We start from the raw sequence: 54,247 nt of genomic DNA, 5'->3' as shown, positions 1-54,247 counted from the left end.
GCGGCTTGGCGACGACGTCACGGTCAAGCGCCTGATGCGCCGGCCAGGCGGCCTCGAGCTGATCGCGGAGAACCCGGATTACGAAAACATCTTCGTCAAGGCCGGCAGCGCGGAATTCGCGCTGGAAGGCATCGCCGTCGGGCTGATCCGCTCGGGCGAACTCTGACAATCGGTCTCGCTGAGGAGAACATCATGGAACGCCTTTCCCGTTTGCTGCCTTTCCGTCAATTCGGTCGCCTGCGTCACCTGCGCGGCCGCACGCCCTGCGCGCCGCTGTCCGCCGCGGCGCCCGTGGTGAGCCAAGAAGTCGCAGTTGAACGGCAGGCGTCGCTGCTGCCCTCAGCGCTTCCCGCCTTCGCACGGGTCTCGCTGAACGCCGGCCTGCACCACGCGGAACCGGCGCGCCGTGCGCCCGTGCGCGTTTATCACGGCCGGTCGCGCCTGATCATGGTCGGGACGATCGATGCCGTGTGCCGGATGATCGATCGCTGCATCGACGAGGAACGATCGGCCACGCACGGCGGTCTCTGATTGCGGAACCTGTCCGCACCGGAGGCATCGTGACTGGATCTTCGGGCCGCGCGTGGCGGCTCAAGCCCCTGCTGATCGTCGTGCTGGCCATCGCCGTTTTGGTGGCGATCGGCTATGCGTACGCATCGCCGTATGTCGCGCTCGGTCGCCTGAAATCGGCGATCGATGCGCGCGATGCGCAATCGGTCAGCGAATATGTCGACTTTCCGTCGCTGCGCATCAGCCTGAAGCAGCAGGTCACGGAAGAGTTGATGCACCGGATCGACGCGGTGAAGAAGGACAACCCGTTCGCGGTGATCGGCGCGCTGATCGGCTCTGCATTGATCGGCCCGCTCGTCGATGCGTATGCGACACCGGAAGGCGTCGCGGCGCTGATGAGCGGCATTCCCCCGCGCGGTAATCCGGGCGAGCGGCCACCCGAATGGTCGGGCCCGCCGTCAGGCGGTGCGCCTGGCAGCGCATCGGCCGCACCGCCGGCCAATCCGGCGAGCACACCCGTACCGGGCAGCAATGCCTCGGTCGCGTCCGCGCCGGCCCCCGCATCCGCGCCAGCCGGCCCGGGCGACACGCGCCATCCGCAGCAAACGAGCGCCGGCTACCGGAATATCGATGAATTTGTCGTGACCTACCAGCGCAGTGCCGACGGCACGCGCTATGCGGCGATCTTCCACCGCTTCGGCCTGTTTTCATGGAAGCTGTCCGCGATCGACCTGCACGCGTGAGCGGTCGCGATCGGGATCGATGCCGCTGCGGCGGCACGGCGAGCGACCGGCGCGGATCGCAGGACAACCCGGCCGGTCACACGATCACAGTGTCACTTGCCGCTCGCGGTGGCCGCTTCGCGTTCGCGCGCGATCTCGGCCTTTTGCTCTTCCGCTGACGAACACGCGACCAGAATGCTGCAGTTCACGCGATCGAGCAGTTGCGTATTGCCCGACCCCATCCACCATCTCGACAATCCGCTGCGGCACCGATGGCCGACAACGACGAGGTCGGCCTTCAACTCGGTTGCGAGATTCGCGATTTCGTCGATCGGATAACCGAACGCAAAATGGCCTTCGGCCTGGACGCCACGCTCGCGCAGCCAGTTCACGCCTTCCTGCAGGATCTCGCGCGCGGTTTCCTCGAAGCGGCCGCAGGCGACGTCGGTCAGCAGCCCCGCGCTTTGCGCGATGCTCGAGCGCATGTCGACGACCGACAGCAAATGCGTTTCCGCCTTCAGGTCCAGCGCGAGATTCGCACCGCACCGCAAGGCCTTGCGCCCTTCGAGCGTGCCGTCGTAGCACAGCAGAATCTTGTTGTAGCTAGCCATGAGACCTCCCTATCGCGACAACGTGCCCTATGCACTCATCATGGTGCGCCGCAATTCCGGACGCAAGGGATGGAAAACGCTGATTCGCCACGCGGGGCGCGTCGGCGATGATGCGGTGCACGATCCGTGCGCGCATGCACCGTCGCGCGCGTGCGCGCCCTGAAGAGACGCAGCCGATGCACTAGAATGGCCCGTTCGTGTCCTCGACGTGCGTTCGCCCCGGTCATGCCCATGTGACACGCATTCGCCCGATCCGTTCGCCGAGCGGCATGCCCATCCGGCCGGCCGCGAAACGCGTCCGCGCCTGCCTACAACGACAACCTGCCCATGTCCGTTGCACCGATCGATTTCCGGAACGTCGAAAAACGCTATGGCGACAAGCTCGTCGTCAACGGCCTGTCCTTCCACGTGCAGGCCGGCGAATGCTACGGCCTGCTCGGGCCGAACGGCGCCGGCAAGACCACGACGCTGAAGATGCTGCTCGGCCTCGTGTATCCCGACGCCGGCACCATTTCACTGTGCGGCGAGCCGGTTCCGTCGCGCGCACGGCATGCGCGCCAGCGCGTCGGCGTCGTCCCGCAGTTCGACAACCTCGACCCCGACTTCACGGTCCGCGAAAACCTGCTCGTGTTCAGCCGCTATTTCGGGATGTCGGCGCAGGCTTCACGCGCGCTGGTGCAGCCGCTGCTCGAATTCGCGAAGCTGGAAAACAAGGCCGATGCGAAGGTCGGCGAGCTGTCGGGCGGGATGAAGCGCCGCCTGACGCTTGCGCGCGCGCTCGTCAACGATCCGGACGTGCTGGTACTCGACGAGCCGACGACGGGGCTCGATCCGCAGGCGCGGCACCTGATGTGGGAGCGCTTGCGTTCGCTGCTCGCGCGCGGCAAGACGATCCTGATCACCACGCATTTCATGGAGGAAGCCGAGCGCCTGTGCGACCGGCTGTGCGTGATCGAGGAAGGCCGCAAGATCGCCGAAGGCGCGCCGCACGCGCTGATCGAATCGGAGATCGGCTGCGACGTGATCGAGATCTACGGGCCGGACCCGGTCGCGCTGCGCGACGAGTTGACGCCGTTCGCGAAACGCACCGAGATCAGCGGCGAGACGCTGTTCTGCTACGTGAGCGATCCCGAGCCGCTCAGCGCCCGGCTCAAGGGTCGCACGGGATTGCGCTATCTGCATCGTCCGGCCAATCTGGAAGACGTGTTCCTGCGGCTCACGGGCCGCGAAATGCAGGACTGATCGATCATGGACGCACGCAACTATTCCGCCGCCGCGCCGTCCGCACCGCCACGCGAATCCCGCTTCGCAGTCGCGCTGCCCGCGAATGCCACCAACTGGATCGCCGTGTGGCGGCGCAACTACCTCGTGTGGCGCAAGCTCGCGCTCGCGTCGCTGTTCGGCAATCTCGCCGATCCGATGATCTACCTGTTCGGGCTGGGATTCGGGCTCGGCCTGATGCTCGGCCACGTCGACGGCGTGTCGTATATCGCGTTCCTCGCGGCCGGCACGGTCGGTTCGAGCGTGATGATGTCCGCGAGCTTCGAGTCGATGTATTCGGGCTTCTCGCGGATGCACGTGCAGCGCACCTGGGAAGCGATCATGCACACGCCGCTCGCGCTGGGCGACATCGTGCTCGGGGAGATCGTCTGGGCGGCGAGCAAGGCGCTGTTGTCGGGCGTCGCGATCATGCTCGTCGCGGGCCTGCTCGGCTATGCGCGCTTTCCGTCGATGCTCGCGGCGCTACCCGTGATCGTGCTCGCCGGCCTCGCGTTCGCGAGCACGGCGATGATCGTCACCGCGCTCGCGCCGTCCTACGACTTCTTCATGTTCTATCAGACGCTCGTGCTGACGCCGATGCTGCTGCTGTCGGGCGTGTTCTTCCCGATCACGCAGTTGCCGCCGATCGCGCAGCATGCCGCGCACGTGCTGCCGCTCGCCAACGCGGTCGAACTGATCCGGCCCGCGATGCTCGGCCGGCCGGCGACGGACGCCGGCCTGCATCTCGCGGTGCTCGCCGGTTATGCGGTCGGCGGATTCATCGTCTCCGCATGGCTGTTCCGGCGGCGCATGATGCGCTGACGTCCGGCGCGCACGGCGCGCCGGCTCGCTGCGACGAAGTGGCGACGAAGCGGCGACGAAGCGGCGGCGGCGTTACTCGTCGTCGTCGCTCCACGGAATCTCGACGTCGGTCAGGAACGCGACGGTCGCCAGTGGGCCGCCTTCGTGGCGGCCGAGCTTGCCGTCCGCGCGATGCCATTCGACGCGGAACTGCGTACCCGGATCGTCGGCAACCAGATAGACCGCGCGCAATTCTTCGGCGTCGGCTTCGTCGACCGGACCGTCGAACGACACCAGCATCTTTTGCGGCCACAGGCCGTTTACCGGATCGTAGATGCGGTCGCCCTGCGGAATCTCGATGCTGGCCTCGACGCCGATCGTGGCGGAGGCTTCGATGATCATCGTGCCGAGCGCGTTCAGCACGGCAGTCGCCCGCGCGGAATTGGCCTGGCGGATCGCGAGATCGCCACGCGTCAGCGCCTTTTCGAGTCGAGGATGAATCTTCGGTTGGGTCATGCGTTTTCCTGTTTGCTTCTTGTAAAGGGCACCGCGCGCGTGAGGCGGCGGCGCCGGATGAATACGACGGTCATGCGACGGGACCGGTCGGTGTGCGCCGCAGCGGCCCGCAGCGGCCATCACGCAGGTCCGGTCGCCGGCAGCCGGGCATGTCGTGCCCTGCTGCGTCGATCGGCCACGCGAGCCGGACTTGTCCGGCCATCGCGCCCGCTCGCCGTCCCGTCCGCGAGTCCGTCAGAACCCGAATGCGATCGCGAGCAGCCCGCTCACGATCCCGAACACGACGACGAGGCCCGTAACGATCGCCAGCATGTAAGGCTTGAACGACCGCGCGAGCATCGCGAGCGACGGCACGCTGATCGGCGGCAGCGTCATCAGCAGCGCGGCGGCCGGGCCGACGCCCATGCCGAGCGACAGCATCGCCTGGATGATCGGCACTTCACCGGCCGTCGGGATCACGAACAACGTCCCCGCGACCGCGAACGCGATGATCCAGCCGAGATGGTTGCCGATGTCCGGGCCGATATGCGGGAACAGCCACGCGCGCGCCGCGCCGAGCAGCAGCACGAGCACGATGTATTCGGGCACGAGCCGCACGGCCATGCGTGCGAGCAGCTTCATCCAGCGGACGAACGGATTGCCTGCGGCAGCCTGTTCGGCCACCAGCGCGGCGAGTTGCGCGTCGTCGATACTGCGGTCCTCCGGACGCGCGATGCGGTTCAGCAGATAGCCGATCCCGAACACCATCGCGATGCCGAGCACGAGCCGCAACGCGCTCCAGTGCCAGCCGAGCACGAAGCCCATGAACACCAGCGCGGCCGGATTCAGCACCGTGTTGCCAAGCCAGAACGCGACCGCGCCGCCCGGCGACGCGTGCCGCGCACGCAGGCCCGCGACGACCGGCGCCGCGCAGCACGTGCACATCATGCCCGGCAGCGACAGCAGGCCGCCCGCGGCGACACTGCCGAAGCCCGTGCGGCCGAGCACGCGCGCGACCCAGTGCGCGGGCAGCAGCGCCTGCACGGCCGAACCGAGCAGCAAGCCGAGCACCATGGCCTGCCAGATCGCCTTGCCGTACGCCCATGCGTAGTCGAGCGCCGCCTTCAGCGACGGCTCGGGCGCGCTCGCCGACGTGCCCATCAGGATCGACTGGCCGATCGAATGATGCTCGGCGGCGACGAACGCCTTGTTGTAGTACGGGAACCATTTCACGTAGAACAGTCCCGCGACCGCGATCAGCAGGAAGGTCAGCCAGCCGAGCGCCGGACTGGGTTGGGTGCGTGTGGTCGTCATCGTGCGGTGGTCGTAGGGTTGTGGTCGGTGGCGGCTCGCGCCGCCCCGCCGGCGGCGGGCGAGGCCGGCAGCCCGGCCTGCGCGAGCGCGTCGAGCAGCGCGCGCGCCTGCTCGCGCCCGTCGGCCGCGTTCGGCCGGAAAGTAAACGCCAGTGCGCGGTTCGGCTTGTTGTACGTGGCGCGGTAGGTGCGCGCATAGGCGGGATCGTAATGCTTGTCGATCAGTTCGGTGAACAGCTCGGCCCGCGCGTCGGCATCGATCAGCGCATGCCAGTGCGCCACCTCGTCACGGCTGTGCAGGCCGATCAGCCGATTGAGCTGCGCCTTGAACGCGGCCGGCTCGTCGAACAGGTGGGCATAGTCGTCAAGGAGAAACGCGATGCGTTCGTCTTGCGCCGCCTCGACCTGCACCCACGGCCCGGCGTGAAACGCGTCGATCAACGCGATCGGCAGGTGCACGAGCCCGATCCTGCGGCTTTCCGATTCGACGAACACCGGCCATTCGGGGTCGAAACGCCCGAGTGTCTCGACGAGCCCCGAATCGAAGCCCTTCTGCGACGGCTGCGGCTTGCCCGGCAGCGCGCCGAGCAGCGAGCCGCGATGGCGCGCGAGCGCCTCGAGATCGAGCGTCTGCGCCCCTTCGTCGCGCAGCGCGTTCAGCAGCCGCGTCTTGCCGCAGCCGGTATGACCGACGAGCGCGATATAGCGAAACCGCGTCGGCAGCGTGTCGAGCGTCGCGCACACCGAGTGGCGGTACGCCTTGTAGCCGCCGTCGAGCTGGCGCGCCTGCCAGCCGATCAGGTTGAACCAGGTCGTCATCGAACCGGAGCGCTTGCCGCCGCGCCAGCAGTAGATCAGCGGCCGCCAGTTGCGCGGACGGTCGGCAAACGTGGTGTCGAGATGGCGCGCGATGTTGCGTGCGACCATCGCCGCGCCGACGCGCGTCGCTTCATACGGCGACACCTGGCGGTACATCGTGCCGACGATCACGCGCTCCTCGTTGCTGAGCACGGGCGCGTTCAGCGCGCCGGGGATGTGATCCTCGGCGAATTCGAGCGGCGTGCGCACGTCGATGATCTCGTCGAACTCGCCGGCGCGATCGAGGGTGACAATCAGGTTCTTCAATTTGGCGTCGAACAGGGGCGATGCGGCTCGGCGAGCCGCACGGGCACGGAAGGCGGATTCGCGATTATCTCACGCCCGGGCGTCCCGGGCCGCGCGCGGCAACCGGGGGCGGCGACGCGGCGCTCATCACGTCGATCAGATGGTCGCGAAACGCACGCACCGACGCGGGCAGATCGCGCCCCGCCATGGTCTGCACCTGGATGCTGCGCTCGCGCAGCTGGGGGTTCGTGACGGGCACGACGACGAAGCCGTCCACGTCGAAGCGGTCCCGCACCGACAGCAGCCCGGTGAACATGACCGCACCGGTACGCTGCGCGTAGCGGTACATCACCGCGGTGTTGTTGCTGGTCAGTTCCGGCTCGAGCATGAGCCCGTCGAGCACGCACGCGATGTCGATCAGTTGGCGCACCGTCGTGCCGGCCTCGGGCAGCACATGCGGGTGCCGGGCGACATCGGCGAGCGACACCGAATCGCGCGCCGCGAGCGGATGGTCGCGCCGCACGAGCGCGAAGACCGGCGCACGCTCCGTGTGTTCGACGCGTACGCCCTGCTCCGGCGCCAGGCTGAACGTCAGCCCGATGTCGGCATCGCCGTCGCGCACGCGCCGCGTCGCCTCCGCCGGCGACACGACCCACACCGAGAAATCGACGCCCGGGTGGCGCGCCTTGAAGCCCGCGAGCGCACCCGGCAGGAAATCGATCGCGAACCCTTCCGAGCAGGCGACCTTCAGCAGGCTGCCGTGCAGCGCCTCCAGCCCGCCGATTTCCTTCATCACGTGCTCGGCCTCCAGCAGGCTGCGCTGCGCGAAGCCCAGCAACCGTTCGCCGGCCTCCGACAGCGCCATCCCGCGCGGCCGGCGCTCGAACAGCGGCGCGCCGAGCTCGCTTTCGAGCTTCGCGATCTGCCGGCTGATCGCCGAGACGGCCACGTGCAGCCGCGCCGATGCGTCGCTGATCGACCCGGTGCGCGCCACTTCGACGAAATACCGCAGCGCAAGACCATGCAGGAAAGCCGCCATCGTTCTGTCCCCGGGCCCGTCGCCCAGGCCGCTCCGCTTTGCCTTTTCGGCAAAGAAATGTTCGAAATTCGATCATTGTGACAAAAAAAACGGCTTCCTAGAATCGATCGCACTGCCGATCGTGCGCGCCGCGCCCGCCGGAAAACCGATACAGGAGACCGTCTTGAGCCGTACCGCCGCCATCCAGCACGTGCTGAACCAGTTCGAATCGGGCGCGTTCTTCACGACCCTGAGCCGCCGCGTCGGCCTGCGCACCGAGAGCCAGGACAGCGGCTCGGGCGCCGCGCTGCGCGCCTACCTGACCGACGAGATCGCACCGGAGGCCGCGCGCCTCGGCTTCACGTCGCGGATCGTCGAGAATCCGGCCGACGGCGGCGGCCCGTTCCTGCTGGCCTCGCGCCACGAGGACGACGCACTGCCGACCGTGCTGATCTACGGCCACGGCGACGTCGTGCGCGGCTACGACGCGCAATGGCGCGCGCCGCTGTCGCCGTGGACACTGACCGTCGACGGCGATCGCTGGTACGGCCGCGGCAGTGCCGACAACAAGGGGCAGCACACGATCAACCTGGCCGCGCTGGCGAGCGTGCTCGCCGCGCGCGGCGGCCGGCTCGGCTTCAACGCGAAACTGCTGATCGAGATGGGCGAGGAGACGGGGTCGCCGGGCCTCGACGCACTGTGCCGCCAGGAGCGCGACACGCTCGCGGCCGACGTGCTGATCGCGTCCGACGGGCCACGCGTCACCGCCGAACGCCCCACCGTGTTCCTCGGCTCGCGCGGCTCCGTCAACTTCAAGCTCAGCCTGCGCGCCCGCGACGGCGGCCATCACTCGGGCAACTGGGGCGGCCTGCTGCGCAACCCGGCAACCGTGCTCGCGAATGCGCTCGCAAGCCTCGTCGACGCGCGCGGCGCGATCCGCGTCGCGGGGCTGCGCCCGCCGCCGATCCCGGCCGCCGTGCGCGCCGCGCTCGCCGACCTGTCCGTCGGCGGCGGCCCCGGCGACCCAGCGCTCGACGCCGACTGGGGCGAGCCGGGACTCTCCGCCGCCGAGCGCGTGTTCGGCTGGAACACGTTCGAGATTCTCGCGTTCAAGGCCGGCAATCCCGACCATCCGGTCAATGCGATTCCACCCGTCGCGTATGCGCACTGCCAGCTGCGTTTCGTGGTCGGCACCGACTGGGAGGCGCTGCATGCGCACCTGCGCGCGCATCTGGATGCGCACGGCTTCGCCGACATCGAGATCGACGTCGAACGCGGCGCACCGGCGACGCGCCTGCCGCCGGACGATCCGTGGGTCCGCTGGGCCGTCGCGTCGCTCGCGCGCACGACCGGCAAGAAGCCCGCGATCCTGCCGAACCTTGGCGGCACGCTGCCGAACGAAGTGTTCGCCGACACGCTCGGGCTGCCGACGCTGTGGGTGCCGCACTCGTATCCGGCGTGCTCGCAGCACGCGCCGGACGAGCACCTGCTCGCGAGCGTCGTGCGGGAAGGACTGCAGATGATGGCCGGCCTCTTCTGGGATCTCGGCGACGCCGCGCCGCCCGTTCGCCGCGCGGCACCCGCCGCGGCCGGCGCCGCCCTGTAACGCGCTTCGCCCCCTTTCTCGGGACTGCTCACACGATGAATACGACCACCCTGACCTCGCAGGACGCCGCGCGCCCCAGCACCGCGAAGATCCGCCGCATCATCTTCGCCGCGTCGATCGGCAACGCGCTCGAATGGTTCGACCTGATCGTCTACGGCTTTTTCGCGGTGACGATCGCCAAGCTGTTCTTCCCCGCGACGAGCGAGGCGACCTCGCTGCTGCTCACGCTCGGCACGTTCGGGCTGTCCTACCTGATCCGGCCGATCGGCGGCTTCGTGCTCGGCGCCTACGCGGACCGCGCGGGCCGCAAGGCGTCGCTGCTGCTGTCGATCGCGATGATGATGGCCGGCACGCTGCTGATCGCGCTGATGCCGACCTATGCGTCGATTGGCATCCTCGCGCCGCTCGGGATCATGCTGTCGCGGCTGATGCAGGGCTTTTCCGCCGGCGGCGAATTCGCGAGCTCGACCGCGTTCCTCGTCGAACACGCGCCGCAGCGGCGCGGCTTCATGTCGAGCTGGCAGTTCGCGAGCCAGGGTCTCGCGACGCTGCTCGCATCGGGCTTCGGTGCACTGCTGACGTCGACGCTGAGCACCGCGCAACTCGAAAGCTGGGGCTGGCGCGTGCCGTTCCTGTTCGGCCTCGCGATCGGCCCGGTCGGGCTCTACATCCGCCGCTACGTCGACGAAGGCATCGAGTTCAAGACGCAGGCGCGCTCGGAAGCGCCCGTGCGCGAACTGTTCGCGGACCAGAAGATGCGCGTGCTGCTGTCGATCGGCGTGCTCGTGATCTCGACCGCGATCAACTACATGGTGCTGTACATGCCGACGTATGCGATCAAGCAGCTCGGGCTGCCGGCATCGACGGGCTTCGCGGCGACGCTCGCGACCGGCTTCGTGCTGACGCTCGTCACGCCGCTCGTCGGCCACCTGTCCGATCGCACCGGACGGATCCGCGTGATGGCGGCAGCCGCCGTGCTGATGCTCGTCACCGTCTGGCCGACGTTCGCGTGGCTCACGCATCACGCGTCGTTCGCGACGATGCTCGCCGCGCTGATCTGGATCGGCCTGCTGAAGGCGACGTACTGCGGCGCGCTGCCGGCGCTGATGGCCGAGCTGTTTCCGTCGCAGACCCGTGCGACCGGTCTCGCCGTCAGCTACAACACGGGCGTCACGCTGTTCGGCGGCTTCGCGCCGTTCGTGATCACGTGGCTGATCAGCGCGACCGGCAACCGGCTGTCGCCGGCGCTGTACCTGATCGGTTGCGCCGTGTTGAGTCTCATCGCACTGCTGGTCGCGCGCACGCGGCTCGGGATGCGCTGACCGCGCTCGCGAACAAAACGACGGCGCGGCGATGCGCGCCTGACGCGGCCGTCGCGGCATCCGTGCCGCGCGCCATTTACCGTGACGTTTACGGCGCCGGATTCGGCTGCAGCTCGTGCAGCGCGTCGATCTCGGCGAGGATCTCGTCGGACAGCTTCACGCCGATGCTGCCGATGTTCTCCTTCAGTTGCGCGAGCGATGTCGCCCCGACCAGGTTGCTGCGCACGAACGGCCGGCTGTTGACGAACGCGAGCGCGAGCTGCGCGGGCGACAGCCCGTGGCGCTGCGCAAGCGCGACGTAGCGTGACGTCGCTTCGACCGCCTGCGGCTTGCTGTAACGCTGGAAGCGCTCGAACAGCGTGATGCGCGCGCCGGCCGGACGCGCGCCGTTCTCGTACTTGCCGGACAGCCAGCCGAACGCGAGCGGCGAATACGCGAGCAGGCCGATGCCGTCGCGATGCGTGAATTCGGACAGGCCGTTCTCGAACGTGCGGTTCAGCAGGCTGTACGGATTCTGGATGCTCGCGATGCGCGGCAGCTCGAGCTTCTCGGCCGCGCGCAGGAACTGCGCGACGCCCCACGGCGTTTCGTTCGACACGCCGATCGCGCGGATCTTGCCGGCCTTCACGAATTCCGCGAGCACGCCGAGCGTTTCCTCGATCGGCACCGTATACGCATCGTCGACCCACGGATACGCGGGGCGGCCGAACGTCGTCGTGCTGCGATCGGGCCAATGCAGCTGGTACAGGTCGACATAATCGGTCTGCAGGCGCTTGAGGCTGCCGTCGAGCGCCTCGGTCAGGTTCTTGCGGTCGAACTGGTTGCCTTCGCCGCGAATATGGCGCGGATTGTGCGGCTGCCGCGCCGGGCCCGCGATCTTCGTCGCAAGCACGATCCGGTCGCGCTGCGCACGATGCTGCGCGAGCCAGGTGCCGATGTACTGCTCCGTGCGGCCCTGGGTATCGGGCTTCGGGGGGACCGGGTACATTTCCGCGGCATCGATCAGCGTGACGCCCTGCCCGAGCGCGTAATCGATCTGCTCGTGCGCGTCGCGCTCCGAATTCTGCTCGCCCCACGTCATCGTGCCGAGACCGATCAGGCTGACCTCGATGCCCGAATCGCCGAGTGTGCGGTATTCCATGCTGTTCCTGTCGCGTCAGTGGAAAGCAGAAACGCTATCACACTGAAGCGAATGCTTCAGATGGCCGATGCGTTCACTTACAGGCGGCCTTCGATGCGCGTTCAGCCCTCGCCGATACGGATACGGCCGCCTTCGCGCGCATCGTCCGGTGGATGGCGCCGGACGGCCGCGCCGGGCGTAACGACGCCACGCCTCCCGTTACTGCGGCCGCTGAATGAAGCAGGTCGCCGATGCATGCGCGACGATCTTGTCGTCCGGCGTTTTCAGCGTGCCTTCGGCAACGCCCAGCGAACGCGACAGGTGAATCACGCGCCCTTCCGCGATCAGGTCGACGTCGCGCGGCACGGGACGCAGCATCTTCACGTGCAGGTCGACCGTGCCGTAGCCGACGCCCGCGTCGAGCATCGAATGCACCGCGCAGCCCGTGACCGAGTCGAGCACCGTCGCGGCGAATCCGCCGTGCACGCCGCCGAGCGGATTCAGGTGCCGGCCGTCCGCCCGCGCCGAAAACTTCACGTAACCGAGCTCGACGCCCAGCGGCCGCATCGGGATCGTCTCCGAGATCGACGCGAGCGGCACGTCGCCCGCCGCCGCCGCGCGCAGCAGCTCGAGACCGGACAGGGAAAGCGGATTCATCGGGTTGTCTCCTGATTGAACGCGCGTCGCCGCGCTAGTAAGTTCCAAATTGGAACTGATTATTGACAAGCGCGCCAGGCTTGTCAATGCATCCGGCGCCCTGTGCAACCGAAGCTCAGTTCTATAATCGAACCCGCTCCTTCGCTGAACCGTCGCACGAGACTCGATCATGAAATGGGATGACATCGGTACGCTGAACTGCTCGGTCGCGCGCACGCTTGCCGTGCTCGGCGATCGCTGGACCATGCTGATCCTGCGCAACGCCTTTCTCGGCTGCCGCCGCTTCGATGCATTCCAGACGCAGCTGGGCCTCACGCGTCACGTACTGGCCGAGCGGCTCGCGCGCCTCGTCGACGAAGGCGTACTGGTCAAGCGCGCGTATCAGGAACGCCCGCCGCGCTTCGAATACCGGTTGACCGAAAAAGGCCTGGACCTGTACCCGGCCCTGCTCGCGCTGATGACCTGGGGCGATCGCTGGAAGGACGACGGCCAGGGGCCGCCGGTGCAATTGCGCCATCGCACCTGTGGTCAGCTGATGCATGCGGTCGCGGTGTGCTCGGCGTGCGGTGAGCCGCTCGACCCGCGCCACGTGCAGCCGGAACCCGGGCCCGGCTGGGTCGCGCACGAGGTGGCCGGAACGCACGATGCCTGACGCGTCGCGCTGAGCGCCGGTCGTACGCACATGGGTACGCCCATGACAGCGCGGCGCGGCCATCATGCGTGCGCGTGTTGCATGCGTCTTCGCCCGACGCGCATCGTTCGTGTTGCCGCGCCCTGTCTGCCGTTCCCGTCTCGTCGATCGCACGCCGCATCGACCCTGCGCCCGCACGTGCGTGCCGTTCGTCACGCAGGGACCGTGCCGTCTGCGCACGCGCGCGCACCGCATCGACTTCCGTCCCCCGGCACGACCGCCGAGCCGATGCAGGCGCGGCGCGGCATGATGAACATCACCACGTCGACCGCTGCAGGCAGCCATCCAGCGTCTTCCATTCACATCCGGGCGTGACCACGCCGCCGTGTCTGCGTTACACTCACGGCCCGCTGTCTCAAAAAAGATTCGCTGTCCAAGATGTTGTCGCGCAAACGCCTCGCCACCGCCTGCCTCGCTGCTTCCCTCGTCGCCACACCCTTCGCCGCCTTCGGCAAGACGCACAACGAATCGCTGCTGCAGCAGGCGTTCGACTTCATCGCGCAACTGCTGCCGACCCCGACCCATGAAGCGCCCGCCACGCAATCCGTCGAATCGGCGTTCTCACCCGATGGCGGTGCGGAGGCACTCGTGCTGAAGGCAATCGGTGCCGCGCGCACCTCGATTCGCGTGGCCGCCTACTCGTTCACGTCGCCGCCCGTCACGCGCGCGCTGCTCGCCGCGAAGCGACGCGGCGTGAATGTCGCGGTCGTCGTGGACGACAAGGGCAATCGCGCGAAGAGCAGCAAGCAGGCGCTGAACCTGCTCGTCAACGCGGGCATTCCGACGCGCACGATCGACGCCTATGCGATCCACCACGACAAGTATCTCGTGATCGATGCCGAGCACGTCGAGACGGGGTCGTTCAACTACAGCGCTTCGGCAGCCAGCCGCAATTCCGAAAACGTCGTCGTGGTCTGGAACAATCCGCAACTCGCGTCGCGCTACCTCGCGCATTGGCAAAGCCGCTTCGACCAGGGCACGCCGTACCGCTCGTCGTACTGACGCTTCGCCGCACGCGATCACAGGCGCCGTTCGCGTACGGTGCGGCCGACGCGCGCCGTCGTCGCACATCCGCGTCGTGATGTCGTCAATGATCGGTGCGCATTGCATGGCGATCAACCTGGCCGAATGGCCTGCACACCGGGCGTGACGGCGCCGCGATCGCTGGAATCAGTTGAAATCAGTGGATGTCGGGCGAGCGCTCGGCGATCTGCGTGGCCGCGACGCACCGGCCGGCATGCGCACGCGCATCGCTTGCCGAAGGCTTCGGCCGATCGCGCGTACCGCCAGGCAACGCGTCGAGTACGCAGTCGGCACTGAAGGTCAACGTGTTCTGGACCATCGGATAGAGCAGATACAGCGCCAACGCGAGATACCCCGCGTACAGGATTCGAACCATGGTGCGTTAGATGAACGATTGATCTTGCCCTGTTTACGGCATCACGTCGGACAGCTTGAGCACCGGGCGTCGAATTGCATGGCCGGCAGCAACGCACGACGCGTGAAGCGTCCGTATCGCATCGACACGGCTACAACGCGTGGTGGCAGCACGATGGAGAATGCGTGATGCTGCTCGACGGGCGCTCGTCGAGCGTTGCGGTATCGACAGAAGCGAAGCACGCCGCCCGGCTTGCGCGAGCGCCGAGCGACATACGATCCCGCGCGGCATCGCGCGGTCGCCGACCGGCTCGGATCGGCCGATCGGCACGGGTACGAATACGAGGACAAGCAGCGAAACAACGGCGCCGGCACTTGAGCACGGACGAGCCGCGCGCCGATACGCGCGGCCATGAGCCACGTTCAGTCGCGTTCAATCGGATTCGCCCGGCCCGGTCAGGCTCCGCACGGCGGCGCGCTCGCCATCGCTTCCGCGATCTGCTCGGGCGTCAGGTCGCGCTGGTGGGTCGCGATCGACCAGCGATGGCCGAACGGATCCTCCACTTGCCCATAGCGATCGCCCCAGAACATGTCGGCGGCCGGCATCGTGACTGTCGCGCCGGCCGCGACGGCCTGCGCGATCGCCGCATCGGTGTCCGGCACGAACAGGTGCAGGCAGACCGGCGTGCCTTTCAGCGTCTTCGGCCCGAGTGCGCCGTGCTCCGGCATTTCATCCACGAGCATCAGCGTCGAATCGCCGATGGCGAGGCATGCGTGCGCGAGCCGGCCGTCCGGGGTCGGCAGGCGGAACCGTTCGGTCGCGTTGAACGCGCGCTTGTAGAAGTCGATGGCTGCGGCGGCGCCGGCGCAGATCAGATGCGGCGTCAGCGTGCGCATCCCTTCCGGGATCGGATTGACGGATGTGGTCATGGGTGTCGCTCCTTCAGTCGGTGTCGTGTCGGAAATCGGGACGGACGCACGATGCGCACGCCTCCGATGCTACGACGGACGGACTCGACGGAAATCGACACGCCGGACGACATTTTTTTATTCGCGACAGGCGCCGGAACAGGTTCGGCCCGACAACGCGCGAGCATCAGGCAGCGTGCGACCTCCAATGGGGCGATCGCGCATCCGGGCATGGCCTCGTGCGCGATGGCACGGCTCGCGGAACAGGCGCCGATCGCCGCTCAGATCTGCGGAAGGTCGCGCAACGTGCGCGACTCGCTCGTCGCATCGATGTCGAGTTCGATCCCCTCCGACGCGTCGCGATACAGCACGCGCTTCAGCCGCGGCCCCACCGCTGTGCCGTCCGCTTCGTCAAATACGGCGCGAACGTCGTTGCCGGCCGCGAGCGCACGTGCCACTTCCGCCACCGACGCCTCGCTCGGCGTCGCCGCCCAGGACCGGTCCGCCGGATTGACGGCCGCCCAGCGCACGTGCGTCACACGCGCACTGCGCACATCGATTCGGACACCATTCACTGCGAACATCGACATCGGAATCTCCTTCGAAACGGTTGCGGCCGGGCGAACGCCCGACGATGGAAACCGGCGATGGCGCGACAGCACGCGTTCGATCGCCACCGGACCCGCCGGACGCGCGATCACCCAGGCACGCAGCTTCGGCCAACGCGATTTTCGATGATACATTGGGACGCTTTGCAACCGTCAACAGACAATCGTGCACGGGAGAAACACATGACCGACGCCTGGGGAACCTTCCCTGCCCGAATGGGCGACCATCAGGCCTTCATCAGCTTCAATCACGGCTTTGCGGAAATCGCCGAAAGCGACCCGCGCACGTCGCTGCTCAGCGTGCGCGTCACGCTTGCGCATCCGACGCCCGACGGCCTGCCGAGCGGTGACGATTTCGCCGATCTCACGAAGATCGAGGATCTGCTGGACGCCGCGGTGACCGCGAAAAACGGCGTGCAGGTCGGCCGCATCACGGTCGACGGCAACCAGGATTTCCTGTTCTACGTGCCGTTCGACGAAGCAGCCGCGGGCGAGATCGTCGACTCGCTGGCCGAACAGACGACCTACGCACTTCAGTACGCCTATCAGGACGATCCGGACAAGGAAACGTACTGGCGCACGCTCTACCCGACCGACGACGACTGGCAACTGATGCGCGACATGCGCGTGCTCGAGGCGCTGCGGCAGAAAGGCGACGTGAGCGACGTGAGCCGGCGCGTGATGCACTGGGCCTACTTCCCGGACCCCAGCGACGCGCACCAGTTCGCCGACTGGGCCGAGTCGAAAGGCTATCTGGTCGAATCGGTCGCGCCCACCGAGGACGGCAAATCGGCCGTGCGGTTCGCGCACGAAGGCACGACGGCGCTGGCCGACATCACGCACCATACACTCGAGATCAATCGCGAGGTGCACTCGCTCGGCGGCGAATACGACGGCTGGGAAACCAGCGTCGAGCAGGCAGGCTGACTCCGCTGACACGCGCGTGACGCGCGTGTCGGACCGTGACGGGTTCGGGATCAAAAGCATCCCAGCGGCGCGACCGCATACCGCCAGGATCCAGGCATCGCCGGCCGCGACCGGCGATCGGCCCCAAGCGATCGCTCACGCACGAGGAATGCGATTCATGCGGATCAGGCGAACGGATGCCGGGACGCGAAACGTCGTCTGCCGAACGCCTGTCCAGTTCCGCCGACGCGGCTTGCATGCGTCGTGCGGCCAAAAAGCCCCCGCTCCTGCGCGAGCGAGCGGGGTAACGGTTGACCGGGCCGGGGTAGAACGGTCAACCGGCCAGATTGTCATCGTGGCCCGTGCAACCGTCTGTGCGGCAACTCACCCTTTCAACCGGAAAGCCCGCCTGCGCCGGCACCGCATGCGGCACTTCGCGCTCAGCGCGCGACGCCGGCGAGTGGCGCGGCGACCACGACGATCACCGGGAACAACACGACGGCCCCGATCATCATCACGCCGTCGGCCGCCAGCGTGACCGGCGTCGCAAGCACGCGAACGGCCTTGTCGCCCTTCGTCAGGCGATCGTCGACCTCGATCGTGTAGGTATGGGAAAACGACGACCACGCCTTGCCCTGCTCAAACCCGTCGGCCCGATAGCGCGAACCGTTCAGCGCGCCTTCCATGCTCAGCTCGCCTTGACGGGACGTCGTAAAGCCGTCCGCCTGCGCACGCGCCCAATCGTCGTCCGTCATGCCGGCGCGGGAAAGCACGAGCCGGTATTCGCCCGAGATCTTGCTGCCCTGCGCGACGAATCCATAGAGCGCCGCCTGGATCGACTTCCGGTAGGACGAAGCCAGCACGGCGCCGAGATGCGCGGGCATGTCGAAGATGTAGTGATACTGGTTGCCGAGCACGACGAATTTCTTGCCGTCCTCGCTGACGAGGAATCGATCGACCGTCTCTTCGTATCGGCCGTTTTCGAACAGCATCGCGGTACATCCTGCCAGACTGGCGGCAGCGACGATCGCGCCGGAGGTCAGCAGCGTTCTTCTTTTCATGTTTCAAGTCCGGATTTTTTTGATTTATATCGGCGATTTTCAAATCGCGCGCCAGTCTCCGGTATCGCGCATGCATCGTCAAAGCGGCGTGATGCCGCTTTCCGTGAATCCGCGCTTTTCTTTCCGGATTTTCGTGAAACGACGTTTCACGATCCAACCCACTCTTGCTGGATGGAACGGTGCAAATCCGACGCTACGCCGGGCCGTCCGTGAACCATTCCGCAATCATGTCGATCCAGTCGAGATCGCTGGCGATTTCGACGACGACGTCGCTGATGGTTTCTTCGACTGAAGAATCGCTGGCGACCGCACTGGCGGTACCCGCGGCAGCACCTGCTGCGACCACCTTCGCAGCTGGGATTTCGACGAGCGGCGCGCCCCGCGGGCTGACCAGCTGCTCCAGCCAGTCGACGATACTGGCGCGCGCGTCGTCCTCGTCGGCGAAGTCGGTGCGCTTCAGAAAACGGTCGAACACGACCCATGCGAGCGTCTTGCTTCGGGAAACGGAATCCAGTTGCCATTCGGTCACGGCGACCCGCCCCGTTTCCCGGGTTTCGAGCGTCGCTGTGAAGCGGTAATCGAGATATTCGATCTCAAGTTCAGGCGACATGATTTTCTGCGGCTACTCCGCTCTCTCGGTTCTTATCGATGTGCCGCGCCAGTCCGGTTTCACGCGCCGCGTGAATCTTGTGTGAATTCCGGACCGCGCGTCATGCAGACAGGCAGTATCGCGATATTCTCGCAAGCTGTCGACCGCGACTGAAAATGCATGGCCGCACCCGTCCAGTAACCGATACCCGTTATGTGATCGATTCCGCGCCGCGTTCTTTCGCGCATGATGCCGCCGGCTCGATTCCGGGTATCCGCCTGCTCCGCGGCCGCAGCCGCGCTGCTACACTCCGGCCACAAAAAACACTTGCACCACCTCAGGAAACAATGACAGTCGCTCGGGCACAACATGACGGCGTCGATGTCTGGATCATCCAGCTTCCGGGACACCCCGCCTATGCCTATACACATCTCAAGCGGGTATTCGCGTCCGACGACTCGCGGCATCGCGTCGTGACGGTCGACCTGGCGAAGCTGCTCGCGTGCGCCGATCGCGACACGACCGACTATGTGCTGCCGTCGGTTCAATACTGGGCGCCCGGCAAGGCTGCCGGCATCCGCGATTTCCTCGATCCGGCCGAAGCCCGGATTCCCGACATGCCGTTCATCACGTTTCGCGAGACGAGAACGCGGACGCTGCTTGGCCTTCCGGGCCTGTCGAAAGTCGGCATCGCGTCGTTCCGGAACGGTCAGCATCGCGCGCGCTATCTGGCATTTGCAGGGGCAACGAGCCTGCCTGTCGAGGTGCATGAAACGGAGGCAGATTTGCTCGTGCGGTATTGCGGCGAGTAGCGGACGCGCCGCTTCATCTTCAGCGGCATCGGTCGTGCAGCGTGCAGCCTTGGGGTTCGGTGCCGGCATCGATCACGTAGATCCGGTCGGCGACCTCCGTGCGGCCGATGAAGCTGGTTTCGACGCCTGCCAACCGCCAGCCGTTATGCTCGTAGAAGCCGATCGCGCGAACGTTGCCGTCGAGTACCGAAAGATGAACCTTGTCCTCGCCGATATGGCGGGCCCATGCGCGAACGGCTTCGATCATGCGCTTGCCGGTACCGCTTCCGTGATGCGCGGGATGCACATGAAGGCAATCGAGCAGGACGCCGCGCGCCGGATCGACCGGCCTTTCGGCGCTGACGAAACCGACCGGCGCCCCGTCGGACTCGGCGATCAGCACGAGGCCCCACTCCGCTTCGGCGCGGTCGAAATAGTTTCGCCACCGCGTCGCGTGCTCCGTCGGCACCTCATCGGCGAGATAGGCCGCCGGCAGGATATGGCTATAGGCGTTCTGCCAGCTCAGCGTGTGCAAACGAGCGATGTGTTCCGCGTCGTGTGGTGTCGCGTTGCGCAGCGTGATGGTGCGGTTTTCCAGCATGCGAGGGTCGCTCTCGTTGTGCGATGGAGGCAGGGAAAGTGTAGCAATCGCGACGTTTCAGCGGCGGGTTGCATAGGGAATCGTGTGCGGCAGTGCGCGTCATGCCGTGGTAATCGCGTAGTTCACCGTGACGCCTGCCGCTTTCTCCAGTTCCTCGACAGCAGCGCCGCCAAAAAAAATGTCCCGACGCCTTCCGGGGCGTCGGGACCGAACGGCCCTGCAAAGCTAAGGGCACGAGGAATCGATACATTACACGAATGTAAGACTATTAAGCATTGGCGGCTCGTGCCAATTCATTGGTTTAATCCGCCAATCTGCGAGACGATGAGCGAAGCCGGTCGCCGCTTCGCTTCGCGGGCTCATGAGCAGCGGCCGCTTGATGGATCGGCCACGCGCGAGTGACGTGGCTCGGCGCGCAGTCTCAATATCGAAACGGCTTTCGTCGGCTGACGCGAAATGGATGAATGGCGAGCAGAACGCTCTGGAAATGGCGCGACTCGAATCGATGCAATCGCATCGAATTTTCCGCACAAAACAAAACAGGCGCCGAAGCGCCTGTTTTGTTTGAGAATTTTGGGGTGGCTGATGGGACTCGAACCCACGACAACAGGAATCACAATCCTCTAAATACAGAATTCCTTGATGTTGACCTAGATTTACGAGACTCACTGAATCCCAGTGCTGTCGGGCTCTCCAGCGAAAATTGCCTACACATTCCTGTTGAACTACGTTGATTGATTGACCTATACTTTGCCTACATGGTGCCTACATGGATTTGGCCCCAACAGGAACAGGTAATGGCAAAGGTCAATTTCACTGCGGAGCGCGTAGCCTCGTTCGAAGCAGTGCCAGGCAAGACGCAGACGATTTACTGGGACGCGAAGGCTCCTGGGCTCGGCCTGCGCGTGACGCCCGCAGGCGCGCGTTCATACATCTACGAATCCCGCCTGTTCGGCAAGACAGTTCGCATCACCATTGGCGACTCACGTGCATGGACGCTTGGCAAGGCCCGCACTGAGGCAGCACGCCTGAAAACGGTAATCGATGACGGGAAAGACCCGCGCGAGCAGGTAGCCGAGCAGCGCGCCGCCCATGAGGCCCGAAAGGTGGAGGCTCGCCGCAAGGACGTAACGTTGGCGGAAGCCTGGAAGGTGTATATCGAGGCTCGCCGCCCGAAGTGGAGCGAGTTGCATTACCGCGACCATGTAACGCTCGCCAGCGCTGGCGGTCAGCCGAAGAAGCGTGGTAAGGGACTGACCGAACCGGGCCCGCTCGCAGCGCTGATGCCACTGAAGCTATCGGACCTGAGCGCCGAGCGCATGGGCGAATGGCTGGCGGATGAGGCCGCCCAGCGTCCGGCTCGCGCCCGCCTGGCCTTTAACCTGTTGCGCATCTTCGCAACGTGGTGCGAATCGAAGGCCGAATATCAGGCGCTCATCGACCCGCAGGCCGTTGCCACGCGCCTTTCGAAAGACGCTCTCCCGAAGCAGGCCGCAAAGACGGATTCCATTCAGCGCGAGCAACTGGCCGCGTGGTTCGGTGCGGTCCGCCAGCTAAGCAACCCAGTCATGGAGGCGTATCTTATTGGCCTGCTACTGACCGGCGCGCGTCGCGAGGAACTGGCTGAGCTTCGTTGGGACGATGTGGACTTCCGGTGGCGCAGCCTGCACCTGAAAGACAAGGTGGAAATTGAGACCGGCCGGATTATTCCCCTGACACCGTATTTCGCCACCGTGCTGCTCGAGCTGAAGCGTATCAACGACACACCGCCGAACGTGCGCCAGATGCGCAGCCTAGAGGCCAAGGGTGAAACGTGGCAGCCGTCGGAATGGGTATTCGCCAGCAAGACTTCGGGTGATGGCCGGCTCGCCGCGCCGAACAGCGCCTTGCATCGCGTCTGCGGGATTGCCGGTATCGCACCGGTGACGCTGCACGGTCTGCGTCGGTCATTTTCGAGCCTTGCGGAATGGACGGAACTCCCGTCCGGCATCAAGGCGCAAATTATGGGTCACAAGCCGTCTGCCATTGCGGAACGTCATTACAACGTGCGTCCGCTGGACCTGTTGCGCATGTGGCACGACAAGCTAGAGGCGTGGATCCTCGATGAAGCCGGCGTTGAATTCACGCCGGAACCGGAGAGGCCGGGACTAAAGGCAATTACCGCCGCCTGACGGTATCAGGCAAAGCGGCGGCGCGGGTGCTGGAACACTTCGCGCCGCCTGACCATAACACGACCTATTAGGGAGGTCCGTATCATGGCTAAGCTCAATTCTACGTCTCGCCCCGCCGCCGTCGCTCAGTTTCCAACCGTCCAACGGGCGAAGGGCCGTCGGCGTACGCGTCCGATTGCCGGTCACCCCCTCGCTCCGGTTTTGCGTCTTGTGGCGAACGAGAATCACCGGGAGCCTCAATACGGATACGAAGCGGAAGCTCAAAAGCTTTACGACGACATTTCATCCGTGGCGCAGCACATCATCAAAATCGCCGACATCCTGGCCGAAATAAAACTGCCACGGCAGGTGTGATATGCGGCCGACCATGCTTCTCGCGTGCATTGCGCGCGCCCTGTAACTTGCCAAGGGGCCGACCATGAGGCTCGAACAATACGAAACGCGCGACCGTGCTTACGGCGTATGGCATCGCGCACCTTCGATTCGCCGATATTTGCAGGCGACCCAAGCCGAATCGCTGACGATGGTTGACCTCGATTCGGTGCTGTTCACGGAGTACGACAACGGCGCCAAGGTTCCATTGGCATTGGTTGAGGTGGCTCGCGACATCGGGCAGGAGAAGCCGGCCGGCGTGATACAGCATCTCGCGCAGCTTGCCAATGTGCCCGCCTACGTCGCTTTATACACGCCATCCGATTCGGCTAATCCGACCAACCCAAACTGGTCGGACATCATGGCATTCCGCGTAAAGCGCCTATGGCCCCGCCCCGAACCTGGCTGGCGCGTGCTCTCTCCCGCGCAATGGGCGCGAGCGCTGGTGCAGATCCGCGGATGGCAGATGCAGCGTTTTGAAGCCCGCGAGGCTGCAAACGACGACCGATACTGAATGGTGTCATTCTCTAGGAGAGGTACCATGAGCAACGCAGTGATTCATCAAGAAGCTCGTCCCGCCAATGCACTTTCGGACCTGAGGGCCAAGGCCAGATTGGCTTGGTCTTACAAGGTCGCGAGCAACTACGCGGACGGCTGCCGGAGTGGCGCCGCGGCGGCAATCGCCTACATGCAGTACTCAAAGGCGCGCGAGGATTCTGGTGGCGGCACCCTCCAGCAAGCCGCAATCCACTTTGCCGAAGCATTACGCGAAGCAAGAACCAAAGACGAAATGGATGCGATTCGCGGCAAGATGGTCGGCTTCTTCTCAGAAATCGACCAGTGGGTTGATTTCGCCGCAAAGCATGCAGTCAGCACATCTATGGACGAACCGTTTCACGCCATCAAGGCAATATTGGACGACTCCGCGTCAGGCGCTGCGAGGCACCAGTTGGAAGAATATCTGGCGAACATTCGCGGCAACCGCGCTCGCGCCGCCGCAACCGCGCGGCGGAGCAAGAACAAACGTAGCGTTTGACAAGCTTGCCTCTGCCTAGCTCGACGGGGCGAAGAGCCGGACACCTTCACCGGCCTGGCAGGGGCTCCAGATTGAAGGTTCGCACGTGAAGGTGTGCGGATGACAAAACCGAATTGGCCCCACTGGGCAGACCCGGACATGGAATTCTGGACGCCCGAACAGGCAATCTGCCTGTCGCTGGACATCGACCCGGACCAGCCCGTTCCCGAACATAAGCGCACGCGCTACGCGCAATGGTTGCGCGAATTGCTGGGCGCCATCAAGGCAAAGTCCGAACACCTGAGGGTGCGGAATGGGGAAATCAGGCGATTTGAATTTGTGTTTTGGGCGAGCCAGTGCAAAGAGTGGCCGGACTTGCCGCCTGAACTGCTGAGTATTGCAGAGCTACCCATTCCAGAGATAGGCGAGCCGCGCCAAGCGCCGCATGCTGCGGACCGGGTTGATACCCGTGACAACCAGTGGCGGAATTTTTCTCTGGAGGATGGTGATGCGCCGGCCATCGACTGTGAGAAATACATTGAAGCGCTCGTCCGCGCGAAATACCAGGACGGTCCCGACCTGGCTCCCGAAGAGAACGACGCCATCCGCGAGGCAGGGGCCGAAGTATTGCGCCAGTCCGTCGAAGGGGCGGCGCGTCAGGGCGTACTGCAACCGCGCGGGCGTGACATGCTGCCTATGCCATCCGGCATCCCAGTGCGCGAGCGGTTCGAGCCATTCAGCAACTTGTACTTTGAGCGTAAGTCGTTCGTTGCGTTCGCGAATGACGCATGGCTCGTTCGTAAAGCCGAGGACGCCCATGCGGCGGAGGGCGTAGGCCTGCCCGCAGAGCGAATCACTGTTGAAGACCTGGCGTGGATGATTGCAGTGCAGCGTGCCGACCGGGGCATCAATCACGCGCACGGCCTTGACGAGCGGGACGGTCTGCGCCGCACAATCGAAATCGCCCTGCATGTACGGGGATGGCCTCCGGAAGGCATTCCCGGCGTTATCCCGCAGATAGCCGAAATGGCCCTAGCCAAACAAATCACTTTACACGGTCCTATCGAGGATGAAGTGCCGGAAGCCCATGAGATTTCAGCTTCTCCGGCTGCCTGGTCGCTTACTGCCGACGACGCACAAAGAGTGCTGGCGTCCTTGTGCCACTCCGTTCGCCGCTACACGGTCGCGGACGCTGCGGACATCCTTGCCAAGCTAGCTCACCCGAACGATTACATCGCCGAGTACGCGCTGAAGACCTCGTTGATTGCGCGCATGGAAGACGCCATGCAGAAAGACGAGTTGGTTCCGAACGAGCGGCGAAAAGATGGTGAGGTGCTGCTAAACGAATACAGCATCGATGAGTGGCTGGGGCGCGAACAGATACCAATGCGCCTGAACCCGGCCACGCAGACGAATATTGAGCAGGCCGAGATGGAAGCTGCCGGCCGGCGCCGGATTGATGACGTGGTCGGGATCCTCGCCAAGGAGACAGGCACCGAGGCGGCGCGCTGGGAGTCTACGCTTGTGGCCGAAATCAGGGGCGGCGCGCTGCCATTGAAGAATCCGCGCGACCCTGGGGACTTCCTGCCTTATGCCGTGCCGAAGAATCTCCGCACGTTCTATGACCGTGTGGACATTGCCGACGTGAACAAGCTACTCGACTCGCGTTCTGATTGGCGCGTGACATATCGCTTTTCAGTTGAGCCGCCGCCAGCATTGCCGAAAGAGCCAGACAGCCGGGTTAACGACACGGGTACAGATGTCGCGGACGACGCTCCTGGCACCAAGTCCGTTATCGGTTGGCGGGTTGCCGCAGAGAAGCAATTGGACAAACTGATGGTGGCGCACGGAGGAATATATCCGGGCCACAAGGTCGCGCTCAGGTGGTTCAAAGCCAACGATGTAGAAGCGGCCTTCGTTCCCGACGACAAAGACGACGAGTTCACGTGGGTCAAAGCTGATGGCAAGCGAGTTACCTCAGCCTTGAAGACGTTTCAGAACGGCATGGCGGACATCCTTAAGTCCAGGCAGATTCCCGACTAGCGCTCGACATTCCCGGTCGGGTTCCCGACCGGCTTCCCATTCCCAGTGGGAATCATAAGGCGCATAGGTAATCGGCAAATTGCACTCCAAGCGATTCGCGTTGAGTCGCGCAAACTTGGAGTGCATCACATGACTGCGCAACAACTTACGGGGACTCAGACGCGCCGCCCCATCACGACCGATGAGCTGGCTGCGCTGCTTAGCATTCGCCCGCAGTCCATCCGCAAACGCTATTGCCAGACCGGCGCGTACTTCTCGCTGCGCCCGGTCAAGCTGCCGAATGGTCGCCTGATGTGGCCAGCCGATGCCCTCGACAAACTGGCGGAGGGTTGAGGCGATGAAAAAAGAAAACGCCCGCCAACCGAAGCAGACGAGCGCGAACGAACATCGCAATTCTAACGGAGCCCTGCCTACACGCGTCAATACCGTCACGGCGTCGTTTCTGGCTGAATTGCTGGAAGGCAATGCACTGACCGGTATGGAAGCCGTGTTTCGCCAATCGACAACGAGAGCTGCCGCATGGGTGCACTACCTGGAAGGCAAATACGGGTGGACCATCGAGCGCCGCGAAATTGCAGACGGCACGAACGACGGCCGCATCTCGTGGGTAACGCGCTACTGGCTCAGTGACGAATCCCGTGAGGCTGCGTTTGCCGCTGGCGCACGTGGATGGATTGACCGGGTGCAAGCCGCCGTCAGCAAGCGACGTGCGAATGCCGGCGAGGTAAAAGCGTTGGCCGCTCGCATCAATGCACGGCGTGACATGCGAGGTGCTGCATGATGAATGGTCACGACGCCGCGCGCGCACGTGACGCCCTGTTCTCGCTCGATGCCGGGTGCCCGCGCAGTGAGTGGGTGAGCGCCGGCATGGCAGCGAAGGCAGCCGGCCTGTCCGAGGCTGATTTCCTCGAGTGGTCGGCGACCGGCGCCAATTTCGCTGGAGAACGTGACGCAAAGTCCGCCTGGAAGAGCTTTAAGCAGGATGGCGGTATTGGTCCGGCCACGCTGTTCAGAATGGCGATGGATGCCGGCTGGCGTGATATGCACCCGCGCAACGTCACGCCGGCGGCGCGCGTACCGGTCGCGAAGCCGTCGAACGTCGACACGCCCCGGAAGCCGCGCACCGACCTGGCCGCGACGTTCGACAGCTATCCGGCCGCAAGCGCCGACCATCCCTACATCGTTGCGAAACGCGGCAAGCCGGACGGCCTACACGTGGTACCGAAAGACGACACGCTCACCATAGGCGGCCAGCGCGTCGCCGGCTGGCTGGCGGTGCCGGTTCGCTCGTTCGACGGCATGCTCTGCACGGTCCAATTCGTTCCGCCGCCGGGTGCCGGGAAGAAGCTCAACGCACCGGGCGCGTCGTTCAACGATGGCTTGTTCATGGTCGGCGACATCACACCGGATGGAACGCTATACGTATGTGAGGGCATCGGGCAGGCATGGGCATGCGCCAAGGCGGACTATCATGCCGCCGCCGCGGTCACGTTCGGCTCTGGCCGCACTCGCTCCATCGCGAAGGTGCTGCGCAAGCGGTTTCCGGCGGCGCGCATCGTCATCGTGCCGGACCGCGGCAAAGAGGCGGACGCCGAAACCATCGCCCGCGAGCTTACCGGCGCGTGGGTCGAATTGCCCTCGGACAAGCCGGCGAACTATGACGCGAACGACTACGAGGCCCAGCACGGCATCGACGCACTGGCGGATCTTCTCCGCGCCGCCAAGACACCGCCGATGCGGTATCGGCTCCAATCGGCCGACGACCTGCTCACCGCGCCGCCGCTTCGCTGGATGGTTCAGGGCGTATTGCCCGCATCCGGGTTCGCTGCCGTGTACGGGCCTTCTGGCTCCGGCAAATCTTTCCTAGTGCTCGACCTCTGCTCCGCCGTCGCAGCAGGTGCCGAATGGTTCGGGCGACGCGCACATGCTGGTCCCGTGACCTACGTATGTCTCGAGGGCGAGGCGGGCTTAAGCAAGCGGGCACGCGCATGGAACGCGCATCGCGGAATGCCACTGCCGGACCGCTTGAACTTCGTCACCCAGCCGGTCGACTTGCGTCAGCCTGAAGACGTTGCCGACCTGTGCGCGGCGGTACTGTCGGCGGGTGGCCGCGACGGGCTGCTCGTCATCGACACGCTGAACCGTGCAGCGCCAGGCACTGACGAGAACTCCAGCGTCGACATGGGCCATCTCATTGAGGCGTGCAAGGAGGCGCAGCGCCGGCTCGGCGGCGTGGTGCTGCTCGTCCATCACACCGGCAAGGATGGCACGAAGGGGCTCCGCGGTCATAGCAGCCTGTATGCCGCGCTCGACGCCGCCATCGAGGTTTCACGCAATGACGGGCGCCGTGAGTGGAGCGTCGCCAAGAGCAAGGACGACGCCGACGGTGGGCGCAATGCGTTCGCTCTGCGCGTGGTGGAACTGGGCGACGACGAGCACGGCGAACCGGTTACCTCGTGCGTTGTCGAGCCCGACGAGAGCACCAAGGAGGTAGCGCGCGTGAAGCTTCCGCAAGGTGGCAACCAGCGCATCGCATTAGACGCCCTCGCCGAACCTCTGCGCCAGTCCCAGGACTTCGGTAAAGGCGACGCGCCACCGACGCACCCTTGCATCGAAATCGAGGCGGCTGTCCGGTTGGTGGCGTCAAGCCTGACCTGCGAGCCACGAAAGCGAAACGAGCGTGCCAGGGCGGCCGTGACCGGCCTTGTAGCGAACGGAATCTATGGCTCCAAGGACGGCTGGCTATGGCGCAAGTAACCCACCTCCCTGCCCATCCCGGAGTCCGTCCCGTTCCCGCCCGTATCTATATATACGGAGCGGGAGAAAACGGGACCCAGAAACTCCCGAAACGGGACAAAACGGGACATTTCGGGAATCAAAACCGCGAAGGATCCGCACTAGCGCGGACGTGTATCGATAACTTGGGCGGCGATAGCTGCCTACTGGAGGTGAACGATGATTGACGGCCTGGTGAGCGGGAAGCTGTACGGGACGGCGGCAAGCCGGACGGGTCAGAGCGGCACTCAGTTTGTGACCGCCAAGGTGCGCGCTGCCGTGAACGATAGCGAAGCGCTGTTCGTGAACGTGATTGCGTTCGCAGATGATGCCCAATCAGCCCTACTGGCGCTCAATGACGGCGATTCCGTGGCACTGGCCGGTTCCCTGACACCGAAGGTATGGACGGACAAGCACGGTAACGCAAAGCCGGCGCTCGACATGGTGGCGCACGCGGTGCTGACCGCATATCACGTGAAACGCAAGCGCGCCGCCGTGCAGGGCGACGGTAACGGAACCGAGCGTACCGGCCGCCGACCGGCGAACGGCGCCGAACAGGCGAAGCAGATGTATGGCAACGGGCCTGACGACATGCAGGATGACCTGTAACGCCGCCTCTAAAGTAGAGAGAAATAGTGAAACCCCAAGCGCTTTACGCGCTTACATGATAGTAAGGATAACTTTATGACGCTCCCCGCATCCTTCCCGCTTTCAATGTCGCAAATCGCGACCGAACTTGGCCGCACCTTGCCGCTCTCGCTGCTCGATTCATGGGTGCTCGCGCTGGCCGGTAAGAGCGGCGCACCGGTCAGCTTCAGCGATTTGTTCGGCAAGACCGGACGCTTCGATGGAGCCTTGACGGGTCAAGGCAGCGGATCCCTCGTCTTCGTGAATTTCCCGGCATCGACGCCGTTATTTGACATTGCTCTGGTTTCGCTGGTGCAGGACGCAACGCCGCACACGATTCTGACGACTTCGGCTGCATCGGCATATTGGTCCGGGAACATAAAGGCCATCAACAACACGACTGGCGTCAGCGTTGTCATGCCGAAATTCAGCGCAACGCAATGGGTAGCGTCATCGACTCCCGCGAACCTGATACGAAGCGGCCATACCGACAGCTTCACGATATTGCCCTCCGCCTAATGGGGCGGGAAGATGGCCCGATTGCCTTGACTGAGAACAGACCAAAAACAGGCGGCGCGCTGTCTGCTTCAACAGGCGAAAACAGGCGGCGCGTTTGGCTAGTAACAGCCAAAAAACAGCCAAAAAACAGCCAAACAGCGAATGCTTTGAAATCAATCAAAGGAAATCAAACGCCAGACAGAGTCAGCCTGCAAAATGCTTGCAGAATCATCTGGTTGGCACGACGGGACGGAATCATTCTCGGACCAGTACGCGCGCACGCGCGCGCGAGGGGCGAATTTTCCGAGTCCATAAAAAGGCCATGAGTTTTCGGACCAATACGCGCGTGCGCGCGCGAAGCGCATGGAAAGCCGCGGTAAGTTATCGGTAAAAAACCGGTCGATACCGTGGGAGCACCAAAAGGTAATGGTCGAAATTGGCACCGACGTTACGGCCTGAAACGGGAAGCTACCCGCCGCTACCCGAATTCGCGAAGCGATACGCGCGCGTGCGCGTGAGACTCAGGCTCGTGTTTTCTTGCAGAACCCGCAGATTCCGCATCTGATTTTCTAGTTTTTTCCTAGTATGAATTACTGCCGCTCGGGCAGTTAATTAAAAATGGGGACGCTATGAAAATCAGAACCGCGATTGGGGTGGCCGTGACTACCTTTTTGGCAGCGTGCGGCGGTGGCGATGGCGGAGGAAGTGGCAGCACGTCCGCGCCGGTCCAGAATCAGGACTCGCAGGGCTTCTGGCAGGGGACTACAAGCAACGGGCGGAACGTCTCCGCTCTCGTGCTCGAAACGGGGCAATATTTCGCAGTGTATTCGACCAACGACGTTGTGGACGGGATGTTCGAAGGCACGTTCTCGACAAGCGGCAACACAATCACCGACAAGTCATCCTTGGACTTTGCGATTGGCGTTGGTGTAATTCCCGCCTCCATTACCGGCTCCGTCACCACGAAGCAGTCCATCAACGGCACGGTCAGCGAATCGAACAACTCGGTGACGTTCAGCGGCAACTACAACGCGGCGTATGACACGCCCGCCACGCTCTCACAGGCCGTCGGCACCTGGTCAGGACACTCCAGCGGCACAACCGTCGCCACGAGCTTAACTGTCACGTCGACCGGCTCTTTCACGGGGACCAGTGGAACCTGCACGTTCAGCGGCTCGGTCGCGCCGCGCGCCACCGGAAAGGCCGTGTTCGATGGCACCGTCACGTTCAATGACGCTTCGTGTCAGCTAGGCGCAGGCGCGTCGCTCGGATTTGAGGCCGTGGTCTCCGGTACGCAGCTAATCGCTGCGGGTATCAATTCGTCGAGAACGAACGGCTTCATTTTCATCGGCGCCAAGAGTTGACCGATGGAGCGGTGGGCTTTCGGGTCCACCTCTCTCTCAAGAGCGCGCCGCGCGTGTACACGAATCCGCGTCTTGCTGACGATGAAAAAAGTGAACGCCGCGCGCGCTTGATGAATACCTGGCGCCATCTCGCCTCGGGTATGGCCTAAGGCCAATCATTGGACCGTGTGTAGGAGGTCGCGCAGGCTGTAGTTGGCGCACCTCTCCGACGTTAGAGAAGAGTCATGCAGGGTGCCCGAGCTATCCGACTTCCGGTGTATTCTGGCGCCGGCTGGATTAGCGGGAACACAACATGAAGAAAATCGGAAGCTTTGTATTCTGGGTCATTGTCGCGCTGGTGCTCGTGCGCGCTTATTACTCGGCCGATTTCGTCGCGTGGCGCGAAAGGCTCGTGTGCACATACAAAGACCCGTCCGGCGATTGCCTGTCAGAGGATGAGCATATTAGGCGAATTGCGCACGATGCGGCAGTGGACGCTATTGCCGATTGGCGGGCCGAATGCTCCGGGCTCTACAGTTCAACCAACCCGGATTGCTCGTTGTTCCACCGCAATTAGAGTGAACGGACGCTAGGCTCCAACCTTCCATACTGGCGGCGCGTTGACGGCAAATGCCTACATGGTGCCTACACGAACTCCAGAAAGCAAAAAGCCCAGTCGCAATGACTGGGCTAAGTGCTTGAATTTGTTGGGGTGGCTGATGGGACTCGAACCCACGACGACAGGAATCACAATCCTGGACTCTACCAACTGAGCTACAGCCACCACTGATACTGCTTTGTTTCTTCGCTGTTTCGTTTCGTTTCGTGTTCAGCAGCGAAGAACAAGATTATACGAAGACTTTTCCGTCTTGCAAAGCATTTTTTTCAAAAATTTCTTCGGCGTCGTTCAGATGCGTGCGCGCCTCGTCGAACACGGCCAGATCGCCGCGCGCGAGCTTCTTGTTGTCGGACAGCACACGACGCCAGCCGCGCGCACCCGCGACGCCACGATAGAGCCCGAGAGCATGCCGCACGATCGCGCCGAGATACGTGCCGCGCTTCAGTTCCGCCGCGCAGTATTCGATCAGTTTCGCCTCGGCCTCTTCGCGCGTCGGCACCGCCGCAGTCGAGCCGTAGAAGCGCGCATCGACACCCGCGAGCACATACGGGTTGTGATAAGCCTCGCGGCCGAGCATCACGCCGTCCACGTGCTCGAGATGCTGCGCGACTTCGTCGAGCGTCTTGATCCCGCCGTTGATCACGATCTCCAGCGACGGGAAATCGCGCTTCAGTTGATACGCATAGTCGTACTTGAGCGGCGGGATCTCGCGGTTCTCCTTCGGCGACAGCCCCTTCAGGATCGCATTGCGCGCGTGCACCACGAACGTTTCGCAGCCCGCCTCCGCCACCGTGCCGACGAAGTCCCGCACGAACGCATAATCCTCGACCGCGTCGACACCGATCCGGTGCTTGACCGTGACCGGCACCGACACCGCATCGCGCATCGCCTTCACGCAGTCGGCAACGAGTTGCGGCTCGTTCATCAGGCACGCGCCGAACGCGCCGCGCTGCACGCGCTCGGACGGACAGCCGCAATTCAGGTTGATCTCGTCGTAGCCCCACTGCTCGCCGAGTTTCGCGGCGCGCGCGAGATCGTCCCGTTCGCTGCCGCCCAGTTGCAGCGCGACCGGCGATTCGTTCGGCGTGAACGCGAGATGCCGCTGGGCGTCGCCGAACAGCAGCGCGCCCGTCGTGATCATTTCCGTATACAGCCACGTGTCGCGCGTCAGCGTGCGATGGAACGACCGGCAATGACGGTCGGTCCAGTCGAGCATGGGCGCCACGGAAACGCGGCGGGGAGGAAGCGAGGACGGTACGGACATGGAATTCGGGGCAGCAAGCGGCGCGGGAAACAACCCGGCATTTTACCGCAACGCGACCAGGCCGGCCCGGCAGCCTGGCTAGACCGGCCCGCCGTCGCCCAGTTCGACGTCGACGGCCCGCCGCGCCTCGTCAAGTACGCGCTCGATCACGCGCCGTTCGGTCAGCAGCATCCCGTCGACTTTCACGAGCCGCCAGTCGATCCGCACGGCCGAGCCCTGCAGCACGCGGTAGTGCGCATGCTCGCCGTCCCACACCTGCTCGGTCTTCACCTCGATCTCGTAGCCGCGGTACGGCTCGCTGAAATCGCCGAGATCGCTGCCTCTCGGTTCCATCGCTCGCTCCGTGGCGACACGGCGCCAGGCCGCCGCGGCGGCCGGCGCCGTGCGCTCAATCGTATTCGTTGGACAAAACGGATTTGCCATCGGCGGTCAGGTCGACACGGTCGGCCGCCGCCTGGTAGATCAGCCCTTCGTTCAGCAACGCATAGACGACGTCGTCGAACGCGGCAGGGACCGGCCGGCTGTCGCCGAACTGGTCGATCCACTTCAGCGCCACGATGGCTTCGGGAGAAAGGATGGGGGTCATGCGTGGGCCTCCGGCGTCGGTGTCGTTCCATCCTAGCACTTCGTCCTGACGCCGAATACCGAGGCAAACGCTCGACCGTGAAACAGAGGCGCCGCGGACGGCCAGACGACCCGTCCGCGGCGCCCTGCACCGGAAACGCGCTCAAAGGCGCGCGATCGACACCTCGGTGGATTTCACGAGCGCGACGACTTCCGCGCCGACCTTCAGTTCGAGTTCGTCGACCGAGCGCGTCGTGATTACCGACGTGACGATGCCGAACGGCGTCTCGACGTCGACCTCGGACACCACGGGCCCGCGAATGATCTCCTTCACCTTGCCTTTGAACTGGTTACGCACGTTGATTGCAGTGATGCTCATCGGGTTGATCGCTCCGAAGAAAAAAGTCTGAGAACGGGCGGCCGGTGCCGCCCGGATTTATACGGCCCAGCGAATCTGCCCGACCGGTCGTACGTGCTCCACCTCAGGCACCGCACCCTGCTCGCCCCCGCCCGGCCCACCGGCGAGTACGCGTTGCAGCACACGGTCTTCCAGCGCCGCGAATGCGGCCGACGCGCGCGCACGCGGCCGGTCGAGCGGAACGGACTGATCGAGGGCGACGCGCCCTTGCTCGATCAGCAGGATCCGGTCGCCGAGCGCGACGGCTTCCTGCACGTCGTGCGTGACGAGCAGCGCGGTGAACCGGTGCTCGCGCCACAAGCGCTCGATCAGCGCATGCATCTCGATGCGGGTCAGCGCGTCGAGCGCGCCGAGCGGCTCGTCGAGCAGCAGCAATTGCGGCCGGTGCACGAGCGCGCGGGCGAGCGCGACCCGCTGCCGCTGGCCGCCCGACAGCTGGGCGGGCCAGTCATTCGCGCGCTCGAGCAGCCCGACTTCGTCGAGCACCGCGCGCGCCTGGTCGCGTGCCCCGCGGCCCAGGCCCAGCATCACGTTCTGCAGCACGGTCTTCCACGGCAGCAGTCGCGCATCCTGGTACATGATCCGGGTGTCGAGCGTGCCGCCACCCTCGCCGCGCGTCACGAGCGCACCGCTGCTCGGCGCCTCGAGCCCCGCGACGAGACGCAGCAGCGTGGATTTTCCGCAGCCGCTGCGGCCGACGATCGCGACGAAGCTGCCGCGCGCGATGCCGAGTTCGACGTTGTCGAGCACGGTGCGCGTGCCGAAGCGCTTGCTGACGCCCGACAGCGTCACCGCGTCGTCGGCTGCCGGGCTGCCCGCGCGCCGCCGCGCGAGCGGAACGACGGATGCACCGCCGTCCCGATCGACGATCGCCGCATCGCGTGCGTCGTCGTCCGTCACGCGTGCCTGTACCAGTTCGGCCTCGAGGTCTGCGCCGGCGAGCGGGCCGTAGGCGGCCGCCGAAGTCGTCGCATTCATGCCTTTGCTCCTGATTGATAAGCGGGGTGCCAGCGCAGCGTCACGCGCTCGATCCATTTCGCCAGCACGTCGGCCAGCTTGCCGAGCACCGCATACAGCAGGATGCCGACCACCACCACATCGGTTTGCAGGAATTCGCGCGCGTTCATCGTCATGTAGCCGATGCCCGATTGCGCGGAGATCGTTTCCGCGACGATCAGCATCACCCACATCAGCCCGAGCGCGAAGCGCACGCCGACGAGAATCGACGGCAATGCGCCGGGCAGGATCACGTCGCGATACAGCGCGAAGCCGCGCACGCCATAGCTCTTCGCCATCTCGATCAGGTTCGCGTCGACCGAGCGGATCCCGTGATACGTATTGATGTAAACCGGGAAGAACACGCCGAGCGAAACGAGGAACAGCTTCGCCTTCTCGTCGATGCCGAACCACAGGATCACGAGCGGAATCATCGCGAGCGCGGGGATGTTGCGGATCATCTGGATCGTCGAATCGAGCGCGACCTCCGCCGCTTTCGACAGGCCGGTCGCGAGCCCGAGCGCGAGACCCACGCCGCCGCCGATCGCGAAGCCGAACAGCGCGCGCCAGGTACTGACCTTCACGTTCGCCCACATCTCGCCCGACGTCACGAGCGACCACGCGGCACGCACGACCGCCAGCGGCTCGGGCAGCACGCGGGTCGACAGCCAGCCGACGCGCGCGCCGACCTCCCATGCGGCCAGCAGCGCGAGCGGCACGAGCCACGGCGCGATGCCGCGCCAGGCGCGGGCGGCCACGGCGGCACCCGTCGTCGACGTTTTCGTTGTCATCGCAGGCCTCCTTCGTTCAGCTCTGGCTCGCCTTCGGCAGGTAGTTGTTGCCGACGATCTCGCCGAACGGCCCCGACAGCGGGCCGGACGGACGCGCCGCGCCCTTGCCCTTGATCAGCGGGAACACGAGCTCGGCGAAGCGGTACGACTCCTCGAGGTGCGGATAGCCGGACAGGATGAACGTCTCGATGCCGAGATCCGCGTATTCGCGCATGCGTTCCGCGACCTGCTCGGGGTTGCCGACGAGCGCGGTACCCGCGCCGCCGCGCACGAGACCGACACCGGCCCACAGGTTCGGATACACCTCGAGCGCCTCGCGGCCGCCGCGCTTGCCGCCGTGCAGCGCGGCCATCCGGCGCTGGCCTTCCGAATCCATGTTCGCGAATGCCTGCTGCGCGCGGGCGATCGTCTCGTCATCGAGACGGCTGATCAGGCGGTCGGCATCGCGCCACGCCTCGTCCTCGGTCTCGCGCACGATCACGTGCAGGCGGATGCCGAACTTGATCTTGCGGCCGCGCGCCTCGGCGCGGGCGCGGATGTCGGCGATCTTCTTCGCGACGGCCTCGGGCGGCTCGCCCCAGGTCAGGTAGGTGTCGATGTGATCCGCGGCGATCGCGTGCGCGGCCGGCGACGATCCGCCGAACCACAGCGGCGGATGCGGGCGCTGCACGGGCGGATACAGCGCCTTGCCGCCCTTCGACTGAAGGTGCTTGCCGATGTAGTCGAAGCCGCCGTTATCGTGCGAGGCGGACAGCAGTCCGCGCCAGATGTTCAGGAAGTCGTCGGTGATTTCGTAGCGCGTATCGTGATCCGCGAACAGCCCGTCGCCTTCGAGTTCGGCGGCATCGCCGCCCGTCACGACGTTGATCAGCAGGCGGCCGCCCGACAGGCGGTCGAACGTCGCGGCCATCCGCGCCGCGAGACCGGGCGATGCGATGCCGGGACGCACGGCGACCAGGAACTTCAGACGCTGCGTCGCCGGAATCAGGCTCGACGCAACGACCCACGCATCCTCGCAGGAACGGCCGGTCGGCAGCAGCACGCCTTCGTAGCCGAGCGTGTCGGCCGCGACGGCGATCTGCTTGAAATAATCGTAATCCGCGGCGCGCGCGCCTTCGGCGGTGCCGAGATAACGGCTGTCGCCGTGCGTGGGAATAAACCAGAAAACATTCATCTGCTGCTCCTGCTTGACTGTCCTTGCCGGAATCTGGATAAAACGAAGCCCTGCTCGCGTCGCGAATCAGCGACGCATGCATGGTGTGCATTCGAATCGGGATGGCTCGCCGGTCAGGCCGTGCCGCGGACGAGTACGCGATTGCACGGCTGTTTCTGGGAAATCAGTCTATGGATCGGTGCAGGGCTTTGGAACGATTTTTTTGAGCTTAGGTTTTCCGCTTTCGTGATTAGCACGACGCTCCAGCGAATATCGCATCGGCCGGGCCCTATAATGACGCACCTATCCGAACAACTTCGCGCGGCCGGCCCCGGCCGGCCGCGCCTGCAATACGCTCATCGATGCAGAAAGTCATCCTGCCGTTCCTGTCCGGCTTCCTGGCCGCCCTCTTCTTTCGCGAAGCGACGCTCGCGCTGCTGCATACGGCCGACCTGATCGCCGCAGCCGGGTTCTCCACACAACCGTTCGCGCCGCTCGGCATTCCTGAATTTGTCGCGAACGCGCTGATCAGCGCGTGCTGCGCGATCCCGATGGCGTGGCTGCTGCGCGTGTCGCCGGAGCGCGAAGCGCCGTGGATCGGCTCACTGGTGTTCGGCGGCATCGTGCTGACGGCCGCCCGCGTGTTCGCGATCGATCCGCTGCGCGGGATCTGGCCGTCGGGCAACATGATGCCGGTGCTCGCCGCCGGTTTCGCCGCGAACGCGGTGTGGGGTTTCGGTGCGCTGGTGTTCATGCGCGCGTTCATGTCGGACGACGCCGGCGACGAATGACGCACGGCTTGCGGCGAGGCCCCGGCCCTGCCGCCGAGCCGGATCGGCATCCGCAAACGCAAAGGCCGCCTGCACATGCAAGCGGCCTTTTTGCTTTTCGCTTCGATACCGCGCGCGTCAGTCCTTCAGGTTGCGCAGCGGATGCGTGTCGGACGTCCACGGGCTGTCGAACATCGCGAGCACGTCGGCCCGGTCGATATCGGCCGTCGACTTGAAACGCCAGACCGGCTGTTGATCCTTGTCGACGATCAGCGCGCGCACGCCTTCGATCACGTCGCCGTGCGCGAACGTCGAACGCGTGAGGTCGAGATCGCGCCGCAGGCAATCGGCCATCGTCGCGCCGCGCGCGCGCTCGACGACTTCGAGCGACACGGCCATCGACAGCGGCGACAACTGGCTGCGCATCGCGTGGGTCGCCTTCTCGACCCATCCGTCGATGGCCGCGCAATCCTGCTCGGCGTCGAGCGACGCCAGGATCGCGCCGATATCGGGCTGCGCGAAATGCCGGTCGATCCCGGCGCGCGCGTCGGCCAGCGCCGACGTGTCGGGCGTCGGCACGACCTTGTGCGCGGCAGCCGCGTCGGCCACGCACGCGACGGCCTGCGCGCCGCTGTCGATCCGCGCGCTCTGTAGCGTATCGAGCAGCGCCGGCAGCGCGGCGTCAGGCAGGTATACGTCGGCGAGCTGCGCATACAGTGCGCCGGCCGCGTCGAGCGTCGCGCCGGTCACCGCGAGATAGCGGCCGAGCGCGCCCGGCGTGCGCGCGAGGAACCAGCTCATCCCGACGTCCGGGAACAGGCCGATGCGCGTTTCGGGCATCGCCATCTTCGTCGAATCGGTGACCACACGCAGGCCGCCCGTATGCCGCGCCGCCTGCGAAATGCCCATGCCGCCGCCCATCACGACGCCGTGCATCAACGCGATGTACGGTTTCGGATAGGTGAAGATCGTATGGTTGAGCGTGTATTCCTCGATGAAGAACGTGTCGACCGCATCGCGATCGCCGCGCTGCCACGCAGCGTGGAAGAAGCGCACGTCGCCGCCCGCGCAGAACGCGCGCGGATGCGGGCTGTGCACGACGACAGCCGCCACCTCCGCGTCGTCGCGCCATGCATCGAGCGCCTGCTGCATCAGTCGGATCATCCCCACCGACAGCGCATTCAGCGCCTTCGGCCGGTTCAGTTCGAGATAGCCGATGCGGTTCGCGACATACGCGCGCACGTCGGGCTGGGCGGCTTCGGCGGAAGCGGCAGTGGAATCGGTCATGTGAGCCATCCGGCGTATCGCGAGCGCACGCTCAGTGCGCCTGCATCTTCGAGAACAGGTTCAGCACCACGACGCCCGAGACGATCAGCCCGAGGCCGATCACGGCCGGCAGGTCCGGCACCTGGCGATAGAGCAGCATCGCGACGAGCGTGATCAGCACGATGCCGGCCCCCGACCACACCGCATAGATGATGCCGACGGGCATCGTGCGCAGCGTGAGCGACAGACAGTAGAACGCGATGCCGTAACCGGCCACGACGAGCGCCGACGGCCAGAAGCGCGTGAAGCCGTCCGCCGCGCGCAGCGCGGACGTGCCGACCACTTCCGCGACGATCGCGATCGCGAGCCATGCGTAACCCGGAATCTGCATCGCTCAGCTCCTTGCAAGTGCCAGCACGGCATAGTCCTGCCCGAGCTCGGCGCACAGGGCTTCGACGACGAACTCGTGATCCGCGCGCTGCGGCAGCCCCGATGTGGTGATCGAGCCGATCACGCCGGCCCCCGCGACGGTCAGCGGAAACGCGCCGCCGTGCGGCGAATAGTCGGAGATCGCAAGCCCGTGCTTGTCGGCGAGCGTGGCGCCGGCCTGCTGCATGCGCAGGCCGATCGCATACGAACTGCGGCGGAAGTGCGCGACGACGTTGCGCTTGCGGCGTACCCAGTCGGCGTTGTCCGGCGTCGCGCCGGCGAGCGCCGCATAGAACAGCGGCTGGCCGAACGTGACGATGTCGATCGCGATCGCATGGCCGCGCGACGTCGCGAGCGCATGCATCCGGTTGCCGAGCGCCCAGGCGCGAGCCGGGTCGAAATGGGGAAACACGAGCGCCTGTTCCTGCGCGCCGATCGATTGCAGATCGTGAGCGATGTCCATGAATCCGTCGATGCAGTAGTGAGTGTTGCAACGGCACCGACGCGATCGCGCGCGACGCCGCTGCAGGCGTGAACGACACAAGCAAACCGCTCGATTCTAGCGCACGCGCCTGCGTACCGGCCCTGCCGGCGTCCCGCCGGCGCTTGAAACGCGATTGTCAGAAAGTGCTTGCAAGCATTCGGGTTAGTCCATATAATTCATTTCTTCGACGGACGCGGGGTGGAGCAGTCTGGCAGCTCGTCGGGCTCATAACCCGAAGGTCGTAGGTTCAAATCCTACCCCCGCAACCAACGTCCCGATTCATGCAAAAAGCCCGGCTCCGCGCCGGGCTTTTTGTTTTCCGGCGCGCGATTGCGCGCCTCGCACGTTGCGCTTCGCGCCGCACGCCGCGCACATGCGCTCGCGTTCGAGAATGCCCCGCCCCGGTGATACACTCGCATCACCTCGTCCCTTCCACTCGACATGAAATTCTGCTCCGTCTGCGGTCACGAAGTCATCGCGCGCATTCCTCCGGGCGACAACCGCGAGCGCTTCATTTGCGATCACTGCGGCACGATCCATTACCAGAATCCGCGCAACGTGGTCGGCACGGTGCCGGTCTGGGGCGATCAGGTGCTGCTGTGCCGCCGCGCGATCGAACCGCGCTACGGTTTCTGGACGCTGCCGGCAGGCTTCATGGAAATGGGCGAGACGACGGCCGAGGCCGCCGCGCGCGAAACGCTCGAGGAAGCCGGCGCACGCGTCGAGGTTCAGAACCTGTTCACGCTGCTCAACGTGCCGCACGTGCACCAGGTCCATCTGTTCTATCTGGCGCGGCTCGTCGATCCGGCTTACGAGGCCGGCGAGGAAAGCCTCGAGGTCAAGCTGTTCGACGAAGCCGACATCCCGTGGGACGAGATCGCGTTCCCGACCGTCAGCCAGACGCTGCGCTTCTTCTTCGCCGATCGCGCCGCCGGCGACTACGGCGTCCATACCGGCGATATCTTCCGCTCGCTGCGCAACGGCTGAGCCCGCGCCCAATGGTCCCCTGGCTCGGCCCGGACGATCCGTTCCCGCCCGTCGAACGCGCGCTCGGCCCCGCGACCGGCGCGCCGGGGCTGCTCGCCGCGAGCGCCGACCTGCTGCCGTCCCGCCTGATCGAGGCCTACCTGCGCGGCATCTTCCCGTGGTATTCGGACGGCCAGCCCGTGCTGTGGTGGAGCCCCGACCCGCGGATGATCCTCGCGCCGGCCGAATTCAAGGTGTCCCCGTCGCTGCGCAAGACGCTCAAGCGCGTGCTGCGCGACCCCGCGTGGGAAGTGCGCGTCGACCATGACTTTCCGGGCGTGATGCGCGCATGTGCGCAAGCGCCGCGCCGCGGGCAGCGCGGTACCTGGATCACGGCCGAGATCATCGACGCGTATTCGTCGCTCTACCGTTCCGGCAACGCGCACAGCATCGAGGCGTGGCACGACGGGCGACGCGTGGGCGGGCTCTACGGCGTCGCGTTCGGGCGGATGTTTTTCGGCGAATCGATGTATGCGGATGTCACCGATGCGTCGAAGATCGCGCTCGCGACGCTCGTCGCCCACCTTCGCGAGCAGGGGCTGGAGATGATAGACTGCCAGCAGAATACGTCGCATCTAGCGTCGCTCGGTGGCCGCGAGATCGCACGCAAGGCCTTTGTCGCTCACGTGCGCCGCGCGGTAGCCGAACCGCCGATTCCGTGGCAGTTCGACAAGCGTGTGCTCGCCATGCTGACGAGCCCTGCCGAACCGGCCGCCCCCTCCGGGATCGAGCGCTAGCGCGGCACTCCCTCCCTGCATCGAGAGCTGCCCATGACTCACCCGACTGAGCTGCCGCTTTCACCGCTTTCGGCGCTGCAATTCTATGCAACGGCGCCCTATCCGTGCAGCTATCTGGACGGCCGCGTCGCGCGCTCGCAAGTCGCGACGCCGAGCCACCTGATCAATTCCGACATCTATACCGAACTCGTGAAGGCCGGCTTCCGGCGCTCGGGCGTGTTCACCTATCGCCCGTACTGCGACGGCTGCCGTGCCTGCGTGCCGGTGCGCGTGCCGGTCGGCGCGTTCACGCCGTCGCGCACCCAGCGCCGGATGTGGAAGCGGCACCGCGCGCTCGTCGCGACGGTCTCGCCGCTGCACTACGACGAGGAGCACTACGCGCTCTACATGCGCTACCAGTCGGCGCGCCACGCGGGCGGCGGCATGGATCGCGACAGCCGCGACCAGTACGAGCAGTTCCTGCTGCAGAGCCGGATCAATTCGCGCCTCGTCGAATTCCGCGACCTCGACGCGCCGGGCGGCGAGCCCGGCAAGCTGCGCATGGTCAGCATGATCGACATCCTCGGCGACGGACTGTCGTCGGTCTATACGTTCTTCGAGCCGGACGAGCAGCACACGAGCTACGGCACGTACAACATCCTGTGGCAGATCGAGCAGGCGAAGAGCCTCGGCCTGCCGTACGTGTATCTCGGCTACTGGATCCGCGAGAGCCCGAAGATGGCCTACAAGGCCAACTTCCATCCGCTCGAAGGGTTGCTCGACGGCCGCTGGAAAATACTCGATCCGGATCGCGTCGACCTGCCGCCGGTCGACGCGGCACTCGCCCGCGCGCCGCTGCCGGGCGGACATTCCGGGTCGGGCTGACGGGCCATCCCGCGGCGCGGCGGCGCGCCTCCAACGGGCACCTTGCGGCCCTTGCACGCGTTGCCGCGCGGCACAAGCGGTGCCACCGGCCGCGCATGCGAAGCGAAGCCCGCCCTTGCCGCGCAACTCCCGGTAAAATAACGGGTTGTCATTCATTCCGGCCGTCCGCCCAATTCCCGTGTTCAGTTCCCTCTATCCGCTGGCCCGCGCATCCCTGTTCAAGATGGATGCGGAAGACGCTCACCACCTCACGCTGCGCGCGCTCGGCGCGGCCGGCCGCACGGGCCTCGCCTGCGCGCTGTCGGCCCGCGTGCCCGATGCGCCGCGCACCGTGATGGGGCTCACGTTCCGCAACCCGGTCGGCCTCGCCGCCGGCCTCGACAAGGACGGCGCGGCCATCGACGGCCTCGCGGCGCTCGGCTTCGGCTTCATCGAGGTCGGCACGGTCACGCCGCGCCCGCAGCCGGGCAATCCGCGCCCGCGGATGTTCCGCCTGCCGCAGGCGGAAGCGCTGATCAACCGGATGGGCTTCAACAACCACGGCGTCGATCAGTTCGTGAAGAATGTCCAGGCGGCCCGCTATCGCGGCATCCTCGGCCTGAACATCGGCAAGAACGCCGACACGCCGATCGAACGCGCCGCGGAAGACTATCTCTACTGCCTCGAGCGCGTGTATCCGTTCGCGAGCTACGTGACGATCAACATTTCGTCGCCGAACACGAAGAACCTGCGCCAGCTGCAGGGCGCGGGCGAACTCGACGCGCTGCTCGCCGCGCTGAAGGACAAGCAGCAACGCCTCGCCGACCTGCACGGCAAGCTCGTGCCGCTCGCGCTGAAGATCGCGCCCGATCTCGACGACGAACAGGTCAAGGAAATCGCCGACACGCTGCTGCGCCACAAGATCGAGGCGGTCATCGCCACCAACACGACGCTGTCGCGTGCGGCCGTGCAGGGCCTGCCGCACGCCGACGAAGCCGGCGGCCTGTCGGGCCGTCCGGTGTTCGATGCGTCCAACGAAGTGATTCGCAAGCTGCATGCGGAAGTCGGCAGCGCGGTGCCGATCATCGGCGTCGGCGGCATCTTCTCGGGCGAGGACGCGCGCGCGAAGCTCGCGGCCGGCGCGTCGCTCGTCCAGCTGTACACGGGCTTCATCTATCGCGGCCCCGCGCTCGTCGCCGAGTGCGTGAAGGCGATCGCGCGCGAACGCGCCGCGTAATATAGCCATAAACAAACGATATTTAATGGTCGATTGTATTTTTGCTATGATCAACCCCACAGTCAGAATCAAGCGCCCCGTTGGGGCAAGGAAGCTCACACGATGAAAATTTCGCTGCTGAAGAAGCTGCTGGTCGCCGGCCTGATCGGTACGTCGTTCGCCGCCGCCACCGCGCAGGCGGCCGACCTCCTCGACCAGGTGAAACAACGCGGCACGCTGCGCGTCGGCCTCGAAGGCACGTTCCCGCCGTTCAACTCGAAGAATCCGCAAGGCGAACTCGTCGGCTTCGACGTCGACATCGCGAATGCCATCGCCGCGAAGCTCGGCGTGAAGGCCGAGTTCGTCACGACCGAATGGAGCGGCATCATCGCGGGCCTGCAGGCCGGCAAGTTCGACGTGATCGCCAACCAGGTCGGCATCACCGACAAGCGCAAGGAAACGCTCGACTTCTCGCCCGCGTACACCTATTCGTCCGCCCAGCTGATCCAGCGCAAGGACGACACGCGCCAGTTCAAGTCGCTCGACGACCTGAAGGGCAAGAAGCTCGGCGTCGCGCTCGGCACGAACTACATGGACATGGCGAAGTCGGTGCCCGGCATCGACGTGAAGACGTACCCGGGCGCGCCCGAGTACCTGCGCGACCTCGCGGCCGGCCGTCTCGACGCGGCGCTCAACGACCGCCTGATGCTCGCGTACCTGACGAAGAACTCGCAACTGCCGCTGCGCCCGGGCGCGAACGTCGGCTCGGCGAATCCGTCGGGCATCCCGTTCAAGAAGGGCAACCCGAAGTTCCAGAAGGCGATCGACGACGCGATGGCGCAACTCGAGGCCGACGGCACGTTCACGAAGATCTCGGACAAGTGGTTCGGCATCGACGTGACGAAGCCGGTCAAGTAAGCACGCCTCTGCTTCCCGCCTGAAGGCGGGCCGGAAAGGGCGGCATCCGAAACGATGCCGCCCTTTGTTTTATCGGTCCGGTTTATGATTGCGCTTTCGCGCACGCATTCGATTCGTATTCCATGTCGACAACGTCCCTGCTCGTCCAATCGCTGCCGGTGCTCGCCCAGGGTGCCGTACTGACCGTCAAGTTCGCCGTGCTGTCGATGGTGTTCGGCCTGCTCGGCGCCGTCGTGCTCGCGATGATGGGCATCCGGCAAAGCGAACCGCTCGACGGCTTCGAACGCATCTGGGTCAACGCGCTCGCTGGGCTCGCGCGCGCCTACGTGAGCCTGATGCGCGGCACGCCGCTGCTCGTGCAGATCTTCGTCATCTATTACGGACTGCCGAGCCTCGGCATCTCGCTCGACCCGACACCGGCCGGCGTGATCGCGCTCTCCGCGAACGTGGCCGCTTACATGTCCGAAAGCATGCGCGGCGCGATCAACGGGATCGCGCGCGGCCAATGGCTGGCCGCCTACAGCCTCGGGCTGTCGTGGGGGCAGACGCTGCGCTACGTGATCGGCCCGCAGGCGCTGCGCATCGCGGTGCCGAGCCTGTCGAACAGCCTGATCAGCCTGATCAAGGACACGTCGCTCGTGTCCGTCATCACCGTGACCGAACTGCTGCGCAGCGCGCAGGAAGTGATCGCGGCGACCTACCAGCCGTTGCCGCTGTACCTGGCCGCCGCCGCGATCTACTGGGTGCTGTGCCAGATCCTCGAATGGGTCCAGCGCTGGTACGAAAAGCGCCTGTCGCTGCCCGCGCGGCACTGAGCACGTCGCCTCTCCCGCCGGGCCGCGGATGCGCGCCCGGCCCCGCCTTCCCGTCCTTCCCGCCTACTCGCCCGAATAGCGCACGCCGAGCGCCGCGCGTGCCGCATCGGTCATCGCGATCATGCGCCGCGAATGGTCGTGCGTCATGATCGGGCTCTCGAGTTCGCCCGCGCGCAGCAGGTCGCAGAAATGCGCGGTCTCGTAGTTCAGGCCGCCGCCGTCGACCGGCGCGTCGAGTTCGACCGTGCGCCCGTCCGCATAGCGGATCGTCGCCCGCGCGGGGTTCCACCACTTCTCGTGAATCGTCACGTGCCCGCCTGCCGCGGCGATCAGCGCATCGCCGCGCCCCATCACGTCGAGCCCGCAAAAGAGCTGCGCGATGCCGCCGTTCGCGTGGCGGCTGTTCAGGCTCGCGAACACGTCGACGCCCGTTGCGCCGATGCGGCCGAGCGTCTGCACGTCGACTGCCGCGCCAAGCCAGTCGACCGCGAGAAACGCTTCGTAGATCCCGATGTCGAGCAGCGCGCCGCCGGCGCGGTCGAGCCGATAGACGGAATGATCGTCCGGCACCGACGACGACGCGCAGCCCGCGCGCACGAGCCTGATCTCGCCGATCGGATCGTCATGCAGATGCGCGCGCAACCGACGATACAACGGAAAGAACGGCGGCTTCATCGCTTCCATGAAGAGCCGGCCGGCCGTGCGTGCCGCATCCAGCACGGCATCGAGCTGCGTCGCGTTCAGCGTCGCGGGTTTTTCGCACAGCACGGCCTTGCCGGCGGCGAGCGCCGCTTGCGCGTAGTGCGCGTGACTGTCGTGGAGGGTCGCGATATAGATCGCGTCGATGTCGCTCGCGAGGAGCGCGTCGAGGCTGGCGGCAGGCGTGCCGCCGCAGCTGTCGCAGAAAGCGGTTGCCGCATCGGCGCGGCGCGCCCACACGCCGGCGAGCGTGGCACCCGGCACGTGCGCGAGGCTTTGCGCGAAACGGCGTGCGATGCTGCCTGCGCCGACGATGCCGAAACGCACCGGGCGGTTGTCGAATTCGTTCATCCGGATCTTCCGTGTCGGTCGTATGACGGTGGCCGGCACGCTGCCGGCCGGCCGTCATGATAAACGGCTCGCCGGCACAGGGATAAGCGACGCGCGCCGATTCAGGCGCGCACCGGCACGTCGACGGAGAAATCGCGCGAGATCTCGTCGGCGCTGAAATCGATCAGGGCGAGCGACGCCGCCTCGGCTTCGCGCGGATCGCGGCGTTCGATCGCATCGACGACGCGCGCATGCGCCTTCACCGCGATGTCGTGCGCACCGTCCTTCTGCGCGACGCGCGGATTCACGAGCCGCACAGCGCCGCGCACGATCGCCGCCATCTGCTGGAAGAACTGGTTGCCGCTCGCCTGGACGATTCGCGTGTGCAGCAGTTCGTCCGCCGTGTCGTAACCGGGGTCGCCCGGTTGCAACACCTTGAACGCTTCGAACGCCTCGCGGATGCCCGCGATGTCGGCCGCCGTCGCACGGACCGCCGCCTGCGCGGTCGCGCGCGGTTCGATCAGCATCCGGAATTCGATGACGTCGCGCATGAACTGCGGATCCGGCTTCGCACGAAACCGCCAGCTCACCACGTCTTCATCGATCATGCGCCAGTCGCGCATCGGCCGAACGCGCGTACCGACTTTCGGACGCACGTCGAGCATGTCGCGCGCGAGCAACATCGACAATGCTTCGCGCATCACCGTGCGACTCACGTCGAACTCTTTCGACAGCACATCCTGCGGCGGCAGAATGCCGCCGTACTTGTCCTCGACGATACCTGCGACAAGCCCATCCATCACTTTGGCGACCAGTGACCGGTCTTTGCCCTGCTCCATGACACCTCCCCGTGCGTCGATTTGCGAACACCTGCTCCGCAGTTCCGCCGGCCCTGGTTACGACTGTTCTTATGATCTATAAGTTGATGAGTTCGGGGATATTTCGCTATCTGGTAAACACCTGACAGGGTTATCCCTCTTTTTGATGCGGTTGATTTATAAGGCTTCAAAAAAAGCCCGGAAAGCGCGCTGCGCTTGCCGGGCCGGGCTTTCCACGAACTTTGAACATGCAATCCATTACGGCATCCGGATGCCATTACGGACTGCTTCTCATTCAGTTTCGATTAATCGGGATAAACGATCGTTTCAACGCCGCTTGCCGTGCCGAGCAGGCACAGATTCGCGCCGCGCGCGGCGAACAGGCCGACCGTCACGACGCCCGGCCATGCGTTGACCTGCGCCTCGAAACCGCGCGGATCGGTGATTTGCAACCCCTTGACGTCGATGATCTCGTTGCCGTTGTCGGTGATGTACGGCGCGCCGTCCTTCGTCACGCGCAGCACCGGCACGCCGCCCAGCGCGGTCACGCGCCGGCCGATCGCCGTGCGTGCCATCGGCACGACCTCGATCGGCAGCGGGAATGCACCGAGCACCGGCACGCGCTTGCTGCCGTCCGCGATGCAGACGAACGTATCGGCCACCGACGCGACGATCTTTTCGCGCGTCAATGCGCCACCGCCGCCCTTGATCATTGCACCGCTTGCGTCGATCTCGTCGGCACCGTCGACGTACACCTGCAGCGATTCGACCTCGTTCAGGTCGAACACCTTGATACCGTGCGATTTCAGGCGTTCGGTGGTCGCGATGGAGCTCGACACGGCGCCGCGATAGCGCGACTTGACGGCCGCGAGCGCGTCGATGAAGCAGTTGGCGGTCGAGCCGGTGCCGACGCCGATCACGGCGCCTTCCGGCACGTTCTGGATCACATAATCGGCGGCCGCCTGGCCGACCAGGCGTTTGAGTTCGTCTTGAGTCATGGGGGTGGGAATACAGCGGGATTGCGGAAAACCGCCAGTTTACCGGACTCGGGAGACGACCCGGGCATTTTCGGTGGGGTGCCGGCGCTGCGATCAGCGCCGGGCACGCCGGCGATCACGGCGCGCCGGTGGCGGATGCGTCGCCCGCCGGCGGCGTGGCGGAGAAATACTTGTCGAGCAGCGCCTGTGCGATCGCATCGGTTTCGGCGTCCGGATCGCCCGCATAGTCGGCCGGCCGGAAATGCATCTGGAACGCCGCGAACACGCGTCGCGTGCGGGTGTCGAGTACGCCGTCGGCCGGCACGTCGTAGCCGTAGCGCGCGAGCTTCAGCTGCAGTTCGCGCACGTCGACGAGCGCGTGCGGATCGCGGCCGCCGAGCCGGGCGGCCACGGTCGCATCGTCCGGCCACGCGCCGACACCGGCTTGCGCGAGCGCATGCCACGGAAACAGCGGCCCCGGATCGATCTTGCGTTGCGGCGCGATGTCGCTGTGCCCGACCACGCGCGTCGGCGGAATCCGGTAGCGCGCGACGACATCTTTCGACAGACGGATCAGCGCATCGACCTGTTCGGGCGGATACGGCTGCCACGTGCGGTTTTGCGGATCGAGCGGGCCGCGATTCACGTTCTCGATGCCGATCGACGCTGCGTTGAGCTCGGTCGTGCCCTGCCATTCGCTGATGCCCGCCTGCCATGCGCGTTCCGATTCGGGCACGAGTTGGTAGACCACCGGCATCCCGCGTTCGATGCGCGGTTGCGGCGGCACGACGTAGTGCGCGCTGACCGAATCGCCCGTCAGCGTGCGCAGCGATTTCGCTTCGTCGCTTTCGGTGTAATGCATCACGAGAAAGCGGATCCGCGAATCGGCGCCGCGTGCGTGCAGGCTCGTGTCGGCGTAGTACGTGCCGCGCCCGACCAGTGACGGCGACGTGCAGGCGGCCAGCAGGCCGAGGATGGCGCACGATGCGCCGAGGCGAAACAGGGTCATGTTCGCGAGTTCCGGGAGGCGCGTGCCGCGCGCAGTCGCGGCACGCGTCGTGCGGGTCGTGACGGCCCGCGCAGCGCGCGAGATCGCGCGCGTCAGCCCGTGTATCAGCCCTTCACGCGCCGCTGCCGCACCGCTTCATACAGGCACACGCCGCTCGCGACCGACACGTTCAGGCTTTCCACGCTGCCGGCCATCGGGATGCTCATCACTTCGTCGCAGGTATCGCGCGTGAGCCGGCGCATGCCTTCGCCTTCCGCACCCATCACGATGGCGACGGGACCGTCGAGCTTCGTGTCGTACAGCGTGCCCGACGCCTCGTCCGACGTACCGATGACCCACACGCCCGCGTCCTTCAGCTCGCGCAGCGCGCGGGCGAGGTTCGTGACCGTGATGTACGGCACCGTGTCGGCCGCGCCGCTCGCGACCTTCGCCGCGGTCGCGTTCAGGCCGACCGCGCGGTCGCGCGGCGCGATCACCGCATGTGCGCCGGCCGAATCGGCGACACGCAGGCATGCGCCGAGGTTGTGCGGATCGGTGACGCCGTCGAGTACCAGCAGCAGCGCCGGGCCCTGGATGCCGTCGAGCAGCTCGGACAGGTTCTGTGCGAGCGGAACATCCTCGACGCGCGCCACGACGCCCTGGTGGCGCTCGGTATGCGCGAGGCCCCACAGGCGGGTTTCATCGGCCGCAATCAGCCGCACGCCCGCTTCCTTCGCGGTGTGCAGGAAGTCCTGCATGCGGCGGTCGCGGCGCGTCTGGTCGTACAGCACCTCCGCAACCGTCGACGCATCGTGCCGCAAACGTGCGGTCACCGCATGAAAACCGTAAAGAACCTTCAGACGAGACATGACTGGAACAACCTTCGATCAAACGTGCGGCCGCGCGACGTGCGCAGCCGCGATCCATGGAAAAGGAAAGCGCCGCGTTGCCGGCCGGTGACCGGTCAAGCGCGGCGTCTCTCGATACTGCAAGGGCGTGCGCGTGCGCCGCCCCGAACGCTCAATACTTCTTGCGGGCGTGCACCTTCTTCGCGGCCGTCTTCGCCGCCGCACCGCCCTTCTTCTTCGCGGCACGTGCGGCACGCGCTTCCTTCACCGCAACGGTCGGTGCGCTGGCCGCCTTCTTGCGGCGCGGCGCGGCGTCCTCCACCGGCGGCAACGCGCGCACGCGCGGGCCGCCGCGGTCGTTACCGTTGCCGGCGACCGCCGGCGCCGGTGCCGGACGCGGCGCCTTCACCGGCGTGTCGCGCACGAGGCGGAAGTCGATCTTGCGTGCGTCGAGATCGACGCGGCTCACCTGCACGCGCACGCGATCCGACAGGCGATAACGGATGCCCGTGCGCTCGCCGCGCAGCTCGTTCTTGATCTCGTCGTACTGGAAGTAGTCCGAGCCGAGTTCCGTGACGTGCACGAGCCCTTCGATGAACAGCGTATCGAGCTGCACGAAGATGCCGAACGACGTGACGCCGTTCACCATCCCGCCGTACTCCTCGCCGAGCTTGTCGCGCATGAAGTAGCACTTGAGCCAGGCCTCGACGTCGCGCGACGCTTCGTCGGCACGGCGCTCGTTCGCCGAGCAGTGCAGGCCGAGTTCTTCCCAGATCGCCGTGTTCGAGCGCGAACGGCCGCGCGCTTCGTCGTCGGCCTGCTGCATCGCGCGGGCGCGCGGCGACAGCGCGGTGTTCAGCTCGAAGCCGTCCGGCGCCTTCGGCACGTACTTCTTGCCGGACAGGATCGCGTAGATCGCGCGGTGCGTGAGCAGGTCGGGATAGCGGCGGATCGGGCTCGTGAAGTGCGCGTACGCCTCGTACGCGAGACCGAAGTGGCCGATGTTGTCCGGGCTGTAGACGGCCTGCTGCATCGAGCGCAGCAGCATCGGCTGCAGCATCTGCGCGTCGGGCCGGTCGCGGATCTGCGCCATCAGCGCCGCGTAGTCGCTCGCATGCGGCTTGTCGCCGCCGCCGAGCGAGAGGCCCATGCCGCGCAGGAACGCGCGCAGGTTCTCGAGCTTCTCCGGCGTCGGCCCCGCGTGCACGCGGTACAGGCCCGGGTGCTTGTGGCGCTTCAGGAAATCGGCCGCGCACACGTTCGCGGCCAGCATGCATTCCTCGATCAGCTTGTGCGCATCGTTGCGCTGACGCGGGACGATCTGCTCGATCTTGCCTTGCGAGTTGCAGACGATGTAGGTCTCGGTCGTGTCGAAGTCGATCGCGCCGCGCTTCTGGCGTGCGGCGAACAGCGCCTTGTAGACGCCGTACAGATCCTGCAGGTGCGGCAGCAGGTCCGCGCGGCGCGCGGCCTCCGGCCCCTTCGTGTTCGACAGCACGGCCGCGACTTCGGTGTACGTGAGGCGCGCGGCCGAATGGATCACGGCCGGATAGAACTGGTACGCCTTGATCTCACCGCGCGCGGTAATCACCATGTCGCATGCGAGCACGCAGCGATCGACCTGCGGGTTCAGCGAACAGAGGCCGTTCGACAGCTTCTCCGGCAGCATCGGGATCACGCGGCGCGGGAAGTAGACCGACGTACTGCGCTCGAGTGCGTCGGCATCGAGCCCGCTGCCCGGCTGCACGTAGTGCGACACGTCGGCGATCGCGACGATCAGGCGGAAGCCGTCGCCGCGGCCGACCTTGGTCGGCTCGCAGTAGACGGCATCGTCGAAGTCGCGGGCATCCTCGCCGTCGATCGTCACGAGCGGCACGTCGCGCAGGTCGACGCGGAAGCGCAGGTCGGTCGGCCGCACCTTGTCCGGCAGCGCGGCGGCTTCGTCGAGCGCCGGCTGGCTGAATTCGTGCGGCACGCCGTACTTGCGCACGGCGATCTCGATTTCCATGCCCGGATCGTCGATGTCGCCGAGCACTTCGACGACGCGGCCGAGCGGCTGCGAATGGCGGCTCGGGAAGTCGGTCAGTTCGACGACGACGACCTGCCCGACCTTCGCCTTCTTCACGTTCTGCGTGATCAGGATGTCGTGGCCGATGCGCTTGTCTTCGGGGGCGACGATCAGCGCGCCGTTCTCGTTGAGCAGGCGGCCGATCACGCGCTTGTTCGCGCGCTCGGTGACTTCGACGACGTGCCCTTCCGGCCGGCCGCGGCGATCGTAGCCGACGATCCGCGCGAGCACGCGGTCGTTGTGCATGACCTTCTGCATTTCGCCGTTCGGCAGGAACAGGTCGTCCTGGCCGTCGTCGCGGATCACGAACCCGTAGCCGTCGCGATGGCCCTGCACGCGGCCGGCAACGAAGTTCGACGGATGGGTGAGCTGGTAGTGGCCGCGCTTGTCGAGGCGGATCTGGCCGTCGCGTTCCATCGCGGCGACACGCCGGAAGAACCCCTCGCGCTCCTGACGCTTGATCGACAGCGCTTCGGCGATGTCGTTGGCTGCCAGCGGCGCGTCGCTCGTACGCAGCACGCCGAGAATTTCTTCACGGCTCGGAATGGGGTACGGATATTTGCTCAAGGGTTTGTCGATGATTGTTCTCGTTGCGTTGACTGATGGTGCACGGCATCAACATAGAAGTGTCCGTCAGACAGTTCTATAGTGACGGCGGCGGATCATTCTATCACCCGCCTGTGCCGCCAAATGACGCGAATGCCGCGTGCAGGCGCCGCGGCGACCGGTTTGCGGTGCATCGCAAAAAAGTGTTGACACGATTAATTGGGGCGCTATAATTTCGCTTCTTTGCAGCAAGCAGCTACTGCAAAACGTGCCCAGGTGGCGGAATTGGTAGACGCACTAGGTTCAGGTCCTAGCGGTGGCAACATCGTGGAGGTTCGAGTCCTCTCCTGGGCACCACTTATTTAAAAAAGGTCGGCTTCTGCCGCCCTTTTTTCTTTTTCAGGCCCAGGAAGCAAAGCGCCTGCGCGCTTTGCGCGAGGACTCGAAAGGCTGCGCTTGCAAGCGCAGCCGGGGTCGCGCTCGTGTGACCGAGTCCTCTCCTGGGCACCATCTGTTTTTTGAAAAGGTCGGCTTCTAGCCGGCCTTTTTTCATTTCCGGCCGCACATTGCGCGTACTGTGCCGCGCCATATGCCCGCCACTCCGATCGATAGCAGAATTAATCGGTTATCGATTGCCCTCCCCGTTGGTACGTTAGCCGCCTCGCTTTCAACGAACCCGACGAGGAACCACCCCATGACGTCGATGAACCGCCGCGCGTTCGCGCGCGCGATGCTGGCCGCCGGCCTGAGCGTCGCCGGCATCCGGACGCACGCCGAGAACGCGCCCTCCACGTTGCGCATCGGATACCAGAAATCGTCGACGCTCATTACGCTGCTCAAGACGCGCGGCACGCTGGAGCAGTCGCTTGCGACGCTCGGCCTGCGCGTGTCGTGGCATGAATTCGCGAGCGGCTTGCCGCTGACCGAAGCGCTCAACGTCGGCGCGGTCGATTTCAGTGCCGACGTGGCCGACACCGTTCCCGTCTTCGCGCAGGCCGCGCATGCGCGCTTCGTATACGTCGCGCAGGAAGCGCCGTCACCGAAAGCGCAGGCCATCATCGTCAAGCGCGACAGCGCGCTGCGCACGCTCGCCGATCTCAAGGGCAAGCGCATCGCCGTCACGAAGGCAGCCGGCAGCCACTACCTGCTGCTTGCCGCACTCGCGCGCGCAAAGCTCACCCCCGCCGACGCCGCAATCCACTACCTGACGCCGGCCGACGGCCGCGCGGCGTTCGAGCGCGGCAGCGTCGATGCATGGATCACGTGGGACCCGTATGTCGCATCGGTCGACGCGAATCCCGACGTGCGGATTCTGGCCGACGGCGACGGGCTTGCGTCGTACCAACGCTATTACCTTGCGTCGAGCAGCTTTGCCGCCGCGCGCCCCGACGTCATCCAGATCGTGTTCGACCAGTTGTCGCAAGCCGGCACCTGGCTGCGCGAACATCAGCAGGAGGCCGCCAATACCCTCGCCCCGATCTGGGGACTCGACGCGAAGACGATCGAGCGCGCGAACGCGCGACGCAGCTATCTCGTGCGCACCGTGGCCACGCAGAACTTCGGTGAACAGCAGAAGATCGCCGATACGTTCCTCGCGGCCGGTTTGCTGCCCGCCCGCGTCGAGACGGGTGAAGCGCTGCGCTGGAATTTCGCGGCAAAGCGTGCGGAGCCGATCGGCGCCTGATGCCCGGAACCTGCAACGCGCGATAATTTTGATCGCGATCGAAAAATTGTGTTGACAGATGCTC

Annotated in this window: 62 protein-coding genes and 3 tRNA genes (1 of these 65 cut by a window edge); 34 read left to right on the top strand and 31 right to left on the bottom strand. The window is 65.5% G+C overall.

Annotated elements, in window-relative coordinates:
* The 3 genes in view from lexA to U5A56_RS22105 are tightly spaced (at most 29 nt apart) and all read left to right on the top strand, a layout consistent with a single transcriptional unit that may run on beyond the window.
* Positions 1-166: the final stretch of a transcriptional repressor LexA gene (gene lexA / locus U5A56_RS22115; protein ID WP_006754655.1), read on the top strand. It extends 482 nt beyond the left edge of the window; 166 of the gene's 648 nt are visible here — the last part of the coding sequence; the start codon falls outside the window, past its left edge; it ends in the stop codon at positions 164-166.
* A gap of 26 nt (positions 167-192) precedes the next feature.
* On the top strand, positions 193-531 hold the full coding sequence (locus U5A56_RS22110; protein WP_044843610.1) for a hypothetical protein: 339 nt from the start codon (positions 193-195) through the stop codon (positions 529-531).
* 29 nt (positions 532-560) lie between these two features.
* Positions 561-1,253, top strand: a complete 693-nt coding sequence (locus U5A56_RS22105) for a DUF2939 domain-containing protein (protein WP_044843611.1) — start codon at positions 561-563, stop codon at positions 1,251-1,253.
* 92 nt (positions 1,254-1,345) lie between these two features.
* Here U5A56_RS22105 and U5A56_RS22100 read toward each other — a convergent pair whose 3' ends face one another.
* Positions 1,346-1,843 (bottom strand): universal stress protein, encoded by a 498-nt coding sequence (locus U5A56_RS22100; RefSeq protein ID WP_044843612.1) that lies wholly within the window; start codon positions 1,841-1,843, stop codon positions 1,346-1,348.
* Here U5A56_RS22100 and U5A56_RS22095 point away from each other — a divergent pair.
* The 3 genes from U5A56_RS22095 (at position 1,842) to U5A56_RS22085 (ending at position 3,925) form a co-directional block, all read left to right on the top strand.
* On the top strand, positions 1,842-2,006 hold the full coding sequence (locus U5A56_RS22095) for a hypothetical protein (RefSeq protein WP_185500322.1): 165 nt from the start codon (positions 1,842-1,844) through the stop codon (positions 2,004-2,006). The genes U5A56_RS22100 and U5A56_RS22095 overlap by 2 nt on opposite strands.
* A gap of 164 nt (positions 2,007-2,170) precedes the next feature.
* Entirely contained in the window at positions 2,171-3,085 is a 915-nt protein-coding gene (gene nodI, locus U5A56_RS22090; RefSeq protein WP_044843613.1) for a nodulation factor ABC transporter ATP-binding protein NodI, read from the top strand.
* A gap of 6 nt (positions 3,086-3,091) precedes the next feature.
* Positions 3,092-3,925, top strand: a complete 834-nt coding sequence (locus U5A56_RS22085; protein ID WP_044843614.1) for an ABC transporter permease — start codon at positions 3,092-3,094, stop codon at positions 3,923-3,925.
* A 72-nt stretch (positions 3,926-3,997) separates the two neighbouring features.
* Here U5A56_RS22085 and U5A56_RS22080 read toward each other — a convergent pair whose 3' ends face one another.
* From U5A56_RS22080 to U5A56_RS22065, 4 genes are all read right to left on the bottom strand, one after another.
* The gene (locus tag U5A56_RS22080; protein WP_044843615.1) at positions 3,998-4,420 is read right to left on the bottom strand and encodes a hypothetical protein; all 423 of its coding nucleotides are present in this window, start codon (positions 4,418-4,420) and stop codon (positions 3,998-4,000) included.
* A gap of 234 nt (positions 4,421-4,654) precedes the next feature.
* Positions 4,655-5,713, bottom strand: coding sequence for a permease (locus U5A56_RS22075; protein ID WP_044843616.1), 1,059 nt, complete (start codon positions 5,711-5,713; stop codon positions 4,655-4,657).
* On the bottom strand, positions 5,710-6,837 hold the full coding sequence (gene mnmH, locus U5A56_RS22070) for a tRNA 2-selenouridine(34) synthase MnmH (protein ID WP_321924562.1): 1,128 nt from the start codon (positions 6,835-6,837) through the stop codon (positions 5,710-5,712). The genes U5A56_RS22075 and mnmH overlap by 4 nt, the downstream gene beginning before the upstream one ends.
* A gap of 64 nt (positions 6,838-6,901) precedes the next feature.
* Entirely contained in the window at positions 6,902-7,855 is a 954-nt protein-coding gene (locus U5A56_RS22065) for a LysR family transcriptional regulator (protein WP_321924559.1), read from the bottom strand.
* 163 nt (positions 7,856-8,018) lie between these two features.
* Between U5A56_RS22065 and U5A56_RS22060 the strand changes: the two genes are divergently transcribed.
* Positions 8,019-9,440 carry a M20 family metallopeptidase gene (locus U5A56_RS22060; RefSeq protein ID WP_321924557.1) on the top strand — a complete coding sequence of 474 codons (1,422 nt, stop codon included), beginning with the start codon at positions 8,019-8,021 and terminating at the stop codon, positions 9,438-9,440.
* 35 nt (positions 9,441-9,475) lie between these two features.
* Positions 9,476-10,762 carry an MFS transporter gene (locus tag U5A56_RS22055; RefSeq protein ID WP_124522215.1) on the top strand — a complete coding sequence of 429 codons (1,287 nt, stop codon included), beginning with the start codon at positions 9,476-9,478 and terminating at the stop codon, positions 10,760-10,762.
* Positions 10,763-10,850: 88 nt separating this feature from the next.
* Here U5A56_RS22055 and U5A56_RS22050 read toward each other — a convergent pair whose 3' ends face one another.
* A complete protein-coding gene (locus tag U5A56_RS22050) occupies positions 10,851-11,903 on the bottom strand; it encodes an NADP(H)-dependent aldo-keto reductase (protein WP_321924555.1) in 1,053 nt (350 codons plus the stop codon).
* Positions 11,904-12,101: 198 nt separating this feature from the next.
* Positions 12,102-12,539, bottom strand: a complete 438-nt coding sequence (locus U5A56_RS22045) for a PaaI family thioesterase (RefSeq protein ID WP_044845043.1) — start codon at positions 12,537-12,539, stop codon at positions 12,102-12,104.
* Between the two features lie 169 nt (positions 12,540-12,708).
* Here U5A56_RS22045 and U5A56_RS22040 point away from each other — a divergent pair, with 169 nt between their 5' ends.
* Positions 12,709-13,191, top strand: a complete 483-nt coding sequence (locus U5A56_RS22040) for a winged helix-turn-helix transcriptional regulator (protein ID WP_044845044.1) — start codon at positions 12,709-12,711, stop codon at positions 13,189-13,191.
* A 417-nt stretch (positions 13,192-13,608) separates the two neighbouring features.
* A complete protein-coding gene (locus U5A56_RS22035; protein WP_321924552.1) occupies positions 13,609-14,232 on the top strand; it encodes a phospholipase D family protein in 624 nt (207 codons plus the stop codon).
* 178 nt (positions 14,233-14,410) lie between these two features.
* On the opposite strand, the gene U5A56_RS22030 is transcribed toward U5A56_RS22035, so the two are convergent.
* The 3 genes from U5A56_RS22030 to U5A56_RS22020 all read right to left on the bottom strand — a co-directional run bounded on the left by U5A56_RS22030 (position 14,411) and on the right by U5A56_RS22020 (position 16,106).
* On the bottom strand, positions 14,411-14,629 hold the full coding sequence (locus U5A56_RS22030) for a hypothetical protein (RefSeq protein WP_124485550.1): 219 nt from the start codon (positions 14,627-14,629) through the stop codon (positions 14,411-14,413).
* A 434-nt stretch (positions 14,630-15,063) separates the two neighbouring features.
* Positions 15,064-15,537 carry a VOC family protein gene (locus U5A56_RS22025; protein ID WP_124485551.1) on the bottom strand — a complete coding sequence of 158 codons (474 nt, stop codon included), beginning with the start codon at positions 15,535-15,537 and terminating at the stop codon, positions 15,064-15,066.
* Between the two features lie 260 nt (positions 15,538-15,797).
* Entirely contained in the window at positions 15,798-16,106 is a 309-nt protein-coding gene (locus U5A56_RS22020; RefSeq protein WP_044845154.1) for a hypothetical protein, read from the bottom strand.
* 201 nt (positions 16,107-16,307) lie between these two features.
* Here U5A56_RS22020 and U5A56_RS22015 point away from each other — a divergent pair, with 201 nt between their 5' ends.
* Positions 16,308-17,051, top strand: coding sequence for a DUF695 domain-containing protein (locus U5A56_RS22015; RefSeq protein ID WP_321924550.1), 744 nt, complete (start codon positions 16,308-16,310; stop codon positions 17,049-17,051).
* 419 nt (positions 17,052-17,470) lie between these two features.
* Here U5A56_RS22015 and U5A56_RS22010 read toward each other — a convergent pair whose 3' ends face one another.
* Both U5A56_RS22010 and U5A56_RS22005 read right to left on the bottom strand, forming a co-directional pair.
* Positions 17,471-18,091, bottom strand: a complete 621-nt coding sequence (locus tag U5A56_RS22010) for a hypothetical protein (protein WP_044845049.1) — start codon at positions 18,089-18,091, stop codon at positions 17,471-17,473.
* Positions 18,092-18,284: 193 nt separating this feature from the next.
* Positions 18,285-18,701 (bottom strand): hypothetical protein, encoded by a 417-nt coding sequence (locus tag U5A56_RS22005; RefSeq protein WP_321924548.1) that lies wholly within the window; start codon positions 18,699-18,701, stop codon positions 18,285-18,287.
* 326 nt (positions 18,702-19,027) lie between these two features.
* Between U5A56_RS22005 and U5A56_RS22000 the strand changes: the two genes are divergently transcribed.
* Positions 19,028-19,492, top strand: coding sequence for a plasmid fertility inhibition factor family protein (locus tag U5A56_RS22000; RefSeq protein WP_044845051.1), 465 nt, complete (start codon positions 19,028-19,030; stop codon positions 19,490-19,492).
* 19 nt (positions 19,493-19,511) lie between these two features.
* Here U5A56_RS22000 and U5A56_RS21995 read toward each other — a convergent pair whose 3' ends face one another.
* Positions 19,512-20,072: a GNAT family N-acetyltransferase gene (locus U5A56_RS21995; RefSeq protein ID WP_321821255.1), complete on the bottom strand. Its 561-nt coding sequence runs from the start codon at positions 20,070-20,072 to the stop codon at positions 19,512-19,514.
* Positions 20,073-20,869: 797 nt separating this feature from the next.
* Between U5A56_RS21995 and U5A56_RS21990 the strand changes: the two genes are divergently transcribed.
* The 12 genes from U5A56_RS21990 to U5A56_RS21935 all read left to right on the top strand — a co-directional run bounded on the left by U5A56_RS21990 (position 20,870) and on the right by U5A56_RS21935 (position 31,493).
* Positions 20,870-22,243: an integrase family protein gene (locus U5A56_RS21990; protein WP_321924545.1), complete on the top strand. Its 1,374-nt coding sequence runs from the start codon at positions 20,870-20,872 to the stop codon at positions 22,241-22,243.
* An 84-nt stretch (positions 22,244-22,327) separates the two neighbouring features.
* Positions 22,328-22,597, top strand: coding sequence for a hypothetical protein (locus tag U5A56_RS21985; RefSeq protein WP_321924543.1), 270 nt, complete (start codon positions 22,328-22,330; stop codon positions 22,595-22,597).
* Between the two features lie 64 nt (positions 22,598-22,661).
* Positions 22,662-23,129, top strand: a complete 468-nt coding sequence (locus U5A56_RS21980; protein WP_321924541.1) for a hypothetical protein — start codon at positions 22,662-22,664, stop codon at positions 23,127-23,129.
* Positions 23,130-23,156: 27 nt separating this feature from the next.
* Complete coding sequence (locus U5A56_RS21975) at positions 23,157-23,651, top strand: hypothetical protein (RefSeq protein ID WP_321924539.1); 495 nt, start codon at positions 23,157-23,159, stop codon at positions 23,649-23,651.
* A gap of 138 nt (positions 23,652-23,789) precedes the next feature.
* Entirely contained in the window at positions 23,790-25,673 is a 1,884-nt protein-coding gene (locus U5A56_RS21970) for a hypothetical protein (RefSeq protein WP_321924537.1), read from the top strand.
* A gap of 129 nt (positions 25,674-25,802) precedes the next feature.
* The gene (locus tag U5A56_RS21965) at positions 25,803-26,006 is read left to right on the top strand and encodes a DNA-binding protein (protein WP_321924535.1); all 204 of its coding nucleotides are present in this window, start codon (positions 25,803-25,805) and stop codon (positions 26,004-26,006) included.
* Between the two features lie 4 nt (positions 26,007-26,010).
* Complete coding sequence (locus U5A56_RS21960; protein WP_321924533.1) at positions 26,011-26,454, top strand: hypothetical protein; 444 nt, start codon at positions 26,011-26,013, stop codon at positions 26,452-26,454.
* On the top strand, positions 26,451-28,430 hold the full coding sequence (locus U5A56_RS21955; protein WP_321924531.1) for an AAA family ATPase: 1,980 nt from the start codon (positions 26,451-26,453) through the stop codon (positions 28,428-28,430). Before U5A56_RS21960 ends, U5A56_RS21955 begins: the two co-directional genes overlap by 4 nt.
* A gap of 198 nt (positions 28,431-28,628) precedes the next feature.
* Entirely contained in the window at positions 28,629-29,057 is a 429-nt protein-coding gene (locus U5A56_RS21950; RefSeq protein WP_321924529.1) for a single-stranded DNA-binding protein, read from the top strand.
* Between the two features lie 75 nt (positions 29,058-29,132).
* Positions 29,133-29,594: a hypothetical protein gene (locus U5A56_RS21945; protein ID WP_321924526.1), complete on the top strand. Its 462-nt coding sequence runs from the start codon at positions 29,133-29,135 to the stop codon at positions 29,592-29,594.
* A 608-nt stretch (positions 29,595-30,202) separates the two neighbouring features.
* Complete coding sequence (locus tag U5A56_RS21940; RefSeq protein ID WP_321924524.1) at positions 30,203-30,937, top strand: hypothetical protein; 735 nt, start codon at positions 30,203-30,205, stop codon at positions 30,935-30,937.
* A 292-nt stretch (positions 30,938-31,229) separates the two neighbouring features.
* On the top strand, positions 31,230-31,493 hold the full coding sequence (locus tag U5A56_RS21935; RefSeq protein WP_321924522.1) for a hypothetical protein: 264 nt from the start codon (positions 31,230-31,232) through the stop codon (positions 31,491-31,493).
* Positions 31,494-31,624: 131 nt separating this feature from the next.
* Here the strand turns inward: U5A56_RS21935 and U5A56_RS21930 are convergent.
* The 8 genes from U5A56_RS21930 to ssuD form a co-directional block, all read right to left on the bottom strand.
* Positions 31,625-31,700, bottom strand: a tRNA-His gene (locus tag U5A56_RS21930).
* 64 nt (positions 31,701-31,764) lie between these two features.
* Complete coding sequence (gene dusA / locus U5A56_RS21925; RefSeq protein WP_044845062.1) at positions 31,765-32,751, bottom strand: tRNA dihydrouridine(20/20a) synthase DusA; 987 nt, start codon at positions 32,749-32,751, stop codon at positions 31,765-31,767.
* A 126-nt stretch (positions 32,752-32,877) separates the two neighbouring features.
* On the bottom strand, positions 32,878-33,132 hold the full coding sequence (locus tag U5A56_RS21920; protein ID WP_124485687.1) for a hypothetical protein: 255 nt from the start codon (positions 33,130-33,132) through the stop codon (positions 32,878-32,880).
* 55 nt (positions 33,133-33,187) lie between these two features.
* Positions 33,188-33,385: a hypothetical protein gene (locus U5A56_RS21915; RefSeq protein ID WP_044845064.1), complete on the bottom strand. Its 198-nt coding sequence runs from the start codon at positions 33,383-33,385 to the stop codon at positions 33,188-33,190.
* 141 nt (positions 33,386-33,526) lie between these two features.
* Positions 33,527-33,742, bottom strand: a complete 216-nt coding sequence (locus U5A56_RS21910; protein ID WP_006400187.1) for a TOBE domain-containing protein — start codon at positions 33,740-33,742, stop codon at positions 33,527-33,529.
* A 57-nt stretch (positions 33,743-33,799) separates the two neighbouring features.
* A complete protein-coding gene (locus tag U5A56_RS21905; RefSeq protein ID WP_124522225.1) occupies positions 33,800-34,759 on the bottom strand; it encodes an ATP-binding cassette domain-containing protein in 960 nt (319 codons plus the stop codon).
* On the bottom strand, positions 34,756-35,568 hold the full coding sequence (ssuC, locus tag U5A56_RS21900) for an aliphatic sulfonate ABC transporter permease SsuC (protein WP_044845066.1): 813 nt from the start codon (positions 35,566-35,568) through the stop codon (positions 34,756-34,758). Before ssuC ends, U5A56_RS21905 begins: the two co-directional genes overlap by 4 nt.
* 16 nt (positions 35,569-35,584) lie before the next feature.
* Positions 35,585-36,742 carry an FMNH2-dependent alkanesulfonate monooxygenase gene (ssuD, locus tag U5A56_RS21895; protein WP_044845067.1) on the bottom strand — a complete coding sequence of 386 codons (1,158 nt, stop codon included), beginning with the start codon at positions 36,740-36,742 and terminating at the stop codon, positions 35,585-35,587.
* A 341-nt stretch (positions 36,743-37,083) separates the two neighbouring features.
* Between ssuD and U5A56_RS21890 the strand changes: the two genes are divergently transcribed.
* On the top strand, positions 37,084-37,512 hold the full coding sequence (locus tag U5A56_RS21890; RefSeq protein WP_321924518.1) for a hypothetical protein: 429 nt from the start codon (positions 37,084-37,086) through the stop codon (positions 37,510-37,512).
* Between the two features lie 117 nt (positions 37,513-37,629).
* On the opposite strand, the gene U5A56_RS21885 is transcribed toward U5A56_RS21890, so the two are convergent.
* From U5A56_RS21885 to U5A56_RS21875, 3 genes are read right to left on the bottom strand one after another with little or no spacing between them, the layout of a single operon-like run.
* Positions 37,630-38,778: an enoyl-CoA hydratase/isomerase family protein gene (locus tag U5A56_RS21885; RefSeq protein WP_321924516.1), complete on the bottom strand. Its 1,149-nt coding sequence runs from the start codon at positions 38,776-38,778 to the stop codon at positions 37,630-37,632.
* Positions 38,779-38,809: 31 nt separating this feature from the next.
* Positions 38,810-39,148 carry a DMT family transporter gene (locus U5A56_RS21880; RefSeq protein WP_044845070.1) on the bottom strand — a complete coding sequence of 113 codons (339 nt, stop codon included), beginning with the start codon at positions 39,146-39,148 and terminating at the stop codon, positions 38,810-38,812.
* Between the two features lie 3 nt (positions 39,149-39,151).
* Complete coding sequence (locus tag U5A56_RS21875) at positions 39,152-39,649, bottom strand: heme-degrading domain-containing protein (protein ID WP_321924514.1); 498 nt, start codon at positions 39,647-39,649, stop codon at positions 39,152-39,154.
* Positions 39,650-39,862: 213 nt separating this feature from the next.
* Here U5A56_RS21875 and U5A56_RS21870 point away from each other — a divergent pair.
* The 7 genes from U5A56_RS21870 to U5A56_RS21840 all read left to right on the top strand — a co-directional run bounded on the left by U5A56_RS21870 (position 39,863) and on the right by U5A56_RS21840 (position 45,225).
* Positions 39,863-39,939, top strand: a tRNA-Met gene (locus tag U5A56_RS21870).
* A 172-nt stretch (positions 39,940-40,111) separates the two neighbouring features.
* The gene (locus U5A56_RS21865; RefSeq protein ID WP_040144100.1) at positions 40,112-40,657 is read left to right on the top strand and encodes an NUDIX hydrolase; all 546 of its coding nucleotides are present in this window, start codon (positions 40,112-40,114) and stop codon (positions 40,655-40,657) included.
* An 11-nt stretch (positions 40,658-40,668) separates the two neighbouring features.
* Positions 40,669-41,433: a leucyl/phenylalanyl-tRNA--protein transferase gene (gene aat, locus U5A56_RS21860; protein WP_044845072.1), complete on the top strand. Its 765-nt coding sequence runs from the start codon at positions 40,669-40,671 to the stop codon at positions 41,431-41,433.
* Positions 41,434-41,466: 33 nt separating this feature from the next.
* Positions 41,467-42,297 (top strand): arginyltransferase, encoded by an 831-nt coding sequence (locus U5A56_RS21855; RefSeq protein WP_124522241.1) that lies wholly within the window; start codon positions 41,467-41,469, stop codon positions 42,295-42,297.
* A 178-nt stretch (positions 42,298-42,475) separates the two neighbouring features.
* Positions 42,476-43,513: a quinone-dependent dihydroorotate dehydrogenase gene (locus U5A56_RS21850; RefSeq protein ID WP_044845074.1), complete on the top strand. Its 1,038-nt coding sequence runs from the start codon at positions 42,476-42,478 to the stop codon at positions 43,511-43,513.
* A 102-nt stretch (positions 43,514-43,615) separates the two neighbouring features.
* Positions 43,616-44,410, top strand: a complete 795-nt coding sequence (locus U5A56_RS21845) for a cystine ABC transporter substrate-binding protein (protein ID WP_257773138.1) — start codon at positions 43,616-43,618, stop codon at positions 44,408-44,410.
* Between the two features lie 122 nt (positions 44,411-44,532).
* Positions 44,533-45,225: an amino acid ABC transporter permease gene (locus U5A56_RS21840; RefSeq protein ID WP_044845076.1), complete on the top strand. Its 693-nt coding sequence runs from the start codon at positions 44,533-44,535 to the stop codon at positions 45,223-45,225.
* Between the two features lie 63 nt (positions 45,226-45,288).
* Here U5A56_RS21840 and U5A56_RS21835 read toward each other — a convergent pair whose 3' ends face one another.
* From U5A56_RS21835 to rnr, 6 genes are all read right to left on the bottom strand, one after another.
* Positions 45,289-46,275, bottom strand: coding sequence for a Gfo/Idh/MocA family oxidoreductase (locus tag U5A56_RS21835; protein WP_321924510.1), 987 nt, complete (start codon positions 46,273-46,275; stop codon positions 45,289-45,291).
* A 101-nt stretch (positions 46,276-46,376) separates the two neighbouring features.
* The gene (locus U5A56_RS21830) at positions 46,377-47,093 is read right to left on the bottom strand and encodes a FadR/GntR family transcriptional regulator (RefSeq protein ID WP_044845078.1); all 717 of its coding nucleotides are present in this window, start codon (positions 47,091-47,093) and stop codon (positions 46,377-46,379) included.
* A 284-nt stretch (positions 47,094-47,377) separates the two neighbouring features.
* Positions 47,378-48,070 (bottom strand): ribose-5-phosphate isomerase RpiA, encoded by a 693-nt coding sequence (gene rpiA, locus U5A56_RS21825; protein WP_321924508.1) that lies wholly within the window; start codon positions 48,068-48,070, stop codon positions 47,378-47,380.
* Positions 48,071-48,185: 115 nt separating this feature from the next.
* Positions 48,186-49,058, bottom strand: a complete 873-nt coding sequence (locus tag U5A56_RS21820; protein ID WP_044845080.1) for an N-acetylmuramoyl-L-alanine amidase — start codon at positions 49,056-49,058, stop codon at positions 48,186-48,188.
* Between the two features lie 104 nt (positions 49,059-49,162).
* Positions 49,163-49,906 (bottom strand): 23S rRNA (guanosine(2251)-2'-O)-methyltransferase RlmB, encoded by a 744-nt coding sequence (rlmB, locus tag U5A56_RS21815; protein ID WP_321924505.1) that lies wholly within the window; start codon positions 49,904-49,906, stop codon positions 49,163-49,165.
* A gap of 151 nt (positions 49,907-50,057) precedes the next feature.
* Positions 50,058-52,520, bottom strand: a complete 2,463-nt coding sequence (gene rnr, locus U5A56_RS21810) for a ribonuclease R (RefSeq protein ID WP_044845082.1) — start codon at positions 52,518-52,520, stop codon at positions 50,058-50,060.
* A 249-nt stretch (positions 52,521-52,769) separates the two neighbouring features.
* Here rnr and U5A56_RS21805 point away from each other — a divergent pair.
* Positions 52,770-52,856, top strand: a tRNA-Leu gene (locus tag U5A56_RS21805).
* A 1-nt stretch (position 52,857) separates the two neighbouring features.
* On the opposite strand, the gene U5A56_RS21800 is transcribed toward U5A56_RS21805, so the two are convergent.
* Entirely contained in the window at positions 52,858-53,088 is a 231-nt protein-coding gene (locus tag U5A56_RS21800; RefSeq protein ID WP_321924503.1) for a hypothetical protein, read from the bottom strand.
* A 105-nt stretch (positions 53,089-53,193) separates the two neighbouring features.
* On the opposite strand from U5A56_RS21800, the gene U5A56_RS21795 reads away from it, so the two are divergent.
* Positions 53,194-54,183: an aliphatic sulfonate ABC transporter substrate-binding protein gene (locus U5A56_RS21795; protein WP_321924501.1), complete on the top strand. Its 990-nt coding sequence runs from the start codon at positions 53,194-53,196 to the stop codon at positions 54,181-54,183.
* Positions 54,184-54,247: the final 64 nt, after the last annotated feature.

The sequence above is a fragment of the Burkholderia sp. BCC1998 genome (assembly GCF_905339875.1).
Lineage (GTDB): Bacteria > Pseudomonadota > Gammaproteobacteria > Burkholderiales > Burkholderiaceae > Burkholderia.
Note: the sequence above shows the minus strand (reverse complement) of the source record. Positions and strands in the feature narration are given on the sequence as shown.

Excerpts from the sequence above, each read along its gene's own strand:
- U5A56_RS22015 (WP_321924550.1), top strand. The coding sequence starts at position 16,308 with ATGACCGACGCCTGGGGAACCTTCCCTGCCCGAATGGGCGACCATCAG.
- U5A56_RS22010 (WP_044845049.1), bottom strand. The coding sequence starts at position 18,091 with ATGAAAAGAAGAACGCTGCTGACCTCCGGCGCGATCGTCGCTGCCGCC.
- U5A56_RS21885 (WP_321924516.1), bottom strand. The coding sequence starts at position 38,778 with ATGACCGATTCCACTGCCGCTTCCGCCGAAGCCGCCCAGCCCGACGTG.
- U5A56_RS21960 (WP_321924533.1), top strand. The coding sequence starts at position 26,011 with ATGAAAAAAGAAAACGCCCGCCAACCGAAGCAGACGAGCGCGAACGAA.
- U5A56_RS21910 (WP_006400187.1), bottom strand. The coding sequence starts at position 33,742 with ATGAGCATCACTGCAATCAACGTGCGTAACCAGTTCAAAGGCAAGGTG.
- U5A56_RS21950 (WP_321924529.1), top strand. The coding sequence starts at position 28,629 with ATGATTGACGGCCTGGTGAGCGGGAAGCTGTACGGGACGGCGGCAAGC.
- U5A56_RS21830 (WP_044845078.1), bottom strand. The coding sequence starts at position 47,093 with ATGGAGCAGGGCAAAGACCGGTCACTGGTCGCCAAAGTGATGGATGGG.
- ssuD (WP_044845067.1), bottom strand. The coding sequence starts at position 36,742 with ATGAATGTTTTCTGGTTTATTCCCACGCACGGCGACAGCCGTTATCTC.
- U5A56_RS22050 (WP_321924555.1), bottom strand. The coding sequence starts at position 11,903 with ATGGAATACCGCACACTCGGCGATTCGGGCATCGAGGTCAGCCTGATC.
- U5A56_RS22065 (WP_321924559.1), bottom strand. The coding sequence starts at position 7,855 with ATGGCGGCTTTCCTGCATGGTCTTGCGCTGCGGTATTTCGTCGAAGTG.
- aat (WP_044845072.1), top strand. The coding sequence starts at position 40,669 with ATGGTCCCCTGGCTCGGCCCGGACGATCCGTTCCCGCCCGTCGAACGC.
- U5A56_RS22040 (WP_044845044.1), top strand. The coding sequence starts at position 12,709 with ATGAAATGGGATGACATCGGTACGCTGAACTGCTCGGTCGCGCGCACG.
- U5A56_RS22035 (WP_321924552.1), top strand. The coding sequence starts at position 13,609 with ATGTTGTCGCGCAAACGCCTCGCCACCGCCTGCCTCGCTGCTTCCCTC.
- U5A56_RS21965 (WP_321924535.1), top strand. The coding sequence starts at position 25,803 with ATGACTGCGCAACAACTTACGGGGACTCAGACGCGCCGCCCCATCACG.
- U5A56_RS22005 (WP_321924548.1), bottom strand. The coding sequence starts at position 18,701 with ATGTCGCCTGAACTTGAGATCGAATATCTCGATTACCGCTTCACAGCG.
- U5A56_RS21880 (WP_044845070.1), bottom strand. The coding sequence starts at position 39,148 with ATGCAGATTCCGGGTTACGCATGGCTCGCGATCGCGATCGTCGCGGAA.
- U5A56_RS21905 (WP_124522225.1), bottom strand. The coding sequence starts at position 34,759 with ATGAATGCGACGACTTCGGCGGCCGCCTACGGCCCGCTCGCCGGCGCA.
- U5A56_RS21820 (WP_044845080.1), bottom strand. The coding sequence starts at position 49,058 with ATGACCCTGTTTCGCCTCGGCGCATCGTGCGCCATCCTCGGCCTGCTG.
- U5A56_RS21795 (WP_321924501.1), top strand. The coding sequence starts at position 53,194 with ATGACGTCGATGAACCGCCGCGCGTTCGCGCGCGCGATGCTGGCCGCC.
- U5A56_RS21890 (WP_321924518.1), top strand. The coding sequence starts at position 37,084 with ATGCAGAAAGTCATCCTGCCGTTCCTGTCCGGCTTCCTGGCCGCCCTC.
- nodI (WP_044843613.1), top strand. The coding sequence starts at position 2,171 with ATGTCCGTTGCACCGATCGATTTCCGGAACGTCGAAAAACGCTATGGC.
- U5A56_RS22030 (WP_124485550.1), bottom strand. The coding sequence starts at position 14,629 with ATGGTTCGAATCCTGTACGCGGGGTATCTCGCGTTGGCGCTGTATCTG.
- dusA (WP_044845062.1), bottom strand. The coding sequence starts at position 32,751 with ATGCTCGACTGGACCGACCGTCATTGCCGGTCGTTCCATCGCACGCTG.
- U5A56_RS21955 (WP_321924531.1), top strand. The coding sequence starts at position 26,451 with ATGATGAATGGTCACGACGCCGCGCGCGCACGTGACGCCCTGTTCTCG.
- U5A56_RS21935 (WP_321924522.1), top strand. The coding sequence starts at position 31,230 with ATGAAGAAAATCGGAAGCTTTGTATTCTGGGTCATTGTCGCGCTGGTG.
- U5A56_RS21980 (WP_321924541.1), top strand. The coding sequence starts at position 22,662 with ATGAGGCTCGAACAATACGAAACGCGCGACCGTGCTTACGGCGTATGG.
- U5A56_RS22025 (WP_124485551.1), bottom strand. The coding sequence starts at position 15,537 with ATGACCACATCCGTCAATCCGATCCCGGAAGGGATGCGCACGCTGACG.
- U5A56_RS21970 (WP_321924537.1), top strand. The coding sequence starts at position 23,790 with ATGGAATTCTGGACGCCCGAACAGGCAATCTGCCTGTCGCTGGACATC.
- U5A56_RS22110 (WP_044843610.1), top strand. The coding sequence starts at position 193 with ATGGAACGCCTTTCCCGTTTGCTGCCTTTCCGTCAATTCGGTCGCCTG.
- U5A56_RS21865 (WP_040144100.1), top strand. The coding sequence starts at position 40,112 with ATGAAATTCTGCTCCGTCTGCGGTCACGAAGTCATCGCGCGCATTCCT.
- U5A56_RS22075 (WP_044843616.1), bottom strand. The coding sequence starts at position 5,713 with ATGACGACCACACGCACCCAACCCAGTCCGGCGCTCGGCTGGCTGACC.
- rlmB (WP_321924505.1), bottom strand. The coding sequence starts at position 49,906 with ATGTCTCGTCTGAAGGTTCTTTACGGTTTTCATGCGGTGACCGCACGT.
- U5A56_RS21995 (WP_321821255.1), bottom strand. The coding sequence starts at position 20,072 with ATGCTGGAAAACCGCACCATCACGCTGCGCAACGCGACACCACACGAC.
- U5A56_RS22100 (WP_044843612.1), bottom strand. The coding sequence starts at position 1,843 with ATGGCTAGCTACAACAAGATTCTGCTGTGCTACGACGGCACGCTCGAA.
- U5A56_RS21845 (WP_257773138.1), top strand. The coding sequence starts at position 43,616 with ATGAAAATTTCGCTGCTGAAGAAGCTGCTGGTCGCCGGCCTGATCGGT.
- U5A56_RS21975 (WP_321924539.1), top strand. The coding sequence starts at position 23,157 with ATGAGCAACGCAGTGATTCATCAAGAAGCTCGTCCCGCCAATGCACTT.
- U5A56_RS22095 (WP_185500322.1), top strand. The coding sequence starts at position 1,842 with ATGAGACCTCCCTATCGCGACAACGTGCCCTATGCACTCATCATGGTG.
- U5A56_RS21800 (WP_321924503.1), bottom strand. The coding sequence starts at position 53,088 with ATGGCGCGGCACAGTACGCGCAATGTGCGGCCGGAAATGAAAAAAGGC.
- U5A56_RS21945 (WP_321924526.1), top strand. The coding sequence starts at position 29,133 with ATGACGCTCCCCGCATCCTTCCCGCTTTCAATGTCGCAAATCGCGACC.
- U5A56_RS21920 (WP_124485687.1), bottom strand. The coding sequence starts at position 33,132 with ATGGAACCGAGAGGCAGCGATCTCGGCGATTTCAGCGAGCCGTACCGC.
- U5A56_RS21915 (WP_044845064.1), bottom strand. The coding sequence starts at position 33,385 with ATGACCCCCATCCTTTCTCCCGAAGCCATCGTGGCGCTGAAGTGGATC.
- U5A56_RS22085 (WP_044843614.1), top strand. The coding sequence starts at position 3,092 with ATGGACGCACGCAACTATTCCGCCGCCGCGCCGTCCGCACCGCCACGC.
- U5A56_RS21835 (WP_321924510.1), bottom strand. The coding sequence starts at position 46,275 with ATGAACGAATTCGACAACCGCCCGGTGCGTTTCGGCATCGTCGGCGCA.
- U5A56_RS22080 (WP_044843615.1), bottom strand. The coding sequence starts at position 4,420 with ATGACCCAACCGAAGATTCATCCTCGACTCGAAAAGGCGCTGACGCGT.
- U5A56_RS21985 (WP_321924543.1), top strand. The coding sequence starts at position 22,328 with ATGGCTAAGCTCAATTCTACGTCTCGCCCCGCCGCCGTCGCTCAGTTT.
- U5A56_RS21855 (WP_124522241.1), top strand. The coding sequence starts at position 41,467 with ATGACTCACCCGACTGAGCTGCCGCTTTCACCGCTTTCGGCGCTGCAA.
- U5A56_RS22055 (WP_124522215.1), top strand. The coding sequence starts at position 9,476 with ATGAATACGACCACCCTGACCTCGCAGGACGCCGCGCGCCCCAGCACC.
- U5A56_RS22020 (WP_044845154.1), bottom strand. The coding sequence starts at position 16,106 with ATGTCGATGTTCGCAGTGAATGGTGTCCGAATCGATGTGCGCAGTGCG.
- U5A56_RS21940 (WP_321924524.1), top strand. The coding sequence starts at position 30,203 with ATGAAAATCAGAACCGCGATTGGGGTGGCCGTGACTACCTTTTTGGCA.
- U5A56_RS22000 (WP_044845051.1), top strand. The coding sequence starts at position 19,028 with ATGACAGTCGCTCGGGCACAACATGACGGCGTCGATGTCTGGATCATC.
- U5A56_RS22045 (WP_044845043.1), bottom strand. The coding sequence starts at position 12,539 with ATGAATCCGCTTTCCCTGTCCGGTCTCGAGCTGCTGCGCGCGGCGGCG.
- U5A56_RS21990 (WP_321924545.1), top strand. The coding sequence starts at position 20,870 with ATGGCAAAGGTCAATTTCACTGCGGAGCGCGTAGCCTCGTTCGAAGCA.
- U5A56_RS21840 (WP_044845076.1), top strand. The coding sequence starts at position 44,533 with ATGTCGACAACGTCCCTGCTCGTCCAATCGCTGCCGGTGCTCGCCCAG.
- ssuC (WP_044845066.1), bottom strand. The coding sequence starts at position 35,568 with ATGACAACGAAAACGTCGACGACGGGTGCCGCCGTGGCCGCCCGCGCC.
- U5A56_RS21875 (WP_321924514.1), bottom strand. The coding sequence starts at position 39,649 with ATGGACATCGCTCACGATCTGCAATCGATCGGCGCGCAGGAACAGGCG.
- rpiA (WP_321924508.1), bottom strand. The coding sequence starts at position 48,070 with ATGACTCAAGACGAACTCAAACGCCTGGTCGGCCAGGCGGCCGCCGAT.